Genomic DNA, 56,366 nt, shown 5'->3' with positions numbered 1-56,366 from the left:
GCTGTCCGCCGTCGAACCCGGCCGCGATGACGGTGACCCGCACCTCGTCGCCGAGCGCGTCGTCGATGACGGCGCCGAAGATGATGTTCGCCTCGGGGTGCGCGGCCTCGCTGACCAGCTGCGCGGCCTCGTTGATCTCGAAGAGACCGAGGTCCGAGCCGCCGGAGATGGAGAGCAGCACGCCGCGGGCGCCGTCGATGGACGCCTCCAGCAGCGGCGAGGAGATCGCCATCTCGGCCGCGGCCACCGCGCGGTCGTCGCCGCGGGCCGAGCCGATGCCCATCAGTGCCGAGCCCGCCTCGGACATCACGGACTTGACGTCGGCGAAGTCGAGGTTGATCAGACCCGGGGTGGTGATGAGGTCGGTGATGCCCTGGACGCCCGAGAGCAGGACCTGGTCGGCCGACTTGAAGGCGTCGAGCACGCTGACCTGGCGGTCCGAGATGGACAGCAGCCGGTCGTTGGGGATGACGATGAGGGTGTCGACCTCTTCGCGGAGCTCGGCGATGCCGTCCTCCGCCTGGTTCGCGCGGCGCCGGCCCTCGAAGGTGAACGGCCGGGTGACCACACCGATCGTCAGGGCGCCCAGCGAGCGCGCGATGTTGGCGACGACAGGTGCGCCGCCGGTGCCGGTGCCGCCGCCCTCACCGGCGGTGACGAAGACCATGTCGGCCCCCTTGAGGACCTCCTCGATCTCCTCGCGGTGGTCCTCTGCCGCCTTGCGACCGACGGCCGGATTGGCGCCGGCGCCGAGGCCACGGGTGAGTTCCCGGCCGACGTCGAGCTTGACGTCGGCGTCGCTCATCAACAGCGCCTGGGCGTCCGTGTTGATGGCGATGAACTCGACGCCCTTGAGACCGACCTCGATCATTCGGTTGATGGCATTGACACCACCGCCGCCGACACCGATGACCTTGATGACTGCGAGGTAGTTCTGCGGTGCTGCCACGTCGAAGGCCTCTCGCCTCGAGTTACGTGTCGCCGCCTCGCGGGCCTGCGTTGCGACGACTGATGCCGAAATAGGGACGGTCCGAACGCGCCGACCCGAACCCTCACCCTGAAGTTTAGGGTTAGGGGTGTGTCTGTTCCTCGGACTCTTCCGAACAGGACACTAAGTCGACAAGTAGCGCGTGTTCAACGAACACGCCGAACCTCCCGTTTTTCTTTTCACCCTATGTGATCACCCGTATCGCTGGCCAACCAGGGTGCGCCGCTGTTGGACCGGACGTCAACTCCCGGACACAGCAGGGGCGGTGGGGACGCTCACGTCGAAGTGAGCGCCCTTGGGCGCGGCTTTCAACAAAGCGTTCAATGCGCGCCCCTTCGCGTCGCTCTGTTCGCCGCTCCCCCACGTCACGGACCGCCCGCCGGTCAGCTCCAGGACGACCGAATCGTAGGAACCCACCTTGACCTGCACGGTTTGCTTGGCGATCGACTCCGGGAGGGCTCCCGCGACGAGCACGGCCTCGTGCAGCAGCCGTTCCTCGTCGAAGCGACGGGCACTCGGCGATCGACCGGCGTTCAATTCGAGGACCGGAACACCCGCGGGTGCTTTCGGAACCGTGTCGAATCGCACACCCGATGCGTCCACTTCCACGAAGTTGGAGTCCTTTTTGATGAGCAGGACGGGTTTGCGTTCCGTCACTTTCAGACCGATCCCGTGCGGCCAGGCCCGCACCACATCGACCGAATCGATGCGGGGCAGCCGACCGCGGACGCGGGCCTCGATCTCGTCGGTGTCGACGCTCACCAGGGGCGCGCCGACCGGAACGGCGGCCGCCCCGAGGACCTGCTCGGAGGTGAGCACGTCCATGCCGGCGGCGGAGACCTTCTCCACGCGGAGCCAGGAGGAGCCGTAGAGGACCCAGGTGCCGCCCGCGACGAGGAGCACCGCGGCGGCCAGGGAGGCCAGCACGGGGCCCCGGCGCAGGCGTGCGCCGGGGCCCCCGGGGCCGGGCCTGCGGGCCGACTTGGTGCCCTCCGGGCCCTTCGGGACCTTGGGGGCCCTGGGGCGCTTCGGTGGCTTGGGCGGCTTGGGAGCGCCGGCGCCCTTGCGGGCGGACGGGCCGGACCGATCAGAAAACGGTGCTCCGCGCTGTGCGGTCGTCCCTCCGGCCACTCCTGTGCCTCCTGCGTCTGCGCTACCCGCCTCAGCGGGACCTGTGGGCCGCGATCGCCTCGTACACCATGCCGACCAGGAGCTCGTCGGCGTCCCGGCGGCCGAACTCACCGGCGGCGCGGGACATCTCGTAGAGGCGGTGCGGGTCGGACAGCACCGGGAGGACCTGGCTGAGCACCCATTCGGGCGTCAGCTCCGCGTCGTCCACGAGCAGGCCGCCGCCGGCCTTCACCACCGGCTGGGCGTTGAGCCGCTGTTCACCGTTGCCGATCGGCAACGGGACGTAGGCGGCGGGGAGCCCCACGGCGGAGAGTTCGGCGACGGTCATCGCACCCGCGCGGCACAGCATCATGTCGGCGGCGGCGTACGCGAGATCCATCCGGTCCACGTACGGTACCGGCACATACGGCGGCATCCCGGGCATGTTGTCGACACGCGGCAGTTCGTTCTTCGGACCGACGGCGTGCAGGATCTGGATTCCGGAGCGCTGGAGGGTCGGTGCGACCTGCTGGATCGTCTCGTTGAGGCGGCGGGCGCCCTGCGAGCCGCCGGAGACCAGCAGCGTGGGCAGGTTGGGGTCGAGGCCGAAGGCGGCGCGCGCCTCCGGGCGGACCGCGGCCCGGTCGAGGGTCGAGATCGAGCGGCGCAGCGGGATGCCCACGTAGCGGGCTCCGCGCAGCTTGCTGTCGGGCGTGGAGACCGCGACGGCGTGCGCGTACCGGGAGCCGATCTTGTTGGCCAGTCCGGGCCGGGCGTTGGCCTCGTGGACGATGATCGGCACCCCGAGCCGCTTGGCCGCCAGGTAGCCGGGCAGGGCCACGTAGCCGCCGAAGCCGACGACGCAGTCCGCCTTGGTGCGGATGAGGATCTCCTCCGCGGCCTTGATGGTGCCGCGCAGTCGCCCGGGGACGGTGATCAGTTCCGGGGTCGGCTTGCGGGGCAGCGGCACGGCGGGGATCAGTCCCAGCTCGTACCCGCGTTCCGGCACCAGGCGGGTCTCAAGTCCGCGCTCCGTGCCGAGGGCGGTGATGCCCACTGAAGGGTCCTGCCTGCGCAGGGCGTCCGCGAGGGCGAGCGCCGGCTCGATGTGGCCGGCGGTCCCCCCACCGGCGAGTACGACATGCACCGAAATTCACCGCTCTCCGGACGGACGCTTCTTGACGCGCCGTCTCATCGACTTCCATCTCACCCCGGTCCGCCACCAGCCGGTCTTCGGCTGTCGCATCGCGAGGGCCGCGCGCGCCGCCGGCTCCTCCCGCGCGAAGGCGATGAGCAGTCCGACCGCGAACATGGTCGGCAGCAGGGCTGACCCTCCGTAGGAGAACAGCGGGAGCGGGACTCCGGCGATCGGCAGCAGGCCGAGCACCGCACCGATGTTGATCACGGCCTGGGCCGTGATCCAGGTGGTCACGCCTCCCGCGGCAAACCGTACGAAGGAATCCTCCGTGCGTCCGGCCACGCGGATACCCGCATAGCCTAGGGCCGCGAACAGGGCGAGCACCGACAGTGTCCCCGCCAGACCCAGTTCCTCCCCGGTGATGGCGAAGATGAAGTCGGTGTGGGCTTCGGGTAGTTGCCCCCATTTTTCCACACTTGCACCCAGGCCGGAACCGAACCAGCCGCCCGATGCGAGGGCGTAGATCCCGTGAACTGCCTGCCAGCAAAGGTCGTTCTTGCCCGGTTCTGTCGCGCCGAGGCATTCCAGCCGGTCCATCCGGTGCGGGCTCGTCTTGATGAGCAGTGCGACGATCGCACCCGCGAAGGCGAGCACCCCGACGAACATCCGGGTCGGAGCCCCGGCCAGCCAGAGCAGACCGAAGAGGATGGCACCGAGGATCATCGCGGTGCCCATGTCCCCGCCCAGCATGATCAGCCCGAGCAGCAGGAAGGCCACCGGGACCAGCGGCACCAGCAGGTGCTTCCACTGGCTCAGCAGCCCCTTGTCGCCCTTGCGTGCCAGCAGGTCGGCGCCCCAAAGGATCAGTGCCAGTTTGCCGAACTCACTGGGCTGGAGCATGAACGGACCGCCAAGGGAGATCCAATTCTGGTTGCCGTTGATCGAGACGCCTATCCCCGGAACCTGGACCAGGACCATCAGGAAGAGCGTGCCGGCGAGCACCGGGTACGAGAGCGCGCGGTGCAGTTTGACCGGCATCCGGGAGGCGGCCAGCAGGAGTACGCCGCCGATGAGGGCGGCCAGGAACTGCTTCTTGAAGAAGTACGCGTCACCGAGGCCGAGCTGGAGGGCCTTGATCATCGACGCGGAGTACACCATCACCAGACCCAGCACGGTGATGAGCAGCGAACTGCCGAAAATCAGGTAATAGGCCGTGAGCGGGCGGTCCCAGGCCTTCTGCAACTGCCGCTGCGTACGCCGCAACCCGGCCAGTGGCCCGCGCCCGGCGGGCCGTTTCGAACCCACCGCAGGGCGTTTGCGGCCCTGCGCCTTCACGGCGGACGGCCGCCGCCCCGGCAGCATCTGCTTGGCCGGCATCTGTGATCTTCCCCTCCACTCGTACGAGGCGAGCAGCCGGCCGGAGGGAACCTGTCCCGGAGTTCCCGGCCTAGGCCGTGTCCGCAGCGTTCTCGGCGGCCAGTTCGCGCACCGCGTCGGCGAATGCGTCCCCACGCTTGTTGTAGTTCGCGAACATGTCCATCGAGGCACAGGCAGGTGCCAGCAGGACCGTGTCGCCGGGCTCGGCGAGCGCGGCGGCTTCCCGGACCGCTGCGAGCATCGCCCCAGTGTCGGTCCGGTCGAGGTCGACGACCGGGACCTCGGGGGCGTGTCGCGCCAGCGCCTCGGCGATGAGCGCCCGGTCGGCGCCGATCAGCACCGCGCCGCGCAGCCGCTTCGCGGACTTCTGCACGAGCTCGTCGAAGGTCGCGCCCTTGGCAAGGCCCCCGGCGATCCAGACGACCGGCTCGAAGGCCGCGAGGGAGGCCTCGGCCGCGTGGGTGTTGGTGGCCTTGGAGTCGTCGATGTAGGTCACCGACGCGACCTCGTCCACGTGCGCGACGCGGTGGGCGTCCGGACGGAAGTCGCGCAGCCCGTCGCGGACCGCGCGCGGCTGCACGCCGAAGGCGCGGGCCAGGGCCGCCGCGGCGAGCGCGTTGGCGATGTTGTGCGGGGCGGGCGGGTTGACGTCCTTGACCTCGGCGAGCTCCTGGGCGTTCTTCTGCCGGTTCTCGACGAAGGCCCGGTCGACGAGGATGCCGTCGACGATGCCGAGCATGGAGGGGCCGGGGGCGCCGAGGGTGAAGCCGATCGCCCGGCAGCCCTCCTCGACATCGGCCTCGACGACCAGGTCCTCGGTGGCCCTGTCGGCCACGTTGTAGACGCAGGCGACCGTGTTGCCCTCGTAGATACGGCCCTTGTCGGCCGCGTACGCCTCCATCGAGCCGTGCCAGTCGAGGTGGTCCGGGGCCAGGTTGAGCACGGCCGCCGAATGGACGCGCAGCGAGGGCGCCCAGTGCAGCTGGTAGCTGGAGAGTTCGACGGCGAGCACGTCGTACTCCTGCTCGCCGAGCACCACGTCGATGATCGGGGTGCCGATGTTGCCGACGGCGGCAGTGCGCAGGCCCGCGGCCTTCAGGATCGACGCCAGCATCTGCGTGGTGGTGGTCTTGCCGTTGGTGCCGGTGATCGCGAGCCAGGGCGCCGGGTCCTTGCGGGGCGCCGCGGAGTCCGCATCGCCGGAGCGCGCGGCGCGCAGTTCCTGGCCCACCTCGCGCAGCAGCCAGGCGATCTCGACGTCCCCGACCACGTCCACACCGGCCGCGGCGGCGGCCTCGAACAGCGGGCTGTCGGGCTTCCAGCCGGGTGAGGTGACGACCAGTTCGGTGCCTTCGGGCAGGACCTCGCCCGCGTGGCCGCCGTCCTCCAGGCGGCCGAGGCGGACGGTGATGCCCTCCGCCGCGAGTTCGGCGGCCTTGGCACGGTGCGCGTCACCGTCGCCGTTGTCGACGACGGTCACCACTGCGCCGAGGCCGGCCAGGGCGCGGGCGGCACTGATGCCGCTCACGCCGAGACCGGCGACGGTGATGTTCTTGTCCTGCCAGGACGTCACTTGTCGGCTGCCCATCCCGCGTAGAAGAGACCGAGACCCACGATCACGCACATGCCCTGGATGATCCAGAAGCGGACCACGACGAGGACCTCGGACCAGCCCTTGAGCTCGAAGTGGTGCTGGAGCGGAGCCATCCGGAAGACGCGCTTGCCGGTCATCTTGAAGGAACCGACCTGGATGACGACCGACATCGTGATGAGTACGAAGAGGCCGCCGAGGAGCGCCATCAGGAACTCCGTGCGGGAGCAGATGGCCAGGCCCGCGAGTGCGCCGCCGAGGGCGAGCGAGCCGGTGTCACCCATGAAGATCTTGGCGGGCGAGGTGTTCCACCACAGGAAGCCGAAGCAGGCGCCCATGAGCGCGGAGGCGACGACGGCGAGGTCGAGCGGATCGCGTACCTCGAAGCAGGCGTTCGGGTTCGTGAGGTCGGCCGCCATGGCGCAGGACTCCTGGAACTGCCACACGCCGATGAAGGTGTAGGCGCCGAAGACCATCACCGCGGCGCCGGTCGCGAGACCGTCCAGACCGTCGGTGAGGTTCACGCCGTTGGACATCGCCAGGATCATGAACAGCGCCCAGACCACGAACAGCACCGGGCCGATCGACCAGCCGAAGTCCGTGACGAACGACAGCCTGGTGGAGGCCGGGGTCAGCCCGCGCGAGTCCTTGAACTGGAGGGCCAGCACCGCGAAGGCGATGCCGACGATCAGCTGGCCGGACATCTTCGCCTTGGCCCGCAGACCCAGCGAACGCCGCTTGACGATCTTGATGTAGTCGTCCAGGTACCCGACGAGGCCCATGCCCGCCATCAGGAACAGGACGAGCAGGCCCGAGAAGCTCGGCTCACTGCCGGTGAGGACCTTCGTCAGGGCGTACGCGATGAGCGTCGCCAGGATGAAGGAGATACCGCCCATGGTGGGCGTGCCCTTCTTCCCGGCGTGGCCGCGGGGGCCGTCGTCGCGGATGAACTGGCCGTAGCCCTTGCGGGCCAGAAGCTTGATCAGCAACGGGGTGCCGACAACGGTGAGGAACATGCCGATGACACCGGCGAACAGGATCTGCCTCATCGGTCGGCGACCTCGCCCTCGACAGTGCTGTCGAGCAGCGCCTGGGCCACCCGCTCCAGACCGGCCGACCTGGAAGCCTTCACCAGCACGACGTCACCCGGGCGCAGTTCACTGCGCAACAGGTCGACCGCCGCCTGCGCGTCGGACACGAGCACCGACTCCTCACCCCACGAACCCTCGTTATATGCGCCCAGTTGCAGCCAGGAGGCTTCCCTGCCCCCGACTGCGACGAGCTTGCTCACGTTGAGCCGGACGACAAGTCGTCCGACCGCGTCGTGCTCGGCGAGCGCGTCGTCTCCGAGCTCGGCCATCGGGCCGAGCACCGCCCACGTGCGTCCCCCGTTCGCCCTGCCGGCACCACCCATCGCGGCGAGCGCGCGCAGTGCGGCCCGCATGGACTCGGGGTTCGCGTTGTAGGCGTCGTTGACGATCGTCACACCGTCCGCCCGCTCGGTGACCTCCATCCGCCACCGGGACAGCGTGCCCGCTCCGGAGAGCGCCGTGGCGATCTCCTGTGCGGACATGCCAAGAACATGGGCGACGGCGGCCGCGGCGAGCGCGTTCGACACGTGGTGCTCACCGTACAGCCGCAAGGTCACGTCACTGCACCCGGTCGGTGTGTGCAGTGTGAAGGAAGGCTGTCCGCTGTCCGTCATCCGGACTTCGGTGGCACGGATCTCGGCATCGTCGGCCTCGCCGAACAGGACCGTACGGGCCTTCGTGCGCGCGGCCATGCCGCGAACCAGCAGGTCATCGGCGTTGAGGACGGCGACGCCGCCCTCCGCCTCGGCCGGCAGCGCCTCGACCAGCTCCCCCTTGGCCTGCGCGATCTGCTCACGGCCGCCGAACTCGCCGATGTGGGCGGTGCCGACGTTGAGGACCAGACCGATCCGCGGGGGCGTCAGTCCGGTGAGGTAGCGGATGTGGCCGATGCCGCGGGCGCCCATCTCCAGGACCAGGTGCTGGGTTTCCTCGGTGACGCGCAGCGTCGTGATCGGCAGGCCGATCTCGTTGTTGAGGTTCCCGGGGGTCCACACGGTCGGCGCGTGGTGCTGGAGCACCTGCGCGATGAGGTCCTTGGTGGAGGTCTTGCCGGCGGACCCGGTGAGGGCCACGACGTCGGTGCCCAGGCGGGTGACCACGGCCCGGGCGAGTGCTCCGAGGGCGGCCACCACGTCGGGGACGACGACGGCCGGTACTCCGACGGGCCGGGTGGCGAGGACGGCCACGGCGCCCGCGGACACAGCGCGTTCGGCGTAGTCGTGGCCGTCGACCCGCTCGCCGACGAAGGCGGCGAACAGGCTGCCCGGCGCGACCTCACGGGAGTCGTAGACCACGGGGCCGGTGACCTGGACGGACGGATCCGGTATGTCGTGGGGCCGCCCGCCGGTGATGTCGGCGATCTCGGCGAGGGAAAGGGCGATCACTGGTTCACCTCGGCCTGTCGGACCTGAATCTTCCGATCGAGCACGGCCTGGTGCTCGATCGCGGCACGGAGCACCGTGCGGTCGTCGAAGGGGCGTACGACACCGGCGGTGTCCTGGCCCTGCTCGTGGCCCTTGCCGGCCACGAGCACGGTGTCACCGGGCCGGGCGCGGGCGACGGCGGCCGCGATGGCCGCGGCCCGGTCGGCGTCGACCAGGACGGTGCCCCGCTCGGCGGGCGGTACGGACACGGCGCCCTCGAACATCGCGGCGAGGATCGCGAGCGGGTCCTCGGAGCGCGGGTTGTCGGAGGTCAGTACGGCCACGTCGGCGAACCGGGCGGCCGCCGCGCCCATCGGGCCGCGCTTGGTGGTGTCGCGGTCGCCGCCGCAGCCGAGCACGATGTGCAGCTTGCCCTCGGTGACCTCGCGCAGCGCGCGCAGCACCGATTCCACGGCGTCCGTCTTGTGCGCGTAGTCGACGACGGCGAGGTACGGCTGTCCCGCGTCCACCCGCTCCAGCCGGCCGGGGACCCCGGGGACCGCGGCGACGCCGTCGGCGGCGGTCTGCGGGTCGAGGCCGGCGGCGGCGAGCGTGACGATCGCGGCAACGGTGTTGGCGACGTTGAACGGGCCGGGCAGCGGCGCGGTGGCCCGTACGCGCTGTCCTTCGGGGCCCAGCAGGGTCAGGGTGGAGCTCGCCGGTCCGAACACCACGTCCTCGGCACGCCAGTCGGCGGCCGGGTCGCCCGCGGCGGAGAAGGTGACCACCGGGACGGTCGCCTCCTTGGCCAGGCGGCGGCCGTACTCGTCGTCGAGGTTGACCACGCCCAGGCGGGCCCGGCGGGCCGTGAAGAGCCCCGCCTTGGCCTGGAAGTAGTCCTCCATGTCGGAGTGGAACTCCATGTGCTCCGGGCTGAGGTTGTTGAAGACGGCGACGTCGAAGACGCAGCCGTCGACCCGGCCGAGCACCAGTGCGTGGCTGGAGACCTCCATGGCCACGGCCTCGACCCCGCGTTCGCGCATGACCGCGAAGAGGGCCTGGAGGTCGGTGGCCTCGGGGGTGGTCCGCTCGGACTTGATGCGCTCGTCCCCGATGCGCATCTCGACGGTCCCGACCAGTCCGGTGCTGCGGCCCGCCGCGCGCAGGCCGCCCTCGACGAGGTACGCCGTGGTGGTCTTGCCGGAGGTGCCGGTGATGCCGATCTGGAGCAGGTCCTCGCCGGGGCGGCCGTAGATCGCGGCGGCGAGCTCTCCCATCCGGCCGCGCGGGTCGTCGACCGTGAGGACCGGCAGGCCGGTCGCCGCGGCGCGTTCCGATCCCGCGGGGTCGGTCAGTACGGCGGCGGCGCCGAGGCCGGCCGCCTGGGCGGCGAAGTCGGCGCCGTGGGTCCTGGCTCCCGGCAGGGCCGCGTACAGGTCACCGGGGCGGACCGCACGGGAGTCGTGCGTGATGCCGGTGATCTGCGCCGCACCGGGCGCGGGGATGCCCAGCAGCGTGGCCAGCTCGCCCAGCGGGCTCGGGCTGGCGGACGCGGGCCGGGGCGCTCCCGGCGGCGTTGCCGGGGCTTTCTGGGCGGTTCTGGGCTGATCAGCGTGGGGCACGGCGGTGAGCGTACCGGGCGCGGCGGGCCGCCCGCGAAGTGAGGGCCCGACCTCGGCTTCGCCGGTCGTCCGGTTCCCGGGTTTCGGGGTGATCGTTGTCACTGATGGTGCCTCACGCTTTTCTGGCGGGCCGGTCGGGGCTGTGGGTCACTGACCGGGCTGCGGACTGGGCTGCGGGGCGGGCTGCGGGGCGGTGTCGTAGGTGACGGGAAGCCCGGCGGGTGCGGTTCCCGTGGGAGCCACCTGGAGGGTCTTGAGCGCGAACTCCATGACCTTCTTGTAGATGGGGCCGCAGATCTGGCCGCCGAAGTAGCTGCCCTTCGTGGGGTTCTGGATGGCGCAGTAGACGGTGACGCGCGGCTTGTCGGCGGGGGCGAAACCGGCGAAGGAGGCGGTGTAGCCCTTGTAGCGGCCGGTGGCCGGATCCACCCGGTTGGAGGTGCCGGTCTTGCCGCCGACGCGGTAGCCGGGGATCTTCGCCTTGGTGCCGGTGCCCTCCTGGTCGTCGACGACGGATTCGAGCATCTCGGCGAGGGTCTTGGCGGTCTCCGGGCTGATCACGCGGTTCGTCTCGGGCGCCGGGGCCGGGGTGAAGCGGCCGTCGGGGCCCTTGGTGCCGCGGACCAGGGTCGGCTCGATGCGGACCCCGCCGTTGGCGATGGTCGAGTACACGGAGGCCGCCTGCATGGCGTTCAGGGACAGGCCCTGGCCGAAAGGGATCGTGTACTGCTGGGAGGTGGACCAGTCCTGGGGCTCGGCGAGGATGCCGCGGGACTCGCCGGGGTAACCCAGGCCGGTGGGACGGCCGATGCCGAACTTGGTCAGGTAGGAGTGCAGGACCTTGTTGGCCTCGGGCTGGGTCGGGCCGAGCTGGCCGGTGGCCAGGATGGTGCCGATGTTGGAGGACTTGGCGAGGACGCCGTTGAGGGTCAGGTACCAGGTCGGGTGGTCGATGTCGTCCTTGAACAGCCGGTCGCCGCGGTGGAGCCGGTTGGGGACCTCGACGCGGGTCTCCGGGGTGGCCTTCTTCTCCTCCAGCACGGCGGCCATCGACATCACCTTGGCGGTGGAGCCGGGCTCGTACACGTCCTGGAGCGCGGCGTTGCCCATGGCGGCGGAGCGGGCCCGGGTCAGGTCGTTGGGGTCGAAGCCGGGGGCGTTGGCCATGGCCAGTACCTCGCCGGTGCGGGTGTCCTGGACGATGACGTAGCCGCGGTCGGCGCCGGACTTCTCGACCTGCTCGGCGATGGCGCTCTGAGCGGCCCACTGGATGTCGCGGTCGATGGTCAGCTCGATGTCCTCGCCGGGCACGGCGGGATGCTCGTCGGAGCCGGCGGTGGGGACGCGGCGGCCGCCGGACTGGGCGTAGGTGACCTCGCCGTCCTTGCCGGACAGCTTCTTGTCGAGGGAGGACTCCAGTCCGCCGCCGCCCTTGCCCTCGGCGTTGACGTAACCCAGTATCCCGGCGGCGAGGTCGCCGTTCGGGTACACGCGCTTGCTGCTGTCCTCCTTGAACACGCCGGCGAGGACGTTCGCGCCGGGGCCGTTGTTCCGCTTGTCGGCCGCCGCCTTCTCAGCGAAGACCCGCTTGAGGTCCTTGATCTGGTTCCAGACCTGGGGGGTCTGGCGCTGGGCGAGGACGACGTACCGGGAGTTCTTGGTGCTCAGCCGGTCGGTGAGCTCCTTGGCGTCCTTGCCGAGGATGGGCGCGAGGAGGGCGGCGGCCTGCTGCGGGGCGTCCGGCGCCTTGCTGTCCTGCGGGGTGAACATCTTCGGGTCGGCGGTGATGTCGTACGCGTCGACGCTGGTGGCGAGGGCCACGCCCCTGCGGTCGGTGATCTCACCGCGCTCGGCGGCCAGTTTGACGCTGGTGTAGCGGTTCTTGGAGGCCTCGGCGGAGAACGCCGAGGCGTCGACGGCCTGCACCTGGAGCAGCCGGACCACGAAGGCCAGCATGACGAGGGTCAGGCCGACGCTGACCAGGCGCAGCCGGGGGCGTGGGCTGCCGAGCCGGATCGTGTGCGGGGTACGGGGGCCCGCCGGCCGCCGGGTCGCCGGGCGCGAGGCCGGGCGGGCGTTCGCCCGGGCCCGGTCGCCGGGCCGGGGCGGTCTGGCCGGCCCGGGCACCCGCCGCCGGGGCGGCTCCTGCGGGCTCACGCGGCCACCGCCGCGATGCCGGGGCTCCGCACCGGGCCCCGCACCTCGAACGCCGCCGAGGCCGAAAGCCCGGGGCTCCGCCCCGAACCCCGCTCCTCAAACGCCGGAGGGGCTGGATGGGAACGGTGGATCACGGCGTCACCTTCCGGGGGTCTGGTTGGGCTGCGGGGAACCACTGGCCGCGGGGGGCGCGGCGGAGGGCACCGGCTGGCCCGGAGCCGACGCGGGGGGCGACGCCGGCGCCGGGGCCGACGCCGCGGGTGCGGCCGGCGAGCCGGCCGGGGGTCCGGCCGGGGCGCTCGGGGTCGGCGAGGGCGGTGCCTCGGCCGGGGCCGCGCTGCCGGCGATCCTGCCGTCCGGGCCGATGAAGACCGGGCTGCCGCCGGGGACCAGGCCCAGCTCGTGGGCCCGGCGCTGGAGCGCGTCGGGGGCCGAGTGGGCGTCCACGTCGCGCTGCAGCGCCTGTTCCTCGTCGGTGAGGGCGGTGGTCTCCTTCTTCAGCTTGGTCAGCTGGAAGGAGCCTTCGTTCAGCGCCGAGTTCAGCAGCAGCAGGCTGATCAGGCCGCCGCCGAGCAGGGCCACGACCAGCAGGACGAACGGCATCCGGGCCGCCTGCCCCCCGGGACGCGGGCGGGCCGGGCGGCCGCCGAGCGCCCGGCCGAGGCGGGCCGCCTGCCCGCGGGTCAGCGTGGCGACCTTCCCGGCCTTGGTCACAGTCGCGCCTCCCGGATGCGTTCGACGCCGCGGAACCTCGCCGGGGCGGCCCGCCGGTTCTCGGCGATCTCCTCCTCGGTGGGCAGTTCGGCGCCGCGCGTGAGCAGTTTCAGCTTCGGCTGGTACTTCTCCGGCACCACCGGCAGGCCGGGCGGGGCCGTGGAGGTCGCGCCGGCCGCGAAGACCTGCTTGACCAGGCGGTCCTCCAGCGAGTGGTACGAGAGCACCGCGATCCGGCCGCCGACCGCGATCCGGTCCACCGCCGCCGGGATGGCCCGCTCCAGGCCCGAGAGCTCCCCGTTGACCTCGATCCGCAGCGCCTGGAAGGTCCGCTTCGCCGGGTTGCCGCCGGTCCGCTTGGCAGCCTGCGGCAGGGAGTCGCGGATCAGCTCGACCAGCCGGGCGCTGTTGGTGAAGGGCTCCTTCTCCCGCTCCCGGACGATCGCGGACACGATCCGCTTGGCCTGCTTCTCCTCGCCGTACTGGCGCAGGATCCGGACGAGCTCGCCCGGCGCGTAGCTGTTGAGGACCTCGGCGGCGCTGATGCCCGTCGTCTGGTCCATGCGCATGTCCAGCGGCGCGTCCTGGGCGTACGCGAACCCGCGGTCGGCCTCGTCCAGCTGCATGGAGGAGACGCCCAGGTCGAAGAGGATGCCCTGGACGGCCGGGATGCCGAGCCCGTCGAGGACCTCGGCGAGGTCGGCGTAGATCGCATGGACCAGGGTGGCCCGGTCGCCGAAGGGCGCGAGCCGCTCGCCGGAGAGCCGCAGGGCCTCCTTGTCGCGGTCGAGGCCGATCAGGTGGGCCTCGGGGAACCGGGTCAGCAGGGCCTCGCTGTGGCCGCCGAGGCCGAGGGTGCAGTCGACGACGACGGCCCCCGGCCTCTCCAGCGCCGGGGCCAACAGGTCCAGGCACCGCTGGAGCATCACCGGGACATGTCGGGACTCGCTAGTCAAAGCGCCCTCTCAGATAACGGCGCGGCAGGCTTACGCACCCCCGCCTCCCCGCATCCGCGACCGGCGCCGGGGAAGGTGGCGCCGGCCGGCCGGTGAGCGGGAGAGGGCCGGGCCGTACGTACGCGCCGCGCACGCGGAGTGTTCATCGGGGGCCGGGCGGCCGGTCAGGGCCGGGCTCCGGCCGGTTCGCGTCACTTTAGTGCAACGGTCGCCGCGGTCAACGAACCGCCCCGCGCGGCGTGCGCGGCTCTCGGAGCGAACCGGCAAATGCCGCGAATCACCCGGACGGCCGCCTCACCCCCACCCCTGTGGGTTAGCTCACAACAAGCCTCGTTGACGTTCTTTGTCCGCTCTCACGCGAGGCCGGGGGCCGCGGTGACCACTAACGTCGTACCCATGACGACTTCCGCATCCCTGCCTGCCGAGTCCGCGCCCGAGGCATCCGTCGGCGGATCCGTCACCGACCGACTGGTCGAGGCGAATCAGCGCTACGCGGCACAGTTCTCCGATCCCGGCATGGACGCCCGGCCCGTCCTCAAGGTCGCGGTCGTGGCCTGTATGGACGCCCGTCTCGACCTGCACAAGGCTCTCGGGCTGGAGCTCGGCGACTGTCACACGATCCGCAACGCGGGCGGTGTGGTCACCGACGACACGATCCGCTCCCTCACCATCAGCCAGCGGGCGCTGGGCACCCGCGCGGTGATACTCATCCACCACACCGGCTGCGGTCTCGAAAACCTGACCGAGGACTTCCGGCACGAGCTGGAGGACGAGGTCGGTCAGCGTCCGGCCTGGGCCGTCGAGGCCTTCCGGGACGTGGACCAGGACGTTCGCCAGTCCATGCAGCGGGTCCGCACCAACCCGTTCCTGCCCCACAAGGACGATGTGCGAGGCTTCGTCTTCGATGTGCACACCGGGCTCCTGCGGGAGATCGATCCCAGCTCTTGAGTGACACAAGGCCTTAACGCCGTCAAGAATGCGGGGTGGCACCACCCGGGATCCTCCCGGGACGGTGTCCGTGTTTCGGGGTGGGCCGGTTCATGCGCCAAGGGCGTCGGCCCTGGGAATGGGCCGAGGAGAACCAGGTGACGACGTACGACGACCGAGCGAGCCTCGCGGATCTGACCAGCACGGCGGAGCGGGTGCGCCAGTCGGTCGAGAGCGTGATCGAGGGCAAGCCCGAGGTCGTTCGCCTCGCGCTGACCGTGCTGCTCGCCGAGGGACACCTGCTGATCGAGGACGTACCCGGCGTCGGCAAGACGATGCTCGCCAAGACGCTCGCCAAGTCCATCGACTGCTCGGTGCAGCGCATCCAGTTCACCCCGGACCTGCTGCCCTCCGACATCACCGGCGTCAGCATCTACGACCAGCAGCGCCGCGAGTTCGAGTTCAAGCCGGGCGCGATCTTCGCGCAGATCGTCATCGGTGACGAGATCAACCGCGCCTCGCCCAAGACCCAGTCCGCGCTGCTGGAGTCGATGGAGGAGCGCCAGGTCACCATCGACGGCACCACCTACCCGCTGCCCAGCCCCTTCATGGTCGTCGCCACCCAGAACCCGGTGGAGATGGAGGGCACGTACCCGCTGCCCGAGGCGCAGCGCGACCGCTTCATGGCCCGCGTCTCCGTCGGCTACCCCAGCCCCGAGGCCGAGCTCCAGATGCTCGACGTGCACGGCGGGGTCTCCCCGCTCGACGACCTGACGTCCGTCGCGCACTCCCACGAGATCGTCAAGCTCATCGAGGCGGTCCGCGAGGTGTACGTGGCCGAGCCCGTCCGGCGCTACGTCGTCGACCTCGTCTCCGCCACCCGCAGCCACCCCGACCTGCGGCTCGGCGCCTCGCCCCGGGCCACCCTGCACCTGCTGCGCGCCGTGAAGGCCTCCGCCGCGCTCGCCGGCCGGGACTACGTCCTGCCCGACGACGTCCAGGCCCTGGCCGGCCCGGTCCTCGCGCACCGGCTGCTGCCCACCGCCCAGGCCCAGCTGAACCGCCGCACCGCCGAACAGGTCGTCGCCGACATCCTGCAGCGCACCCCCGTCCCGGCCGCGCACGCCCGCGGCGAGATGCCGCCCGGCGCGGGCATCCGGGGCTTCTGATGAGCGCCGGTGCCCCGCGCGGCGCCGGTGGCCCGGGGGACGGTGGCGGACTGCGCGCGTCACTGTCCGGTCTGACCACCCGCGGCCGCTCGTTCCTGGCCGCCGGAATAGCCGCCGCTGCCTGCGCGTACGTCCTGGGCCAGGGCGAGCTGCTGCGGGTCGGCCTGCTGCTCGCCCTCCTGCCGCTGATCTGCGTATACGCCCTGCACCGCACCCGCTACCGGGTCTCCGGCAGCCGCCGGCTCAGCCCGGGCCGGGTCCCCGCGGGCACCGAGGCCCGGGTACAGCTGCGCATGGACAACGTCTCCCGGCTGCCCACCGGCCTGCTGATGCTCCAGGACCGGGTGCCCTACGTACTGGGCCCGCGCCCCCGCTTCGTACTGGACCGGGTCGAGCCCGGCGGGCGCCGCGAGGTGTCCTACCGGGTCCGCTCCGACCTGCGCGGCCGCTATCCGCTCGGCCCGCTCCAGCTGCGCCTCTCCGACCCCTTCGGGCTGGTCGAACTGACCCGCTCCTTCAGCACCTACGACACCCTCACGGTCATACCGCGCACCGAGCCCCTGCCGCCGGTCCGCCTCGCCGGCGAGTCCAACGGCTACGGCGACGGCAGCCGCCGCTCCCTGGCCCTGGCCGGCGACGACGACGTGATCCCCCGCGGCTACCGGCGCGGCGACGACCTGCGCCGCGTGCACTGGCGCTCCACCGCCCGCTACGGCGAGCTGATGGTCCGCCGCGAGGAGCAGCCGCAGCGCAGCCGGGCCACCGTCCTGCTGGACACCCGGCGCCTGGCCTTCGACGGCGCCGGCCCCGACTCCGCCTTCGAGTGGGCCGTCTCGGCGGCCGCCTCCAGCCTGGTGCACGTCCTGGAACAGGGCTTCTCCGTCCGGCTGCTCACCGACACCGGCGACTCGGTGCCCGGCGAGGGAGGCGGCGGTTTCTCCTCAGGCGGGCAGGAGTCGGCGGAGGCCGCCGGGCTGATGATGGACACCCTCGCGGTCGTCGGTCACTCCGACGGCGCCGGGCTCTCCCGCGCCTACGACGCGGTGCGCGCCGCAGGCAGCGGAGGCTTCGGCGGAGGCGGCGGTGACGGGCTCCTCATCGCCTTCTTCGGCGACCTGGACGAGGTACAGACAGAACTGGCGGCCAGGATGCGCCAGCGGACCTCGGGCGCGGTGGCCTTCGTACTGGACTCCGCGAGCTGGGGCGGACAGCCGGCCCCGGGGCATGCCGTGCCCCCGCTGGAGGAACGGCTGCGCAGGCTGCGCGACGCGGGCTGGACGGCCCTGGCCGCCCCGCCCGGAGTGGCCTTCGGCGAGCTGTGGCGCCAGGCCGGGACCGCGCGCGTCGCTACGGGAACCACCGGAGGTCGGGAATGAGCGGGCGGGCGAAACTGACGCTGTTCGCGGCACTGGCGACGCTGCTCACCTCGTGGTCGCTGAGCCCGCTGGTGGACTCGCAGGCCTGGCTGCTCCAGGCCGGGCTGCTGCTGATCGTGCAGAGCGCGGTGGGCGCCGGGGCCCGGCGGGTGCCGCTGGCCCGGACCCTGACCGTGGCCGCTCAGCTGCTGGTGTCGCTGCTGCTGCTCGCGTTCCTGTACGCCGGCAGGGGCGAGTCCACCGGGGACGGGCCGCTGGCCTACCTGGTGACGGACTTCGGCGCGCTGTTCGGTCAGGGCGTCCGGGACGTGGGCGAGTTCGCGATCCCGGCTCCGCTGACGGACGGCATCAAGCTGCTGCTGGTGTCCGGCGTGCTGCTGATCGGGCTGGCGGTGGACACGCTGGCGGTGACCCTGCGCACGGCCGCCGCGGCCGGACTGCCCCTGCTCGCGCTGTACTCGGTGGCCGCGGGCCTGTCCGGCGGCGGGGACGCCTCCTGGATCTCCTTCCTGCTGGCGGGCTGCGGCTACCTGTTGCTGCTGCTGTCCGAGGGCCGGGACCGGCTCGCCCAGTGGGGCCGGGTCTTCGGCGCGGCTCCGCGCCGCGGCGCCGCCGACTCGGGCCTCGCGGGCGGGGCCGGCGGTCAGGCGACGGCCCCCGTGAAGTTCGGGCGGCGGATCGGCGCGGTGGCCCTGGGCCTGGCGCTGGTGGTGCCGGCCGTACTGCCCTCGCTCGGCGGCGGGCTGCTGGGCGGCACGCAGGAGGGCGACGAGAGCGGCAGCGGTCCGGGCGGGACGATCACTGCGGTCAACCCGCTGGTCTCGCTGCAGAGCAACCTGAACGCGCAGGACAACCGCGTGATCCTGAAGTACCGGACGAACAACCCGCAGCAGAGCGAGCAGTACCTGCGGATCCTGGCCCTGGACGAGTTCAACGGCGTCAAGTGGGAGGCCTCGGGGCGGCCCCTGATCGACGTGCCGGAGCGGCTGCCGGACCCGCCGGGGCTCGGCTCCCAGGTCCGCGGCACCGCGACGGAGGTCACCACCTTGGTCAACGCGGCGGACAACTACACCCAGCGCTACCTCCCCATGCCCTATCCGGCGACGTCTGTGGCGATCCGCGGCAAGTGGCGGTTCGAGCCGGCGGGCCGGTCCCTGGTCGGCGACCAGCTGGGCAGGGACCGCTTCCAGAACGTCCAGGGCGCGCAGTACGAGGTGCGCAGCCTCCAGCTGAACCCGACGCCTCAGCAGCTCCAGCGGGCCGGGGAGCCCGAGCCGGCGGTCCGGGACGAGTACACGAAGCTCCCGGACAACCTGCCGCCGGTGGTCGCCGAGACGGCCCGCCAGGTGACGCAGGGGGCCAAGGACGACTACACGCGGGCCGTGAAGCTCCAGGACTACTTCGCCGTGAACGGCGGGTTCCGCTACAACACGAGGACGGCCTCGGGCACGGGCCCGCAGGCGGTCGCGCGGTTCCTCGCCGACAAGGAGGGCTTCTGCGTCCACTTCGCCTTCTCGATGGCGGCGATGTCCCGCTCGCTGGGCATCCCGTCCCGGGTCGCGGTCGGCTTCACCCCCGGCGAGAAGCAGTCGGACGGCAGTGTGAACGTGTCGATGCGCGACGCGCACGCCTGGCCCGAGCTGTACTTCCAGGGTGTGGGCTGGACCCGCTTCGAGCCGACGCCCCGCTCCGGCATCAACATTCCGGACTACTCGCGGGCGCAGACCCCGGCCGCCCAGCCGTCCGCCCCGGCGCCGGTGCCCTCGCAGAGCGCGGTGCAGCCGTCGACGGCTCCCACGGGGACCCCCGAGTGCCCGCCGGCCCTGAAGAAGCTCGGCGAGTGCGGTGCGGCGGCGCCCGCGCAGAGTGCGGGCCCCGACGACGGGCTGTCGGTGACGACGGTCCTGGGCTGGGCGGCGCTGGTGGTCGCGGTGCTGGGGCTGCCGCTGCTGCCGCTGCTGTGGCGGACCCGGCTGCGGGCCCGGCGCCTGGCGACCGGTGAGGTCCTGACGGCCTGGCGGGAACTGGGCGACGCCGCCTGGGACGTGGGTGTGGCCCCGGACGAGGCGCTGTCCCCGCGCCGGGCGGCGAGCCGGATCGTGGACCTGGGCCGCCTGGAGCCGGAACCCGCCGCGTCCGTGCACCGGGTCGCCGGTGCGGTGGAGCGGGCCCTGTACGCGCCCCCGGGCGCGGAGGTCTCGTACCCGGAGCTGGCGCAGGACGTACTGCTGGCCCGTACGGGGCTGCTGGAGTCCGCGGACCGGCTGCCCCGGCTGCGCGCCCTGCTGCTGCCGCGCTCGGCGGCCCGCATCTCCTGGGCACTCGCCGCCGGCTGGGCAACGCTGGCCGGGGCGGTCTCGGCCCGCCTCACGTCCCTCCGCTCCCGCCTGCCCCTCCGCAGCCGCGGCTGAGGCCGGCGTCCGGCCCCACCGGCGATGCTGCGCTCTCTCAGCCCCGCCGGTGTTCGAGGCGCGGGGTCCGGGGCGGAGCCCCGGCAACGGCGGCGCGGACGACCGCGCAGAACCGCCGAACCCACGGACGTGAAACGGCGAGGCTCGATCCCCCCGAGCCCCGCCGCGTCACGTACCGCATCACCGGTTCGCCGATCCCCCGTCGTTCCCCCGTCCCGGTCACGGGAGGAGGTACCCGGTCCGCTCCGCAGCCCCGTGTCCGCGGTGCGGACCGGGTCTCCTGTCCGTTGCTCCCAGTCTGGCGTCCGCGCAGGTGGGAGCCCATCCGCGCACGTACTCATTTCCGTGCCTAGGTACGGATACTCAGCCGTCGCGGCCGGCCCCACCAGTTCTACGGGGCGGCGCGCCCCCGCGGCACCGCCGACTGGGGGGGTCGTGGTGCGCCGGGGCGCGGCGGACACCGGGGTTCAGCGGTTTCCGCTGACCCGGCCCCGCAGCAGCAGCGACAGCGCCGAGTGCACGTCGTCCAGGGACCGCTCGCTCTGGAAGGACTGCCAGTCCAGGGCGGCCACCAGCACCATCCCGACCATCGCGGCCGCCGTCAGCGGCACGTCGATCTCGGCGCTCAGCTCACCCCGCTCGACACCCTCGCGCAGCACCTTCTCGACGACGGCCACGGCCTCCTGCCGGACCACCATCAGCGTGGACTGCCACGCGCGGTTGGTGCGCCACAGCTCGGCGACGTACAGCTGGGTGAAGGCCGGGTAGCGGTCGATGAAGACGAGTCCCGCGCGGATCATCGCGTCCAGCGCCTCGACCCGGCTGCCGCCGCGGGCCTCCGTCTCCTCGGCCGCGGTCCGCAGCGAGACGGTCAGCAGGCCGACGCCGTGCCGCAGCAGCTCCTCGAAGAGCTCGTTCTTGCTCGCGAAGTTGTAGTAGACCGTGCCCTTCGCGACTCCCGCCCGCTCGGCGATCTCATCGACCGTGGTCGCGGAGAAGCCCTGCTCGGCGATGAGGGTCACGGCCGCTTCGTAGAGCTTCTGCCGGGTGGCCGCACGACGGCCCCCGCCGGTACCCGTACCGGTGCTGCTGCTTTCCATGGCGCTGATTGTCACAGGTCAACACGTCCCTACAGGCTCAGTTCGGGGTGCAGTCGGTCCATGGTCCACACCTGCTTGCCGCGGGCGGCGAGCGCGGTGAGGGCGAGAGCACCCACGGTGAAGGCCAGCAGGACGGCGCTGCCCTGCCAGACCGGGGCGAGATCGCCACCGGTGATGAGGCGGCGCAGGCTCTCGACGATGTACGACATCGGCAGGTACGGGTGGATCCAGTTGAAGAAGTCCGGGCTGGTCTGGACGGGGTACGTACCGCCCGCCGAGGTCAGCTGGAGCATAAGGACGGCCAGCACCAGGATGCGGCCGGCCGCGCCGAACTTGGCGTTGAGCCACTGGACGATCGCCGCGAAGCAGCCGGTGACCAGCATCAGGAAGGCGATGGTCAGGGCCGGGTGGGCCATCTTCAGGCCGAGGCCGGGCGCCCAGTGCAGTACGGACATCAGCAGGCCCATCTGGGCCGCGCCGAGGCCCGCCACCGGCAGCCAGCCGGCGAGGGCGACCCGCCAGGGCGAGGCGCCGGCGGCCAGGGCCCGCCGGTTGAGCGGGGCGATCAGCATGTAGGCGACCATCGCGCCGACCCAGAGGGAGAGCGGGATGAAGTACGGGGCGAAGCCGGTGCCGTAGTTGGGCGCCTTGTGCAGGGACTGGTTGGCGAGCTGGATCGGGTCGGCCATGACCTGCGTGCGCCGGTCGCGCTGCTGCTGGTCGTAGTCGGGGATCTTGCCGGCCCCCTCGTGCAGGCCGCCGGCGAGTTCGCCGGTGCCGTCGACGAGCTTGTACATGCCGCCGTCGAGGCGGTGGGCGCCGTCGCCGAGCCTGCCGACGCCGTCACTGAGGGCGCCGGAGCCGGTGGTGGCGGAGCCGAGGCCGGTGTGCAGCTGGGCCATGCCGGTGGAGACCTTGTGGGCGCCGGTGTTGAGGGCGTTGACCTTGGCGACGGCCGCGTCGAGGTCACCCGCGAGCTGGGGGGCCTTGTCGACGAGCTCGCGGGCCTTCTTCTCCAGATCGGCGAGCTGGGTGCGGAGCTTGCCGACGTCACCGTTGGCGTTCTTGACCAGCGCGCTGACGTCCCCGCTGAGCTCGGCGGCCTCGGCCGCGTCGTCCCTGACCTTCTTCAGGTCGGGGCAGGAGGCGAGGTGCGGTTCGCCGCCGGGGGTGACGCAGTGCTTGGTGTAGTAGGCGTCCGCGCCGGTGGAGGCCTTCTTGGCGAGGGCCGCGGCGGCCGGGGCCTTCTCGGTGAAGGTGGCGAGGTGGTTGTTCACGACCTTCGCACTGTCGGCGACCAGCTCGGCGGTGTCCGCCAGGTTCTTGGGATCCTTGACGAAGGGGCGGGCCTTGTCCGCGGCCCCGTTGACCTTGTCGGCCAGGGCCTGGGTGCCGTCCGCGACGTCCTTGGAGCCGGTCTCCAGCTTGCCGGCCGCCGAGTTGAGCTTCTTCAGACCGGTGTTGAGCTCGCCGCTCTTCTCCCCCGCCGTGTCGAGGCCGTCGGCGAGCTCCTTCGCGCCGTCCTTGGCCTTGCCGGCGCCGTCCTTGAGCTTGTCGGCGCCGTCGGCCGCCTCGGCGGTCTTGTCGTGCAGGTCGGAGAAGTTGACGAAGATCTTGTCGAGGAAGCCGCGGGAGGCGTTGGCGGACGCCGCGGAGCGGACCTCGGCGAAGACGGAGCGCGAGATCGAGCCGACGATGTAGTTGTTGGCGTCGTTCGTGCGGACCTGGAGGGCCCCGGTGGTGGGGTCGTCGCCGGAGCTGGAGGCGATCTTCGCGCTGAAGTCGGCGGGCAGGGTCAGGGTCAGGTAGTACGTACCGTCCTCCAGGCCCTTGGCCGCTTCCTCGGCGCTCGCGTCGTGCCACTCGAAGGACTTCTTGCTGGCGTGCAGCTTCTTGGCGATCTCGGCGCCGGCTTCGAGGCGCTTGCCGTCGACGGTCGTGCCCTTGTCGGCGTTGACGATGGCGACGGGCACCTGGTCGAGCCGCTTGTACGGGTCCCAGAAGGACCACAGGTACAGGGCTCCGTAGAGCAGCGGCAGCAGGAGCAGCGCGACGAGAGCGGCCCGGGGCAGCTTCCCCCGCCCGAACCGCTTCAGCTCAAGCGCGGCCAGCTTCGGCGAGCGCATCGTCCGCCCCCTTCGTGTCGTCGTTCTCGGCGTCGTTCGTCGTGTCGTTCTCGGTGCCGTTCTTCGTGTCGCCCTCGGCCTCGGCGCCCTCGACGGGCTCGGCGGCGGCCTCGGCGGGCGCGTCCGGTGCGGCCTCCGGTGCGCCCGGTGCGCCCGGCGCGTCCGGCGCGTCCGGCGCGTCCGGGTCCTTGGGGCAGGTCCGCAGGACGACCGCGTCGGCCGGCGCCTCGCTGCACACCGCGAGGACGGTGATCCCGCGGGCGGCGACCGAGCGGAGCAGGGCCCAGGCCTCGGCGCGTTCGGTGTCCGACAGCTTGAGGTCGAGGTCGTCGAGGGCCAGCAGGCCCGGGGAACCGAGCAGCGCGATGGCGACGGACAGCCGTACGGACTCGAGGCGTTCCAGGTCCCGTACGGAGGTCCGCTCGCCCTTGGGCAGCGTGGCGAGGTCCAGTCCGGCGGCCTCCAGGGCGGCGGCGATCCGCGCCTCGGCGGCGGCTCGGCGCTCGGCCCGGGGCCGCAGCATGGCGCGGACCGGAGCGCCGTAGTGGCGCTGGAGCAGGGCTCCCTCGCGCAGCTGTTCCGCGACGGTGAGGGCCTGGTCGAGGTCGGTGATCCCGGAGACCGGTCCGAGGGCGGCGATGCGGCGGACCGCCGACATCTTCTTGGGCAGCCGGTGGCCGCCGACCTCGGCGTGTCCGGCGGTGGGCTTCATCCGCCCCGTGAGGGCGAGGAGCAGGCAGGTCCGACCACTGCCGGAGGGGCCCTCGACCGCGATGAGCGAGCCGGGCGCCGCGTCGATGCCGACTCCTCGGAAGGCCCAGCCGCGCGGGCCCTTGAGTCCGAAGTCCTCGGCCTTGACGGCCGCGCCGTGCGGGCTGTCCACGCCGTCCCCCTTCTTTTTGAACTGACCGGTCAGTTCAAAAACTAGCATCCTTCTCGGTATCCGGTGCGCAGGAGGGGGGAGTTACTGGCCATCTGCCCGCAAAAGCGCAGGTCAACCGGATTGTCAGTGGGGCCCGTCACGATGGGGGCAACGCATCGACAGGAGGTTCGTCATGGCCACACCGTCCCCGTCCCCTGTCCACCCCGTCCTGCGGAAGTCGACGGCCCCTCCGGCCGCCCTCGACCTGCTCGCCAAGGCCCACAGCGGCCTGGCCGAGGCCGCCCGGCTGACCCGCCCCAACGAGCGCTACGCCACCGCCCACCTCGCCGCACTGCGCACCGCCGCCGCCGTACTCGCCGCGCGCGGCCGGCCCGAGCCGGTGCACCCGCGGCGGCGGCCCCGGATCCGCAGTGCGTGGGAGGTGCTGCCGGAGATAGCGCCGGAGCTGACCGAGTGGAGCGCGCTCTTCGCCTCCGGCGCCGCCCGACGGGCCAGGGCCGAGGCGGGGATAGCGGACGCGGCGAGCAGCCGGGACGCGGACGATCTGGTGCGCGCGGCCTCGATGTTCCTGCGCCTGGTGGAGCGGATGCTCGCCGTCCGGGCGGCGCCCCGGCCCCTGTCGCAGACCTTGCCGCAGACCGTGCCGCAACCACGCCCGGAGCATCCGGACGCGGGATGAGCTGCCCGGTCGCGGTAGGCAATAGGGTGGGCAGCGACCGCTCACCCTTACCGCGCCGAGGAGCCATCAGCCGTGTCGGACACTTCCCGCCCCCGTGCCTCCCTCCGCACCGCCGTGGTGTGGGAGGTCCTCAAGGAGGCCCTCGACCGCCGGGTGAAGGCGACCGGGCGGGACGTGCTCGACGTGCTCGACACCGGTGGCGGCACCGGTAAGTTCGCCGTGCCGGTGGCCCGTCTGGGCCACCGGGTCACCGTGGTCGACCCCAGCCCGAACGCGCTGTTCGGGCTGGAGCGCCGGGTGGCCGAGGCCGGTGTCGCCGATCTGGTGCGCGGCGTCCAGGGCGATGCCCAGGGCCTCTTGGACGTCGTCGAGCGGGACGCGTACGACGTGGTGCTCTGCCACGGAGTGCTGGAGTACGTCGACGACCCGGCCGAGGGCGTGGCCAACGCGGTGGCCGCGCTGCGCGCCGGCGGCACGCTCAGCCTGCTGGCCGCCGGGCTCGGCGGGGCCGTGCTCGCCCGCGCGCTGGCCGGGCACTTCACGGAGGCCCGTACGGCCCTCACCGACCCGGCCGGCCGCTGGGGCTCCGGCGACCCGGTACCGCGCCGGTTCACCGCCGAGCAGCTCTCCGCGCTGGTCGGCGACTCCGGCCTCGCGGTCGGCGCGGTGCACGGCGTGCGGATCTTCGCCGACCTCGTTCCCGGGGTCCTGGTGGACACCGAGCCCGGCGCGGTGGAGGCTCTGCTGCGTCTGGAGGAGGCCGCGGCCGAGCTGCCCGCCTTCCACGCGGTCGCCACCCAGCTGCACGTCCTGGGCGAGAAGCAGGCCTGAACTGCGATCTTCCGCGGGCGGAGTCGGCCGCACACCCGCCGTTCCGCCGGTCGGCCCCGTATGATCAGGTGCAGTGACCGGCATGGCGGACGGACCATTGGGGAATAACGGCCTCAGTGACCGCCCCCGCGGCGGTACGGTTTTCACGCAGCGCATTCACCGGCTGCGTCATTTCTGGGCCGTGTCTTTTTGGAACGTGGCGTAGAGGGCGGGTGTCACGGGGGCGATTCCCCGCCTATCCTGAAGGGGACCCCTGGTCGCTACCCCCGCGACCGACGGATGAGGAGGACTCCCGTGCCGCTCTCGGAGCACGAGCAGCGAATGCTCGAGCAGATGGAGCGAGCGCTGTACGCCGAAGATCCCAAGTTCGCGACAGCGCTTGAGGGAAGCGGACTGCGTACGTACACCCGGCGACGGGTCTACCAGGCAGTCGCAGGCATTGTGGTGGGTATCGCGCTCCTCATGACCGGTGTGATCATTCCGAACGTGCTCTGGATCAGCGTGGTGGGGTTCCTCGTCATGCTGGGCTGTACGGTCCTGGTGGTCACCGGTTGGCGCAAGGCACCCAAGCCTGGCGAGCAGCCCGTCTCCGGTAGTACCGGTGGTTCGGCCCATGGCCGGAACCGGCAGCGTCGGTCGATGATGACCCGCATCGAGGAACGGTGGCAGCGCCGCCGTGACGAGCAGGGGCACTAGCCCCGGACAACGTGGGTGAGGGGATGGCCGCGGCGCGGCCATCCCCTCACTTTTCCGCGCTCCCGTGCGGCATGATGATCCGATGAGTGTGCTCCCCCTGGTCTTCACCAGCGGCTGGGCCAGTGGGATCAACGCTTACGCCGTGGTCCTCCTGCTCGGCATCTTCGGCCGCACCGGCCTGACCGACGACGTCCCCGCGTCGCTGCAGCGGACGGACGTGCTGGCCGTCGCCGCCGTGCTGTTCCTGTGCGAGGCGATCGCGGACAAGGTCCCGTACATGGACTCCATATGGGACACCGTCCACACGGTGATCCGCCCGGTGTCCGGCGCCGTGATCGGCGCGCTGCTGGCCGGGCAGAGCGGTTCGCTGTCCGACATCACCGCCGCCGCGGTCGGCGGCTCCACGGCTCTGGCCAGCCATTTCGTCAAGGCCGGCACCCGGATGGCGATCAATACGTCCCCCGAGCCGTTCACCAACGTGGGGATGAGCATCGCCGAGGACCTCGGCGTGGCGGGCCTGGTCACCTTCGCGATGTTCAACCCCGAGGCCGCCGCGATCATCGCGGCCGTCCTGCTGGCCGCCGGACTGGCCATACTGGTCTTCCTGTGGAGCAGGATCCGCCGCTTCCTGCGCCGCCGTGCCCAGCGCCGCGAGGAGAAGCGCCTGGCCGCCGGGGCCCGCGAGGCCACCGGGGCCCCACCCCACTGACCACAGGGCCGCCACCTGGGTCGATAGGCTCGGCCGCATGGCACGAATTGCGGTGATCGGCGCCGGCATGGGCGCGATGGCGACGGCGGCCCGGCTGGCCGTGGCGGGGCACCTGGTGACGGTGTACGAGCGCGGGACGACCTACGGCGGAGCCGTCGGCCGCTACGAGCGCGAGGGCTTCGCCTTCGACACCGGACCGGGGCTGCTGCACCTGCCCGCCGTCTACCGCGATCTCTTCGTGAAGACCGGCAAGCGGTCGCTGGAGACATGCGTCGACATGGTCCAGGTGGACCCGGCGGTCCGGCACGTCCTGCCCCACCACGGCATCGACGTCACCCTTCCCGGCGCCTCCCACGGCGGTGTCGCCGCCGCCCTGGACTCCGCCTTCGGCGCGGGCGCGGGCGAGCGCTGGAACGCCGTCCTGGGCCGCGCCCGCGACGCCTGGGACGCAACCCGGCGCCCGCTGCTGGAGGAGCCGCTGCGGCCCGGCGCCCGGCAGAGCCTGGGCGGCGACCCGTATCCGGCCCTGCGCAGGAGCGGGCTGCTGCGCCGCCGCCCGCCGACACTGGCCGAGACGGCCGACCGGGAGCTGGGCGGCGCCCTCGCGGAGGTGCTGACCGGCCTGGTGCGCGGGTACGGGCTCGACCCCGCCACCGCACCCGCCTCGGCGGCCGTGCTCCCGTACATGGAGCAGACCTTCGGCAGCTGGTACGTGCGCGGCGGGATGCGGGCCCTGGCCACCGCCGTGTACGAGCGCTGCCTGGAGCGCAAGGTCGCCTTCGTCTTCGGGGCGGAGGTCCGGGAGGTCCTGGTCCGGGACGGCCGGGCGGCCGGACTGCTGCTGGCCGACGGCAGCGAGGCCGCCGCCGACACGGTCGTGTGCGGGATCGACCCCCGGCAGCTGCCGGCCGGTTCGCTGCCGTGGCCGCCGGAGGCGGTCCCGGCCCGCGGGGACGGCGTACCCGGGCGGCTCACGCTGCTGCTCGCGCTGCGCGGCGCCCGCCCCGCCGCGGCCGTGCACCGGACGGTCGTCCACGCCTCCGGGGCCCAGGTGACGGTGATGCGCCCGGACGATCCGGCCACCCGGCCCGACGCGGAGCACGAGGCGGTCACCGTGAGCGCCGTGCACGGGCCCGAGACCTCGGAGCCCGAGGAGCTGCTGAAACTCGCGGAGAAGGCCGTACAGGGCCTGCGGGAGCGGCTGTTGTGGCACGAGGTGCGGACCCCGGCCGACATCGAGGCGGCGACGGGTGCGGTGGGCGGCGCGGTGCCCCCGCCCGCCCTCGCGGGGGCCGGGGGCCGGCTGCTCCAGCCGGCCAACACCACGGCCGTGCCCGGGCTCTACCTGGCGGGTGGCTGGGCCCACCCCGGCGGCGGGCTGCCGCACGCCGGGATGACCGGGTCCCTGGTGGCCGGCCTGATCGTGGAGGGCGCGGAGTTCCGCGGCTCCCGGTGACCGTGACCGGCGGCGGTGCTCAGTAGCGGTACTGCTCGTACCCGCCCTGCTGGGGGTACGGGTACTGCTGCGGCTGCTCGCCCTGGTCCTCCATCGGGTAGGACTGGCCGGCCCCGTCGGTGGACCGCTGCTGCGGGACCCAGACCCCGCCGGGCGGGGTGTCCGTGGAGTACTGCTGCTGCCCGTAGTCGGCGTACGGGGTGTAGTCGTACGGCTGGGGCGGGACGACGCCGCCGCCGGTGCCGATGTACGGGTCCGAGTAGGCGGCGTACACCTGCTGCTGATCACCCGTCGGGTAACCGCCCGAGTAGTCGTAGCCGCCCTGGTTCTGCTGGTCGTAGTACGCGGCGTACTGGTGGGCGTCCTGCTCGGCCGTGGTGAACGGCGAGGCGAAGGCAGCCGTCCGGTCGACCTCGGGGGCCGGCGCGAAACTCTGTATCCCGTACGACCCGGTGTCCTCGGGGACCGGCTCCGGGCTGTAGACCGCTTCGGGTGCGTCCCGGAGCGGCCGCTCGGCCGCAGCCCCGTTCGCGTCCTCGTACTCCAGCGCGGTCACCCGGAGCGCGGGCTCCTGCTTGGTGCCGGCCGACCGGCGGCGGCGCGTCTGCTGCGGGGCGGGCTCACCGCCGCGGCGCAGCGCCCAGCCGGCCACGAAGCCCTTGCGGAAGGACAGGGTCACCAGGGTCTGGCCCACGGCGAACGCCGCCGCGCCGGCCCCGATGACCAGCACCGACGGCAGGACCACTCCGGCGACCACGCCGAGGAAGCCGGCGAAGGCGAGCAGGCGCCAGCGGAGCCGGGCCTTGTACTGCATCAGGACCTCGGCAAGCAGCCACAGCGCGACGAAACCGAACGCGGTGTAGAGGACCGTCATTCCCATGCATGGCCCCTCTCGGTACGGCCGCCGGCGCGGGAACGGGGACGGCCGATCAGGCCCGCTGGTGCAGGCCCAGGTTCTCGTAGATCTCGAGAGTCGCCGTGGAATTGTTGAGCGTGATGAAGTGCAGGCCCGGGACACCCTCGGACAGCAGTCGCGCGCAGAACTCCGTGGCGAACTCGATGCCAATGGAGCGTACAGCGGCCGGGTCGTCCTTGACGGCGAGCATGCGCTCTTTCACGTCTGCGGGGAAGACCGCGTTGCTGAGTTGGGGCAGTCGGTCGAGCTGCTTGATACCCACAACAGGCATGACCTCGGGGATGATCGGGGTCTCGCAGCCCGCCTTCTCGACGCCGTCGCGCAGCCGCAGATAATTCTCCGGATCGAAGAACATCTGGGTGATCGCGTAGTCGGCTCCGGCGTGGCACTTGTCCACGAAGTGCCGGATGTCCGTGTCCCAGTCCGTCGAACGCGGGTGCATCTCGGGGAAGGCGGCGACGCCGACGCAGAAGTCGCCGGACTCCTTGACCAGCCGGACCAGGTCGGCGGCGTAGTGCACGCCCTCGGGGTGCGCCACCCACTCGCCCATCGGGTCGCCCGGCGGGTCACCGCGCACGACGAGCATGTTCCGGATCCCGGCGTCCGCGAACTGCCCGATGACGTTGCGCAGCTCCGCGACCGAGTGGTCCACGGCGGTGAGGTGCGCGACGGGGGTCAGGGTGGTGTCCGCGGCGATCTCCTGGGTGGCCTTGACCGTGCCGCCGCGCGTGGAGCCGCCGGCTCCGTAGGTGACGGAGACGAAGCTGGGGGATACCGCCTCGACCCGGCGCAGGGCGTTCCAGAGGTTGCGTTCGCCCTTCTCCGTCTTCGGGGCCCAGAACTCGAAGGAGTACGAGCGCCCGGACGCGAGGAGGTCGCGGACCGTGTGCGCACGGTCCGACCAGGTGGAAGCGGTACCAGAGGCCATGTGGGCAGGTTAGACGCGGCCCGGCGGACACCGAAGCCTTGTCCACGTTTTGGACACGTTTTTGGACACCTGGAGGCCCGGCTCTGGCCGAAAACCGCTGCCGCCGGTACGCGGGTGGAGGCGATGGCGGTGGCCGTGCGCTGTCCGGGCGGACAGGACTCAGCCGAGGCGGGCCCGTACCCGCTTGGCGAGCTCGGCGGCGGCCGCACCGGGGTCGGTGGCCTCGGTGAGCGCGCGGACGACCACGACGCGGGTGGCGCCGGCGTCCAGCACCTCGTCCAGGTTCGAGCCGTCGATGCCGCCGATGGCGAACCAGGGCCGGTCCTGCTCCAGCGAGGCCGCGTACCGGACCAGATCGAGGCCGGGCGCGTGGCGGCCGGGCTTGGTGGGGGTGGGCCAGCAGGGTCCGGTGCAGAAGTAGTCCACGCCGGCTTCGGCCACGGCCGCGTCGACCTCGGCCTCGGCGTGGCAGGACCGGCCGATCAGCACCTGCTCGCCGAGGATGGCGCGGGCCGCGGGGACGGGGATGTCGCCCTGGCCGAGGTGCAGGACGTCGGAGCCGATGGCGTGGGCGACGTCGGCGCGGTCGTTCACGGCGAGGAGCTTGCCGTGGCGGCGGGCGGCCTCGGCGAAGACGTGGAGGTGTTCGAGCTCCTCCCCCGCCTCCATGCCCTTGTCGCGGAGCTGGACGATGTCCACACCCGACGAGAGCACGGCGTCGAGGAACTCGGGGAGGTCACCCTGGCGCTTGCGGGCGTCCGTGCAGAGGTAGAGCCGGGCGTCGGACAGCTGCATGGGTGTACCCCCCGTGGTGGATGCGGCGTACGGGCCGGGCCGCGGCCCGGTCCGTACACCGCTGTGGAGCGAAGGCGATCAGGTCAGAGGGCGAGCGCCTGCGCGCGGCGCTTCACCTCCGTGCCGCGATTCTCGCTCAGCGCCTGCACGGGGGTGCCGGGCAGGGTCGGATCCTCGGTGAAGAGCCATTCCAGGATCTCCTCCTCGGTGAAACGGTCGTCGCGCAGCACGGTCAGCAGACCGACGAGGCCCTTGACGACCTTGTCGCCGTCGATGAAGGGAGCCGGAACCTGCAGGGAGCGGTTCTCGCCCCGGCGGACGGCGATGAGCTGCCCTTCCTTGACCATCTGGCGGACCCGGGTCACCTCGATGTTCAGCATCTCCGCGATGTCGGGAAGGTACAGCCACGAGGGGACAAGGGCATCGATCTTTGCGTCAATCTCGGTCACAGGGACAAGCCTGCCATCTCGGCCACGCCGCCGGTACCTGAGCAGCCCCGTCCGGGTCGCGGCCGTACCCGGGCTCCGCCCCGGACCCCGCGCCTCGAACGCAGGCGAGGCCGTGTTTCAGCCCGTCCAGGGGGCACCTCCCAGCGGTAGCCGGGGGAGATTGAGCACCGGGCCCGGGCGGAGCCCGGGAAACGGAGAAAGGGCGGGGCCGGAACAGGCTCGGCGCAGCGGCACCCGCACCCGCACCCCGCCCGGGCCGTCAGGCCGTGGCTGATTTCAGCGGGGTGCCGGGGTCGGAGACCTTGGCGGGATCCACGGGAACCCCCGTCTCGATCAGGCGGCGTCCCTGCGCCAGGTCGCGCGGGCGGCCCACGGCCAGGACGGCGACGAGTGCGCCGGCCTTCAGCCAGCACACCGACCAGGAGGGCCCGGCCGCGTCCCCGCGCAGGAGCAGGGTGTCGGCCCCGCCGTGGTGTCCGGCGTACTGCACGAAGCGCCCGAACTGCTCCGACCAGAAGTACGGCACCGGGTCGTAGACCCGGTCCGGCTCCCCGGCGAGGATGTTCGCCGCGACCGTCCGCGGGCCCTGGAGCGCGTTGTCCCAGTGGTGCACGAGCAGCCGCGTCCCGTACCTCCCGGACGGGAAGGAGGCGCAGTCGCCGACCGCGTACACATCGGGCAGCGAGGTCCGCAGGTACGCGTCCGCGGTGACCGAGCCGTCGGGGCCGCACTCCACGCCGGTCCCGGCCAGCCATCCGGTCGCGGGGCGCGCGCCGATGCCCACCACCACCGCGCCGGCGGGCAGGACGCGCCCGTCGGCCAGCAGGACCCGCCCGTCCTCGATCCCGGCGACCTTCGCCCCGGTGATCAGCCCGGCGCCGGCCTCCTCGTACCAGCGCGCCATCGGCTCGGTGGCCTCGGCGGGGAGCGCCCCCGCCAGCACCCGGTCCGCCGCCTCGACCACGGTGACCTCGCAGCCCGCCTCGCGGGCGGCGGTGGCGAACTCGGCGCCGATCCAGCCCGCCCCGACGACCACGGTCCGGGGCGACGCGGCCAGCACCGGGCGCAGCCGGGCCGCGTCGTCCAGGGTGCGCAGCAGGTGGACGCCGGGGACGCCCTCGGTCCCGGGCAGGGTCAGCGGCTGCGCGCCGGTGGCCAGGACGAGGATCCCGTAGGGGACGGGTCCCGCCTCGGTGTCCAGCTCGTGGTCGGCGGCGCGCAGTCCGGTGACCTCGGTGCCGAGCCGCAGGCGGATGTCGAGCCCTTCGAAGTCCACGTCGAAGGCGGAGTCCTCGGCCTTGCCGAGGAGGACCGCCTTGGACAGCGGGGGCCGGTCGTAGGGCTGGTGGGGTTCGGCTCCCAGCAGGGTCACGGGGCCGGTGAACCCCTGTTCTCGCAGGGCGACCGCGGTCTGCACCCCGGCCATTCCGGCGCCGACGATCACGACGCCGCGCTGATTCTGTTCCGTCTGCTCGCTCACGCGGCCAGCCTAATCATCTGACGCTCCGTCAGGAATAGGTGCCGCCTTACCGGCCGTCCACCGCCGGGTTAGTCTGGCCACCGTACCTATCGCGGGAGTCCGGCGCACCGGGCTGAGAGGGAGGCTGGCCGGCCTCCGACCGTACGAACCTGATCCGGGTCATGCCGGCGAAGGGAGGGGCTGGACGCCCATGCACTCATCCCGAACATCCCGAACATCCCGCAAGGGATCCGACGTCCTCGTCATCGGGGGCGGAATCATCGGCCTGGTCACCGCCTGGCGGGCCGCCGCGCGCGGGCTGCGCACCGTACTCGCCGACCCCGCACCCGGCGGCGGCGCCGCCCAGGTCGCGGCCGGCATGCTCGCCCCCGTCACCGAGCTGCACTACGGCGAGGAAGCCCTGCTCGGCCTCGGCCTCGCCTCCGCCGCACGCTATCCGCAGTTCGCCGCCGAGCTCGCCGAAGCGAGCGGCGGCCTGGACATCGGCTACCGCGCCTGCGGCACCCTCGCCGTCGCCCTCGACGCCGACGACCGCCTCCACCTGCGCGAGCTGCACGCCCTGCAGCGCCGCTGCGGCCTGGAGTCCGAGTGGCTCACCGGCCGCGAGTGCCGCCGTCTGGAGCCCATGCTCGCCCCGGGCGTACGCGGCGGCCTGCGCGTCGACGGCGACCACCAGGTCGACCCCCGCCGGCTCGCGGCGGCCCTGCTGGCCGCCTGCGAACGGGCCGGCGTCACCATCCACCGGTCGGGCGCGGAACGACTGCTCACCACCACCGACCGCGCGACGGGCGCCCTCCTCGCCGACGGTACGGAACTGCTCGCCGACCAGGTGGTCCTCGCCGCGGGCTCCCTCACCGGCCGGCTGGCGGGCGTACCGCCGGAGGTCGCGGCCCCCGTACGGCCCGTCAAGGGCCAGGTGCTGCGGCTCACGGTGCCGGCCGCGTACGCGCCGTTCCTGTCGCGGACCGTACGCGCCGTCGTGCGCGGCAGCCACGTCTACCTCGTGCCGCGCGAGAACGGCGAACTCGTCGTCGGCGCCACCAGCGAGGAACTGGGCTGGGACACCACCGTCACCGCGGGCGGGGTCTACGAACTCCTGCGCGACGCCCACGAACTGGTCCCCGGCATCACCGAACTCCCCCTCACCGAGACCCGGGCGGGCCTGCGCCCCGGCTCCCCCGACAACGCCCCGCTGCTCGGCCCGACCGACCTGCCGGGCCTGCACCTGGCCACCGGCCACTACCGCAACGGAGTGCTGCTGACCCCGCTCACCGGCGAGGTCCTCGCCGAGCTGCTGGCCACCGGCGAACTACCGGAGATCGCGCGTCCCTTCACCCCCCGCCGGTTCTCCGCCGCACGTCAGGAGTCGTACGCATGACCATCTCCGTCAACGGCGAACCGCGCGAGGTCGCGGTCGGCGCCACCCTCGACACGGTGGTCGCCACCCTGACCACGGCGCCCTCCGGGGTCGCCGCCGCGCTCAACGAAACCGTGGTGCCGCGCGGGCAGTGGCCGGCCACGGTCGTCGGCGACGGCGACCGGGTGGAAATCCTGACCGCGGTACAGGGGGGCTGAGCGGCATGGCGGACGACCTCTTCACCCTCGGCGGCCGGACCTTCTCCTCCCGCCTGATCATGGGCACGGGCGGGGCCCCTAGCCTGGACGTCCTGGAACGCGCCCTCGTCGCGTCCGGCACCGAACTGACCACGGTCGCGATGCGGCGGCTGGACCCCACGGTCCAGGGCTCCGTCCTGTCCGTACTGACCAAGCTCGGCATCTCGGTCCTCCCCAACACGGCGGGCTGCTTCACGGCGGGCGAGGCCGTGCTCACGGCCCGGCTGGCCCGGGAGGCGCTGGGCACGGACTGGATCAAGCTGGAGGTGGTCGCGGACGAACGGACCCTCCTGCCGGACGGCGTCGAACTGCTCGACGCCGCCGAGACCCTGGTGGACGAGGGCTTCACGGTCCTGCCGTACACCAACGACGACCCGGTGCTCGCGCGGAAGCTGGAGGACGTGGGCTGCGCGGCGATCATGCCGCTCGGCTCCCCCATCGGGTCCGGCATGGGCATCCGCAACCCGCACAACTTCGAGCTGATCACGGAGCGGGCGTCGGTACCGGTCATCCTCGACGCGGGCGCGGGCACGGCGTCCGACGCGGCCCTGGCGATGGAGCTGGGCTGCGCGGCGGTGATGCTGGCCTCGGCGGTGACCCGCGCACAGGAGCCGGTCCTGATGGCGTCGGCCATGCGGGACGCCGTCTCGGCGGGCCGCCTGGCCTTCCGCGCGGGCCGCATCCCCCAACGCCGCTTCGCCGAGGCCTCCTCACCCGCGGAGGGCCGCGCGACGCTGGACCCGGAGCGCCCGGCGTTCTGACCCCGCCGGGCCCGGAGCCGATCAGGGACCGGGCGGCGCCGGAGCCCCCCACCCCGTCCGGCCCCGTCCCCTCCCGGCCCGTCCCCACGTCACAGCTGCGCTGCAAGGCGACCCGCCCGGGGTGGGGTCTTCGGGGCGGCTCGTAGAATCGCCGGGTGGATACGACCCTGGATGACCCCCTCGTCGGGCGCGTGCTCGACGGCCGCTACCGCATCGACGCCCGCATCGCGGCCGGCGGCATGGCCACGGTCTACCGGGCCGTCGACACGCGCCTCGACCGAGTGCTCGCGCTGAAGGTGATGCACCCGGCGCTCGCCGCCGACACCGCCTTCGTCGACCGGTTCATCCGCGAGGCGAAGTCCGTCGCCCGGCTCGCGCACACCAACGTGGTCGCCGTCTTCGACCAGGGCACGGACGGTCCGTACGTCTACCTCGCCATGGAGTACGTCTCCGGCTGCACGCTGCGTGACGTGCTCCGCGAGCGCGGCGCGCTCCAGCCCCGGGCCGCCCTCGACATCCTCGAACCGGTCCTCGCCGCCCTCGGCGCCGCCCACCGGGCCGGCTTCGTCCACCGCGACATGAAGCCCGAGAACGTCCTGATCGGGGACGACGGCCGGGTGAAGGTCGCGGACTTCGGGCTGGTCCGGTCGGTCGACTCGGTCACCAACACCACCGGCTCCATCCTCGGGACGGTCTCCTACCTGGCCCCCGAGCAGATCGAGAACGGCGTCGCCGACACCCGCGTGGACGTCTACGCCTGCGGTGTCGTCCTCTACGAGATGCTCACCGGCTCCAAGCCGCACCTCGGCGGCACCCCCGCGCAGGTGCTCTACCAGCACCTGCACGAGGACGTCCCGCCGCCGTCCGCCGCCGTCCCCGGGCTGCCCGCCGGGCTCGACGAGCTCGTCGCGCACGCCACCGCCCGCAACCCCGAGCTGCGCCCCTACGACGCGGCCTCGCTGTTCGGCCTCGCCCGTGAGGCCCGCGCGCTGCTCAGCGATGCCGAGCTGGACGCCGTACCGCCGCAGGCGCGTGCCGAGGAGCGGTCGTCGGCCGAGGACCGTACGGGCGTCATCCCGCGTCCGGTGGCCGTGCAGCACCCGGTGCAGCACACCTCCCGCCTGGAGATGCCCCCGGCCCCGCCCGCTCCGCCCACGCACCGGCCGGCCGGCGCCGCGCGACGGCCACGCCGTGGGGTGCTGCTCGTCGTCGCGGGCGTGCTGCTGGCGCTCGGGCTCGGTGTCGGCGTCTGGTACATCAACTCCGGACAGTTCACCAAGGTCCCGAACCTGCTCGGCAAGACCGAGGCGCAGGCCCGCTCCCAGCTGTCCGCGGCCGGGCTCGGGGTGAAGGGCGTGGACCGGAAGTTCAGCGACGCATTCGACCGCGGGACGGTGATGAACACCGACCCGCCGGGCGGCCGGCGGATCCGCGGCAACGGCGCGGTGACGATCACCATCTCCCGCGGCCCCGAGGTCGTGGCCGTGCCCAACCTGAAGGGCCGGCCGCTGGAGGAGGCCAAGGCGGAGCTGACCCGGTCCGGCCTGGCCCCCGGCATCGTCACCCAGGCCTTCAGCCAGGACATCGCCCAGGGCTCGGTGATCAGCACCAATCCGCCGGGCGGCGAGAAGCGCGCGCCGGACACGGCCGTCTCGCTGGTCGTCAGCAAGGGCCGCCCGGTGCCGGTCCCGAGCGTGACCGGGATCCCGGTCGACCAGGCGAAGGCGTCCCTGGAGGCCCTGGGACTCAAGGTCGCGACCGCCCCCGAGCAGGTCAACGCCCCGTCCGCGGCCGGTACGGTCGCCAATCAGTCGATCGGGGCGGGCACCCAGGCCGCGGCCGGGGACACGGTCACGCTGACCGTGTCGAAGGGCCCCCGGCAGCTGCCGGTCCCGAGCGTGACCGGCCAGGAGGTGGACGCGGCCCGCAAGGCGCTGGAGGCCGCCGGCTTCAAGGTGAAGGTGGACCGGCCGCTGATCTCCTTCAGCAACACGGTGGACACCCAGTCGGTGCCGGCCGGGCAGAGCGCCCCGGAGGGCACCACCATCACCATCAGGACCAAGGGGCTGTAAGCCGTGGTGATGCGCAATCCAGTGGGTGGGCACGTCCCCGTCGCCGGCGGGCTCGCCTCCGTCGGCCTGACCTACGCCCGGGAGATGGGAGCGGAGGCCGTCCAGGTCTTCGTCGCCAATCCGCGCGGCTGGGCCACCCCCGTCGGCAGTCCGGCGCAGGACGAGCGGTTCCGGGCGGAGTGCGCGGCCGGGGCGATCCCGGCGTACGTGCACGCCCCGTACCTGATCAACTTCGGCTCGCACACCGAGGCGACGGTGGAGAAGTCGGTGGAGTCCCTGCGCCACTCGCTGCGCCGCGGCCGGGAGATCGGCGCGCTCGGGGTGGTCGTGCACACCGGGTCGGCGACCGGGGGCCGCCCGCGGGAGGTGGCGTACGCGCAGATCAGGGAGCACATGCTGCCGCTGCTGGACGAGCTGACGCACGACGACGACCCGTTCCTGCTGCTGGAGTCGACGGCCGGGCAGGGCTCCTCGCTGTGCTCGCTCGCCGAGGACTTCGGCCCGTACTTCGACGCGCTGGACCATCATCCGAAGCTGGGCGTCTGCCTGGACACGTGCCACATCTTCGCGGCCGGTCACGACCTGGCGGAGCCGGGCGGAACGAAGCTGATGCTGGACCTGCTGGTGGACACGGTCGGCGAGGGGCGACTGAAGCTGGTCCACGCGAACGACTCCAAGGAGGGCGTCGGCGCGCACAAGGACCGGCACGCGAACATCGGCCAGGGGCACATCGGCCGGGACGCCTTCGCCGAGCTGATCACGCACCCCGCGATGGACGGCGTCCCGCTGATCATCGAGACGCCCGGGGGCAAGGAAGGCCATGCGGCGGACGTGGCGCTACTGAAGGAGCTGCGCGGCTCGCAGTGATCCGCCGATCCTTGAGGAATACCCCAGGGGGGTATACGGTTCGGTCATATCGACGGACCGCTACCCGGCGTTCCCACGAGGGGGTTGTCATGGAGCAGCACCACGAGGAGCACGGACACCAGCAGCACGAGCAGAACGACCACCGGCAGCACGGGCACGCATACGGCGCCGCCGGCGAACCGGTCAGCTGGGGCACGGCCGCCCGGGCCACCCTGCACTGCCTCACCGGATGCGCCATCGGCGAGGTGCTCGGCATGATCATCGGCACCGCGCTGGGCTGGGGGAACGTCCAGACGATGATCCTGGCGATCGTCCTGGCGTTCTTCTTCGGCTACGCGCTCACCCTGCGCGGAATCCTCGCCGCGGGCGTCGACCTGCGTACGGCCATCCGGGTGGCGCTGGCCGCGGACACTCTTTCGATCGCCGTCATGGAGCTGATCGACAACGGGGTGATCGCCCTGTGGCCCGGCGCCATGGACGCGCACCTGTCGGATCCCCTGTTCTGGATCGTCCTGGCCATCGCGCTGGCCGCCGCCTTCGTGATCACGACTCCGGTCAACAAGTGGATGATCGGCCGCGGCAAGGGTCACGCGGTCGTGCACCAGTACCACCACTGACCACGGGGCACACGGGGCACCCCTTACAGTTCGGGGCCCTCCCCGGGCTCCTCCTGGTACGAGTAGCGCTGCTCCCGCCACGGGTCGCCGATGTTGTGGTAGCCGCGCTCCTCCCAGAAGCCACGGCGGTCGGCGGTCATGTACTCGATGCCGCGGACCCACTTGGGGCCCTTCCAGGCGTACAGGTGCGGCACCACCAGCCGGACCGGGAAACCGTGCTCGGCGGTGAGCAGTTCACCGCCCTCGTGGGTGGCGAAAACGGTCCGGTCGGAAGCGAAGTCGACCAGCCGCAGGTTGGAGCTGAAGCCGTACTCGGCCCACACCATGACGTGCGTGACCTGCGGCGCGGGCGGGGCCAGCGCGAGCACCTCGCGGGCGAGCACACCGCCCCATTCGGCGCCCTGCATGCTGAACTTCGTGACGCAGTGCAGATCGGCCACGACGGAGTCGAACGGCAGGGCCGTGAACTCCTCGTGATTCCAGCAGTGCTTGTCCCCGTCGGCCGTCGCGCCGAAGACGCGGAACTCCCAGCGGTCCGGCTTGAACTTGGGTACGGGCCCGTAGTGGGTGACCGGCCAGCCCCGCTGCAACCGCTGCCCCGGTGGAAGCTCCAGCTGCTCTGCTCCCGGAGATTCCCGGCTTTCCGGCTGACCCATGACTCCATGGTGACAGACTGGGCAGGGTGGTCATGACCAGGTCTGGGCCGATTCGGGCAAGTCACGGTAACTCCCACTAAGGAGGCACTTACTGGACGGCCCCCAGCGGCGGTGCAAGGATGCGCGCAACTGCCCCGTCACATAGCTGACATTGCCTGGAAGGAGCCTCTGCGATGCAGGGCGACCCCGAGGTCCTTGAGTTTCTGAACGAGCAGCTGACCGGCGAGCTGACGGCCATCAACCAGTACTGGCTGCACTACCGCATCCAGGACAACAAGGGCTGGACCAAGCTCGCCAAGTACACGCGTGAAGAGTCCATCGACGAGATGAAGCACGCGGACAAGATCACCGAGCGCATTCTGATGCTCGATGGCCTGCCGAACTACCAGCGCCTCTTCCACGTGCGCGTCGGGCAGACGCTCACGGAGATGTTCCAGGCGGACCGCCAGGTCGAGGTCGAGGCCATCGACCGCCTCAAGCGGGGCATCGAGGTCATGCGCGGCAAGGGTGACATCACCTCGGCACGGCTCTTCGAGGAGATCCTGGAGGACGAGGAGCACCACATCGACTACCTCGACACCCAGCTGGAGCTCATCGAGTCCCTCGGCGAGCCGCTGTACATCGCCCAGCTGATCGAGCAGCCGAGCTAACCGGCTCTAGGCCGCTTCCGCCAGCTCCGCCGACCGGACCGAACCCGGCTCCGCGGCGAGCACGGCCGCAGCCTCGCCCTTCTCCATCAGCTCCCTGCGCGGGCACGCCCCGCGGCCGAGGATGCCCTGGATGGTGCGCACGCAGGAACCGCAGTCGGTGCCGGCCTTGGTGGCCGAGGCGATCTGGCGCGGGGTGCAGGCCCCGGCAGCCGCGTGCTCCTTGACCTGCTTGTCGGTGATTCCGAAGCAAGAGCAGACGTACACGCGGTTCACCTCCCAGGGCGGAATGGTTCAGCTTCAGCGGTTCGGCGAGCCATCCCCTATTCGGTGAGGCTTACCTAACCGTACCCAAAGTTAGGGTGGCCTAAAAGCCCCCCGCACGACAGTGGGGCACGGATCACATCGATCCGTGCCCCACTGTCGTACGAAGGTACTGACTGATCCCTACTGGTCCCGGTACATCTCGGCGACCAGGAATGCCAGGTCCAGGGACTGGCTGCGGTTGAGCCGCGGGTCGCAGGCCGTCTCGTAGCGCTGGTGCAGGTCGTCGACGAAGATCTCGTCGCCGCCGCCCACGCACTCGGTGACGTCGTCACCGGTGAGCTCGACGTGGATACCGCCCGGGTGGGTGCCCAGCGCCTTGTGGACCTCGAAGAAGCCCTTGACCTCGTCGAGCACGTCGTCGAAACGGCGCGTCTTGTGGCCCGAGGCCGCCTCGAAGGTGTTGCCGTGCATCGGGTCGGTGACCCAGCCCACGGTCGCACCGGAGGCGGTGACCTTCTCGACCAGCTCGGGGAGCTTGTCGCGGACCTTGTCGGCGCCCATGCGGACGACGAAGGTCAGCCGGCCCGGCTCGCGCTCGGGGTCCAGACGGTCGATGTACGTCAGCGCCTCGTCCACCGTGGTGGTGGGGCCGAGCTTGATGCCGATCGGGTTGGCGATCTGCGAGCAGAACTCGATGTGCGCGTGGTCCAGCTGGCGGGTGCGCTCACCGATCCAGACCATGTGGCCGGAGGTGTCGTACAGCTTGCCGGTGCGCGAGTCGGTGCGGGTCAGCGCACCCTCGTAGTCGAGCAGCAGCGCCTCGTGGGAGGCGTAGAACTCGACGGCCTTGAACTCGGCCGGGTCGGTGCCGCACGCCTTCATGAAGTTCAGCGCGTTGTCGATCTCGCGCGCCAGCTGCTCGTACCGCTGACCGGACGGGCTGGACTTCACGAAGTCCTGGTTCCAGGCGTGCACCTGGCGCAGGTCGGCGTAGCCACCGGTGGTGAAGGCGCGCACCAGGTTGAGCGTCGAGGCGGACGCGTTGTACATGCGCTTCAGCCGCTCGGGGTCCGGGATCCGGGCCTCTTCGGTGAAGGCGAAGCCGTTGACGGAGTCGCCGCGGTAGGTCGGCAGGGTGACGCCGTCGCGGGTCTCGGTGTCCTTGGAGCGCGGCTTGGAGTACTGGCCCGCGATGCGGCCGACCTTGACGACCGGCACGGACGCGGCGTAGGTCAGGACGGCGCTCATCTGGAGCAGCGTCTTCAGCTTGGCTCGGATGTGGTCGGCGGAGACACCGTCGAAGGCCTCGGCACAGTCGCCGCCCTGGAGCAGGAACGCCTCGCCCTTGGCGACGGCTCCCAGACGGGCACGCAGCTGGTCGCATTCACCCGCGAAAACGAGGGGAGGATACGACTCGAGGTCCGCGACGACAGCGCGCAGAGCCTCGGCATCGGGGTACGAAGGCTGCTGCGCCGCGGGAAGGTCTCGCCAGGTCGCCTTGACGGCGGGGGCTTGGGTTTCAGCGTTCACGGTCACCTCGTACACATTACGGCGTCACAGGCCGCGTTCGGCCCCCCGCCCACAACGTGAGACGAACCCGCTCAAAGGCTCCGGGCGCCCAGCGGAACGGAATCCATGGTTCAGCCCACGCCGTGAGACAGATCCTGCGTCACGTGGGCGGTCTGGGCTAAGGTGCCCACCATGTACGCGCAATCGCACCAGACCTGGTGGTGGCCCGCTCCCGGCGGTCCACTTCTCGCGCGTACCTGAAGACACGCACGACACGAAGGCCGCCCCGAGGGGCGGCCTTCGTCGTTTGCGACCGCACGGTCGCATCCCGGGGGCGGCTCCTCCCAACGGAAGGACGCCCCCGCCCCATGGAACCCCGCCGCCCCAACCTTTCGAGCCGACTGCTCGATCCCTCCTGCCCGCCGTTCGCCCTGCTGCGCCGGCGGACCCCCGGCCACGACCACGACACCGTCGAGGTGCTGATCGGGCAGGTCGGGGAGGTCGAACGGCTCGCCGACCTGCCCGTGGGCGAGCTGCCCGCCCTGGCCCTCGTCCCCTTCCGGCAGATCCGCGAGCGCGGCTTCGACGTACGGGACGACGGCACGCCGCTGAGCGTGCTCGTCGCCGATGAGGCGTACGAGGTCCCGCTCGCCGAGGCGCTGGCCGCGCTGCCGAGCCACCCGGTGCGGGTCGACGGCGGGGGCTTCGACGTCCCCGACGAGGAGTACGCGGCCACCGTCCGGCGGGTCGTCGAGGACGAGATCGGCCGCGGCGAGGGCGCGAACTTCGTCATCCGGCGCACCTACGAGGGCCGCATCGACGGATTCGGCCGGGCGGACGCGCTCGCGCTGTTCCGGCGTCTGCTGGAGGGCGAGCGGGGAGCGTACTGGACGTACGTCGTCCACACCGGGGAGCGGACCCTCGTCGGGGCCAGCCCGGAGGTGCACGTGCGGATGTCCGGCCGGACGGTCGTGATGAACCCGATCAGCGGCACGTACCGGTATCCGGCCGGAGGGCCGACCGCCGAGTCCCTCCTCGCCTTCCTCGGCGACCGCAAGGAGACCGAGGAGCTGTCGATGGTGGTCGACGAGGAACTGAAGATGATGTGCACGGTCGGGGACCGGGGCGGGGTCGTCGTCGGACCGCGGCTGAAGGAGATGTCCCACCTCGCGCACACCGAGTACGAGCTGCGCGGCCGGTCGTCGATGGACGTGCGGGAGGTGCTGCGCGAGACCATGTTCGCGGCGACGGTGACCGGATCGCCGGTGCAGAACGCCTGCCGTGTCATCGAGCGGTACGAGACGGGCGGGCGCGGCTACTACGCGGGGGCGCTGGCCCTGCTCGGCGTCGACTCCGCCGGTGCGCAGACGCTGGACTCGCCCATCCTGATCCGCACCGCCGACATCGCGGCGGACGGCGGGCTGCGGGTGCCGGTGGGCGCGACGCTGGTGCGGCACTCGGACCCGGACGGCGAGGTGGCGGAGACGCACGCGAAGGCGGCGGGCGTGCTGGCAGCCCTTGGGGTGCGGCCGGCGGCGGCGCGGCCGGCGTTCGAGGGGGCCCGGCTGGCGGACGACCCGCGGGTGCAGGCGGCGCTGGCGGCCCGGCGGTCGGACCTCGCGCCGTTCTGGCTCCGGATGCAGGAGCGGCGGGCTCCGGTGACCGGGCACGCGCTGGTGGTGGACGGCGAGGACACCTTCACGGCGATGCTGGCGCACGTCCTGCGGGTGGCCGGACTGGCGGTGACCGTACGCCGCTACGACGATCCGGGGCTGCGGGCGGCGGCCCTGGCCTGGGAGGGACCGATCGTGCTGGGCCCCGGCCCGGGCAACCCGGCCGAGTCTGCGGACCCCAAGATGCGGATGCTGCGCGCGCTCGCGGCCGACCTGCTGGCCGGGCACCGCCACGGCCTGGTCGGGGTCTGCCTGGGCCACGAGCTGCTGGCGGCGGAGCTCGGGCTCCCGCTGATCCGCAAGGCGGAGCCGGCGCAGGGGGCGCAGGTCCGGATCGACCTGTTCGGGGCCGAGGAGGTGGTCGGCTTCTACAACACGTACACCGCGCACTGCGACGACGCGCACGCCGGGCGGCTTGCGGAGTCGGGCGTCGAGGTGTCGCGCGACCCGGCGGCCGGGGAGGTCCATGCCCTGCGGTCCCCGGCCGGGGGCTTCGCGGGGGTCCAGTTCCACCCGGAGTCGGTGCTCACCCTGCGGGGCGCGGACCTGTTGCGCGAGCTGCTCACCGAAGTGATGGCCCCGACCCCGGCGTAGGCGGGGCAACCGCTGCGCGGGGCTGTCCCCTACCCGCCCCTCCACCGTTCCCCGGGCTCTGCCCGGACCCGGTCCCCCGGCGACGGCGCGTCAGGCGGGTACCAGGGTGTTCTCGGAGCGGTGGCCCGCCAGGTAGTCGGCCACGTTCCGGACCGTGGTGTCGATGATCTGGCCCACCGCGTCCGTCGTGTAGTACGCCTGGTGGGAGGTCACGACGACGTTCGGGAAGGTGACGAGGCGGGCCAGGGTGTCGTCCTCGACGGCCTCCAGGGACTTGTCGAGGAAGAAGAGGCCGGCCTCCGCCTCGTACACGTCCAGGCCGACGCCCGTGAAGCGGCCCGCGCGGAGCTGGTCGACCAGTGCCTCGGTGTCGATCAGCCCGCCGCGGCTGGAGTTCACCAGGATCGCGTCGTCGCGCATCCGCCGCAGTGCGGCCGCGTCGATGATGCGGCGGGTGGACTGCAGCAGCGGCACGTGCAGGCTGATCAGGTCCGAGGAGTCCAGCAGCTCGTCCTTGTCCACGTACGTCATGCCGAGCTCCACGCACGCCGGGTTCTGCACCACGTCCCAGCCGAGCAGCCGCATGCCGAAGCCGTGCGCGATGCGGGTGAACGCCTCACCGATCCTGCCGGTGCCGAGGACGCCGACCGTGCGGCCGTGGAAGTCCCGGCCCATCAGCCCGTTCAGGCGGAAGTCGAAGTCCCGGGTCCGGTTCGAGGCCCGGACGATCCGCCGGTTCACGGCCATCGCGAGGGCCCAGGCGAACTCGGCGACCGAGTGCGGCGAGTAGTACGAGACCCGGCTGATCGTCAGACCCAGGCGCCCGGCCTCGTCCAGGTCGATGTTGTTGAAGCCGGTGGAGCGCTGGGCGATCATCTTCGTCCCGCCCGCCGCCAGGGTCCGCAGCACCCGGCCGTTCAGGTCGGCGTTCACGCTGGAGGAGATGACCTCGTACCCGGCGGCGATCGGTGCGGTGTCCTCGCCGAGGAAGACGTCGAGGCAGCGGACCTCGTGCGCTCCCGCGAAGGCCTGCTCCAGGAGCGGCTTCTCGTCGGCGGTCACACCGAATGCCAGGATCTCCACGCGTGCTCCCGCTTGCTCCCGCAGCTCGAACCATGGGCCGTCTGTCACCCTACGGCCCATGGTGTCGGGTCGCCGCTCAGCCGAAGAAGACTCCGGCCTCCTGGTAGAGCGCGGGATCCACCGTCTTCAGCTTCGACGTGGCCTCCGCGATCGGCACCCGGACGATGTCCGTCCCCTTGAGTGCGACCATCTTCCCGAAGTCCCCGTCGCGCACCGCGTCGATCGCGTGCAGCCCGAACCGGGTCGCCAGCCACCGGTCGAAGGCGCTCGGCGTGCCGCCCCGCTGGATGTGCCCGAGCACCGTCGTACGGGCCTCCTTGCCGGTCCGCTCCTCGATCTCCTTCGCCAGCCACTCGCCCACGCCGGACAGCCGGACGTGCCCGAAGGAGTCCTTCGTGCCGTCCTTCAGCACCATCTCGCCGTCCTTGGGCATCGCCCCCTCGGCGACCACCACGATCGGCGCGTAGCTGGCCCGGAACCGGGAGGTCACCCACGCGCAGACCTGGTCCACGTCGAAGCGCTGCTCCGGGATGAGGATGACGTTGGCGCCGCCCGCGAGGCCCGAGTGCAGGGCGATCCAGCCGGCGTGCCGGCCCATGACCTCGACGACCAGGACGCGCATGTGGGACTCGGCCGTGGTGTGCAGCCGGTCGATCGCCTCGGTCGCGATGCCGACGGCGGTGTCGAAGCCGAAGGTGTAGTCGGTGGCGGACAGGTCGTTGTCGATGGTCTTCGGCACGCCGACGCAGGGAATGCCGTATTCCTCGTACAGCCGGGCCGCGACCCCGAGGGTGTCCTCGCCGCCGATCGCGATCAGCGCGTCCACCTCGTACTTCGCGAGGTTTTCCTTGATGTCCCGCACGCCGTTCTCCGTCTTGAACGGATTGGTGCGCGAGGAGCCGAGGATGGTGCCGCCGCGGGGCAGGATGCCGCGGACGGCGGGGATGTCGAGCGGGACGGTGCGCCCCTCGACCGCGCCCCGCCAGCCGTCCTTGAACCCGACGAACCCGCAGCCGTACTCCTGCTCGCCCTTGCGGACGACCGCCCTGATCACCGCGTTGAGCCCGGGGCAGTCGCCGCCGCCGGTCAGCACTCCGACCTTCATGGAATCTCCAATCGCCATGACGGTCACGCTAGTGGTGACCCAGGTCACAGCAAGGGGAGCGGCGAGGGCAATTCCGGTGGAATCATGAGGCGTTGCGTACGCCCGTTCACTCGTACGAGGACGTAAGTACGATCGACGGGCGGTTCGGACGTCTCCGGGCCCGTTCTACTCGTCGTCGAGGCCGCGCTCTATGGCGTACCGGACGAGCTCCACCCGGTTGTGCAACTGGAGCTTGCCCAGGGTGTTCTGGACGTGGTTCTGGACGGTGCGGTGGGAAATGACCAGCCGCTCGGCGATCTGCTTGTACGACAGCCCCTTGGCCACCAGCCGCAGTACCTCGGTCTCCCGGTCGGTCAGTTGGGGTGCCTTCGGCTCGTCGGAGGTGGCCGGCAGCGGGTCGGTGGCCAGGCGCCGGTACTCGCCGAGCACCAGCCCGGCCAGGCCCGGGGTGAAGACCGGGTCGCCCGCCGCGGTGCGGCGGACGGCGTCGATCAGCTCCTGGGCGCCGGCGGACTTCAGCAGGTATCCGGTCGCGCCGGACTTCACCGCCTCCAGGACGTCCGCGTGCTCACCGCTGGCCGACAGGACCAGGACCCGCAGGGCCGGATTGGCGCCGACCAGCTCCTTGCAGACCTGGACCCCCGGCATCCCGGGCAGGTTGAGGTCGAGGACCAGCACGTCGGGAGTGACGGCGCGGGCCCGGCGTACCGCCTCGGCGCCGTCGCCGGCGGTGGCGACGACGTCGAAGCCGGCCGCGGCCAGGTCGCGGGCGACCGCGTCCCGCCACATCGGGTGGTCGTCGACGACCATCACCCGGATCTCGTGCAGCTCGTTCGGCCTGTTCGGGTCGTTCACGTCGGTGCGCTCGCTCATCTCTTGTCCGTCCTGCCCCTGGGTACCTTCAGTTCCACTTCGGTGCCCTGCCCGGGGACGGACACCAGATCGGCGCTGCCGCCGAGGTCGCGCAGCCTGCCGCGGATGGACAGGGCCACCCCCATCCGGCCCTCGCCCTCCGCCTGGTCGAGACGGCCCGCCGGGATGCCGGGGCCGTCGTCGCGAACGGTCACGATCACCTCGTCGCCCCAGTCCTCGACCAGGATCCAGGCCCGCGCCCCTTCCCCGGCGTGCTTGCGCACGTTGTCCAGGGCGGCGCCGACCGCCGCGGCCAGCTCCTTCGCGGCGGGTACCGGCAGCGGCACCGGGGTGCCCGGCTCGGCGAAACTCACCCGGGACCCGGCGTGGGGGGCGAGGAGCGAGCGCAGGTCCAGCTCGCCGTCGTCGGCGCCCGGCTCCTCCACCTCGTACGTGTCCACCAGCGCGCCGCGCGACCCGTCGCGGCAGACCCGGGAGGGCTGCACCAGCCCGCTGGAGACCAGCGTGCGCAGCGCCACCTCCTGCTCCCCCGCCATCCGGCCGAGCTCCTCGGCCTCGCCGCCCAGCTCGCTGCCGCGCCGCTGGACCATGGCGAGGACCTGGAGGACCCCGTCGTGGATGTCGCGGGCGAGCCGCTCGCGCTCGCGCGTGGCGGCCTCGATCTCCAGTGCGCGGGCGAGGGTGTTCTCACTGGCCCGGGCGACTTCGACGACGTAGCCGATGGCTACCGAGGAGACCCAGACGAGCAGGACGTTGTGCAGGGCGTCCCGGGTGGGCTGGCCGCCGTGGATGAGGATGGTGGCCGCGGCCACGAAGGTGGAGGCGAAGCAGGCCCAGCGCCAGCCGCCCTTGATGGCGAAGCCGAGGACCGCGCCCCCGGTCCAGATCGTGGGGAGGGTGGGACCGCCCCCGGCGATCCGCTCGTGGGTGTCGGCGATCGGGGTGAGCGCGATCCCGACGATCGCGACGGTGAGGTCGGCGACCAGGAAGCCCTTGGTGCAGCTGGCGGCGTTCGCGACCTTGCCGAAGGTCGCGAACGTCCACAGGGCGAGGAAGGAGAGGTAGCCGGCCGCGACCCCGGGGTGCGGGAACTCCTTGTACGAGGCGGCGAACAGCAGCACCGCGTAGATCATGGTCAGCAGCCGGTACGCCGTCAGGGCGCGCCAGAGCGGCTGCTCGACCGACATGCGTACGACGCGTTCCCGCTTCGCCATCTCCCCCACCCCCCGCGGGCGGTACCGCCCGCGCCCGGCTACTGCGACGTGCCGCCGGCCTGTTCGCCCTTTTCCGGCTTCTCCGACTTCTCGGCCTTGGCGGCCTTCTCGGCGTCGGCGATCTGGCGCTTGGCCGCCGTCGCGTAGATGTCGACGTACTCCTGGCCGGAGAGCTTCATGATCTCGTACATGACCTCGTCGGTCACCGAGCGGAGGATGAAGCGGTCGTTGTCCATGCCGTGGTAGCGGCTGAAGTCCAGCGGCTTGCCGATCCGGATGCCCGGACGCATCAGCTTGGGGATCACCTTGCCGGGCGGCTGGATCTTCTCCGTGTCGATCATCGCGACGGGGATCACGGGCGCACCGGTGGCCAGGGCCACCCGGGCCAGACCGCCGGGCTTGCCGCGGTACAGGCGTCCGTCGGGTGAACGCGTGCCCTCGGGGTAAATACCGAACAGCTCCCCGCGTTCGATGACCTCGATGCCGCTCCTGATGGCGGCCTCGCCGGCCCCGCGGGCGCCGGAGCGGTCCACCGGAAGCTGACCGACGCCCTTGAAGAAGGCGGCCGTCAGCCTGCCCTTGACCCCCGGGGAGGTGAAGTACTCCGCCTTGGCGATGAAGGTGACCTTGCGGTCCAGCACGGCCGGGAGGAACAGCGAGTCGGAGAAGGACAGGTGGTTGCTCGCGAGGATCGCCGGCCCCTCGGCGGGAACGTTCTCGAGGCCCTCCACCCACGGCCTGAAAGCAAGTTTCAGTGAACCGCCGATCGAGAACTTCATTGCGCCGTAGATCAACTCGAAAGCCTTCCTGTGTCTGTCGAACAGACCATATCCCGTGCCCACACCGGCAGGGACCCGACGACCCTGGCCGGTACCACCCCGGTCGCGTACGGTGAAGTCACACAGAGCAACGCACCCACCCGACGTACATCATGATCAAGGAGACCCTGGTGCCCGTCCTCCCTGGAGCCGAGCCGTTCCGCCACGAGGGCGGAGAGGTCGGCGTCCTCCTCTGCCACGGCTTCACCGGTTCCCCGCAGTCGCTGCGCCCCTGGGCCGACTATCTCGCCGGGCGGGGCCTCACGGTGTCGCTGCCGCTGCTGCCCGGACACGGGACGCGCTGGCAGGACATGCAGCTCACGGGCTGGCAGGACTGGTACGCCGAGGTGGACCGCGCCCTGCGGGAACTGCTGGACCGGTGCGAGCAGGTGTTCGTCTTCGGGCTGTCGATGGGCGGGGCGCTGACCCTGCGGCTGGCGGCCAAGCACGGGGACGCCATCAGCGGCATCGTGCTCGTCAACCCGGCCAACAAGGTGCACGACCCGCTGGCCGTGACCCTTCCGGTGACCAAGCACTTCATCCGGTCCACCCCGGGCATCGCGAGCGACATCGCGAAGCCGGGCTCGGAGGAGGTCGGCTACGACCGGGTCCCGACCCGGGCCGCGCACTCGCTGAAGAAGTTCCTGCAGCTGGTCGACGCCGAGCTGCCGCAGGTCACGCAGCCGATGCTGCTGCTGCACAGCCCGCAGGACCATGTCGTACCGCCCGTCGACTCCGCACGGGTACTGGCCCGGGTCTCCTCCACGGATGTCACCGAGACCCTGCTGGAACAGAGCTACCACGTCGCGACGTTGGACCATGACGCGGAGCGGATCTTCGCGGACAGCTATGCGTTCATCGGCCGACTGGCGGAGAGCGTGGGCAGGGAGGGGGCGCAGGCCGGTGGCTGAGCACGAGGAGCAGTCCGGCGGGGTGCCCCCGCTGGACGAGGAAGCGGCGTGGGCGGCGATCGTCGCCGGGTACGGGCAGGAGCCGCCGGACCCGCCGGGGGCCCGGCCGTTCAAGCCGATCGAGAACCTCCTCCTGCCGGAGGAGGACGTGAAACCGCTGCCCGAGCCGGAGCCCGGGCCGGAACCGGAGTCGGCCAAGGAGCCGGCCAAACCGGCCAAGGAGGCGGAACCGGAGCCGCCGGTGGCACTGGGCAGCTCCGTCGTCTTCGCCCCGGGCGTGGGCATGACGGGCCCCCGGGACCATTCACTGGTGGAGCCGAAGGACGACGACCTGTCCCCGGCCGAGGAGGGCCACTTCGTTCCGCCGGAGCCGGAGCTCCCGCCCGCGGACACGACGTCGAAGTTCGCGTGGCTGGCGGTGGTCGGCGGCCCGGTGCTGCTCCTGCTGGCGGTGCTCCTGCAGTGGGAGATGACCTGGTGGCTGACGACGCTGGGCATCGGCGGCTTCCTGGGCGGCTTCGCGACGCTGGTGGCGCGCATGGCGCACGACGACGAGGACGACGACGACCCGGGCCGCGGCGCGGTCGTCTGACCGCCGGCGGGGCTGAACTCGGCCCCGCCGGCATATTCAGCCCCGCCGGCGTTCGAGGCGCGGGGGTCCGGGGGCAGCGCCCCCGGCAACGGCGCCGCACCCGGGGTACGGGACCGCCGGGCTACGGCGCAGCCGCGAGGCGCAGGGCCGCCAGCACCGGCAGGTGGTCCGTCGCCGACCGCAGGTCCTCGGCGAGGACCCCCGGCAGCCCCGCAGGGACCCCGCAGGCCAGTACCTCCACCCCCTTCGAGGCGAACACGGCGTCGATGCGCCGCTCCGGCGCCGCCGCCGGGAAGGTCGGTCCGCCGCCCCACGGGGCCACCGCCCGGCAGTCCTGGAGCTCGGCGGCCAGCCTCCCGTACGCCGGCCCGTCCGGGCCCTCGTTCAGGTCGCCCGCGGCGATCGCGTACGGCACGTCCAGCCCGGCCAGCCGGTCCAGCAGCAGCTCCGCGTGGGCCCGCCGCTCCGCGGCCTGCAGCGACAGGTGCAGGGAGGCCAGGCCCACCCGGACGCCTCCGACCCGGACCACCGCCGTCGCGAAGCCCCGGCGGTGCAGGCCGGGCGTGCGCGGCAGCAGCACGTCCTGCGTGCGCTCCACGAAGACCCGCAGCGAGCACAGCAGCAGCGGGCCGGCCGCCGTCGCGCCCCCGCCCAGCACCACCAGGTCGCATTTGGCCGCCAGGCGCGCCGCGTGTTTGCGCCACCGGAAGAACCGAGGGGCCTCCTGTGCGAGAACGAGGTCGGGCTCGCACGCCCGGATGACCCGGGCCAGCGCCTCCTCGTCGTCGCGCAGCGAGCGGATGTTGTAGCTGAGTACCCGGATCACGGCAGAACCGTCGGGCTCCGTACGGGACTTCGGCAGCTGGTCCATGCCCGCAAGATACGCAGCCGCCCGCCGCTCCCCCAAGGGGCGCGGCGGGCGGCCGGCGTGGAATGCAGCGGGAGGTGCTCAGCCCTGGCGGGCCAGGTCGGCAGCGCCTACGAGTCCGGCCTTGCCGCCGAGCTGTGCGGCGAGGACCTGGGCGTGCGGCCGCCAGGCGCCGCCCACCAGCCAGCGCTTGAAGGACTTGCGGATCGGGTCGAGAACGAGGTCGCCCTCGTCGGAGACCCCGCCGCCGACGATGAACGCGGACGGGTCGAACAGCGAGGCCAGGTCGGCCAGGCCGGCGCCGGCCCAGCGGGCCAGCTCGCGGAAGGCGTCGATGGCCACCAGGTCGCCCTGCCGGGCGGCCTCGCTGATGTGCTTGCCCTCGATGCCCTCGGGGGTGCCGTCGCCGAGCGAGAGGAGGATCGTCGCGTTCTCGGGGGTGGCGTTGGCGCGCTGCTTCGCGTACCGGACGAGCGCGCGCCCGGAGGCGTACTGCTCCCAGCAGCCCTGGCTGCCGCAGCCGCACAGCAGCCCGTCCGGTACGACCCGGATGTGGCCGAACTCGGCGGCGACGCCGAAGCGTCCGCGCCGCAGCTTGTTGCCGATGATGATGCCGCCGCCGAGGCCGGTGCCGAGCGTGATGCAGATGACGTCCTCGTGGCCCTGGCCCGCGCCGAAGCGGTACTCGCCCCAGGCGGCGCAGTTCGCGTCGTTCTCGACGACGACGGGCAGGCCGATGCGCTGCTCGACCTTGTCCTTGAGCGGCTCGTGCCGCCAGTTGATGTTGGGCGCGAAGAGCACGGTCGCGCGCTTGTCGTCCACGTATCCGGCGGCGCCGATGCCGACGGCCTCGATGGTGTGGTTGCTGCTGACCTCGGAAACGGCGGCGCAGATGGCCTCCGTCACTCCGTCCGCGGTCGGCGGGGTGGGCACCTTGTACGTCTCAAGGATCGTGCCCTCTTCGTCGACCACGCCGGCCGCGATCTTCGTGCCGCCGATGTCGACGCCGATGGTGAGTCCCATTAGTCCCTCGGTTTCCGGTCAAACCCCGCCACGGCCAACGGTACCCGAGGCTTCCGGAGCTTCAGTCGAGATCGATCCGCTCGGAGGGGCCGTCGTCGGGGCCGTCGTCGCGGGGGTCGTGGTCGTGGGAGGCCTTCCGGGGGGCCGGGGGCTCGTCCCGGGTCCAGCGGCGCTCGTGGCCCTCGACGGCAGAGCGGTAGGCGGCGAGCAGTTCGGAGCCGGCGGCCGCGAGGTGGTCGAAGACCTCCGGGTTGCGCTCGATGACGGGCTTGGCGGCGGTCTTGGCCTGGTCGACGATCTGGCGCACCGCACCCTGTGCGGCCACGCCGAACAGCGGGTTGTTCAGCCCGGAGACCTTGTCGGCGACGGCTTCGAAGAGCTTGAACAGCTCCTCGGCGGCGGTACCGGTGCCACCGGCTCCGGCCTGGCCCTGTCCGCGCAGGCGCTCCTTCTCCGCGGCGAGGTCCTCGGCGCAGGCCCTGGCCCAGGCGTCGTCGTCGGTGGGGCGGTCGGTGGCCTCGCTCATGGCGGACTCTCTCCTGCGGCGGCTGCTGGACGTGCGGTACTGGCTACCTTCGACGGTACCCGAACGGGGGTACGCGGTTCATTGCGTACGGGGCCACAGTCCCGGGTCCGGGGTGAAGCGGATGCGCAGTTCCCCCTCGGCGAGGGCGGCGCCGGAGACGGTGCAGCGGCGCAGCGCCCCGGGGAGCGGAACGATCCTGCGGTGGGGGCCGGCCGTGAGCAGCAGCTCGTCGCCGCGGCGGACGAGGTCGAGGTCCCGCTTGTGCGCGCCGGGCAGTGGTACCACCCAGACGAGCACCCCGTCCTCCGCGAGCCGGTCCTCGACGGCCCAGGCCCGGCGGGGTGCGGGCGCCGCGGGCACGAGGGCGTCGGTGTCGGCGAGCCGCTCCAGGTCCTGCGGGCCGCGCGGGTCGCGGCCGAGGTGGTCGAGGGCCACCACCGGGAGCTCCTCGGCCCACTCGGCGGCGTACTTCTGCTGCTGGGCGGCGAGCCCGGCCAGCCAGGGGTCGGCGGATTCCGTCGGCACGGTGCGGTTGGCCACGAGGGCGGAGACGGGCAGCTGCTGGAGGGCGAGCCCGAGCCGGCCGAGGCGCAGCGCGTCGGCGGCGGCCGGGCCCGGTTCGGCGACCAGCCGCAGCTCGGTGGTGTCGGCCTCGACGACGGCCTGGACGGCGGCCAGCTCCTCGTCCCAGCGGGCGGCGGTCTCGTAGAGCCACTGCGCGGGCATGGGTACGCCGGCCAGCTGGGCCAGTACGGGCCGCAGGGCGCGGGCGGCCTGCCTCTCGGCCGGGAGCAGCCGGGCGAGGTAGCGGCGCAGCTGGGCGGGGAGGGCGAGGGTGGCCACGGTCTGGTGGAGCGGCGGCATGTCGACGACGACGAGGTCGGTGCCGGGCGCGGCGGCGGCCCGCCGCAGGGCGCGGAGCAGGGCGAACTGCTCGGCGCCGGGCAGTTCGGTGATCTCCTCGGCGCCCAGTGGCCGGGCCCCGACCATGCCGAGCAGGGCGGATCCGCGCTGCTGGAGGGCGACGAGTTCTTCGCGGAACTCCTCGCCGGAGTCCACCCGGGCCACCCGCAGCCCGGCCGCGGCCGGGTCACCGACCAGGGCGGCGAGCGGGTCGCCGATGTCGCCGGAGAGCAGCAGCACCCGCCGCCCGCGGCGGGCCGCGGCGAGGGCGGTGGCCGCCGCCACGGTGGTCCGCCCGGCCCCGCCGGGGCCGGTGATCAGCAAGGTGTGCATGGTGCGGGTGCTCCGGTGTGCGGAAAGCGGGGGAAGCGGGGAAGCGGGGTCAGACGGTCTCGACGCGCTTCTTCAGGCCCGCGAGCGCCCGGTCGATGATGACCTTCTCGGCCTTGCGCTTGATCATGCCGAGCATGGGGATCTTGACGTCCACGGTCAGCTGGTAGGTCACCTCGGTGCGCTTGCCGCCGTCGATGGCGGTCAGCCGGTACGAGCCGTCCAGCTGGCGCAGCATCTGGGACTTGTCCAGGGTCCAGCTGACCTCGTCCGTGCCCTTCCAGGCGTAGGCGAGGGTGTGGTCGTCCTTGATCGCGCCCGCGTCGAGCAGCAGGCGCACCTTCTCGGCCCGCCCCTCGGCGTCGGTGGCCAGCACCTCGGCCTCCTTCACCTCGCCGGTCCACTCGGGGTAACGGGCGAAGTCGGCGATCACGGCCATCACGTCGGTGGGCGCAGCCTCGATCGTGATGCTTGAGCTGGTGTGTTCCGCCATCGCGGTCGCTCCTCCGGGCTGGGGGTGGTACCTCCCAGCGGCAGCTGGGGGAGTTCGAGGATGTGTGCGGCCTGGGGCCGCCGCGTGAAGGCTACCGCGCGTGTGGACGTCGCCACTCCAGTGCCTCCCGCACCCTGCCGGAGCCCGCCGTGAAGCGGCTTGATCCCTACCATTCGAGGACCCAGGGCCGGCCGGTCGCCGCGAAGTGGCCCACGTTCACGCACTCGGTGTTCCCGATGCGCATGCGGCGGGCGAGCGGCTGGTGGACGTGTCCGAAGAGGGCGTAGCGGGGGCGGGTGCGGCGGATGGCGGCGAGCAGGGCCTCGCTGCCGCGTTCGAAGCGCCGGGCGACGGTGTCGTAGCAGAGCTCGGGCACCTCGGGCGGGATGTGCGAGCAGAGCACGTCCACCTCTCCGAGGGCCTCGACCTTGGCGGCGTACTCCTCCACGTCCACCTCGTACGGGGTCCGCATCGGGGAGGGCAGTCCGCCGCCGACGAAGCCGAAGACGCGGCCGCCGATCTCGACGCGCTGCCCGTCGAGCACGGTGATGCCGTCGCGGGCGGCGTACTCGGGCCACAGACCCGGGATGTCGACGTTGCCGTAGGTGGCGTACGTGGGGGTGGGGAAGGCGGCGAACATCTGCGCGTACTGGCGGCGCACGGCCCCCTCGATCAGGGACTCCCGGTCCAGGCCGGTCCACAGCTGCCGGCCGAAGGCGTGGGCCTCCGCGAAGCGGCGCGCGGTGCGCAGCTCGACGATCCGGTCGGCGTTCTCGACGCCGAACAGGTCGGGGAAGATCCCGCGCGAGTGGTCGGCGTAGTCGAGGAAGAGCACGAGGTCGCCGAGGCAGATCAGGGCGTCCGCGCCGTCGCCGGCGCGGGCGAGGGCCTCGGTGTTGCCGTGCACGTCGCTGACGACGTGGACGCGGGTGCGGCCTGATCCGCTCGTACCGAACTGCGCTCCCCGCATGCTGCCACCCATGCCGACCACCCTAGGGCTGCCTGGTGACGGCGGGTAGAGGGGGTGGGAGAGGTGGTCGGACCTGCGGTTACTTCCGAGTCGCAAGGGGGGTCGACTAATGTCGGCGCGTAAGGGTGAGACGGGGTAGGTACAGAATGTGACGCACGGAACATCTGGCCGGTTCCCCCTATCCGGAACCCACTACCGGTGGGTAACGTCCGGTCGGTCCACATGGTGGCGATGGCGCCCAGAGGAGCAGCAGTCTTGCGCGAGTTCAGCCTTCCGGCCCTGTACGAGGTCCCGTCGGACGGGAACCTGACGGATCTCATCCGCCGCAACGCCGCTCAGCA

General features: G+C 72.1%; 53 protein-coding genes and 1 riboswitch (2 of these 54 cut by a window edge). Of the genes, 20 read left to right on the top strand and 33 right to left on the bottom strand.

The annotated features are described in order from the left end of the window. The 11 genes from ftsZ to rsmH all read right to left on the bottom strand — a co-directional run. A protein-coding gene (gene ftsZ / locus OG373_RS28155; RefSeq protein ID WP_052872570.1) for a cell division protein FtsZ crosses the window boundary here: on the bottom strand, positions 1-949 show its 5' portion. Its footprint begins 257 nt before the window's first position; only the first 949 of its 1,206 coding nucleotides appear in the window; the start codon lies at positions 947-949; the stop codon falls past the left edge of the window. A 279-nt stretch (positions 950-1,228) separates the two neighbouring features. Continuing rightward, positions 1,229-2,119 (bottom strand): cell division protein FtsQ/DivIB, encoded by an 891-nt coding sequence (locus tag OG373_RS28150; RefSeq protein ID WP_405441100.1) that lies wholly within the window; start codon positions 2,117-2,119, stop codon positions 1,229-1,231. Between the two features lie 31 nt (positions 2,120-2,150). Beyond that, positions 2,151-3,245, bottom strand: coding sequence for an undecaprenyldiphospho-muramoylpentapeptide beta-N-acetylglucosaminyltransferase (gene murG, locus OG373_RS28145; RefSeq protein WP_397737486.1), 1,095 nt, complete (start codon positions 3,243-3,245; stop codon positions 2,151-2,153). Positions 3,246-3,251: 6 nt separating this feature from the next. Beyond that, a complete protein-coding gene (ftsW, locus tag OG373_RS28140; RefSeq protein WP_405441098.1) occupies positions 3,252-4,613 on the bottom strand; it encodes a putative lipid II flippase FtsW in 1,362 nt (453 codons plus the stop codon). A gap of 70 nt (positions 4,614-4,683) precedes the next feature. Further along, on the bottom strand, positions 4,684-6,201 hold the full coding sequence (gene murD / locus OG373_RS28135; protein ID WP_405441097.1) for a UDP-N-acetylmuramoyl-L-alanine--D-glutamate ligase: 1,518 nt from the start codon (positions 6,199-6,201) through the stop codon (positions 4,684-4,686). Next, entirely contained in the window at positions 6,183-7,253 is a 1,071-nt protein-coding gene (mraY, locus tag OG373_RS28130) for a phospho-N-acetylmuramoyl-pentapeptide-transferase (protein WP_030385579.1), read from the bottom strand. The genes murD and mraY overlap by 19 nt, the downstream gene beginning before the upstream one ends. After that, on the bottom strand, positions 7,250-8,680 hold the full coding sequence (gene murF / locus OG373_RS28125; RefSeq protein ID WP_189963517.1) for a UDP-N-acetylmuramoyl-tripeptide--D-alanyl-D-alanine ligase: 1,431 nt from the start codon (positions 8,678-8,680) through the stop codon (positions 7,250-7,252). The genes mraY and murF overlap by 4 nt, the downstream gene beginning before the upstream one ends. Next, a complete protein-coding gene (locus OG373_RS28120; protein WP_405441094.1) occupies positions 8,677-10,383 on the bottom strand; it encodes a UDP-N-acetylmuramoyl-L-alanyl-D-glutamate--2,6-diaminopimelate ligase in 1,707 nt (568 codons plus the stop codon). Before OG373_RS28120 ends, murF begins: the two co-directional genes overlap by 4 nt. 45 nt (positions 10,384-10,428) lie before the next feature. Then, positions 10,429-12,438 (bottom strand): peptidoglycan D,D-transpeptidase FtsI family protein, encoded by a 2,010-nt coding sequence (locus OG373_RS28115; protein ID WP_405441093.1) that lies wholly within the window; start codon positions 12,436-12,438, stop codon positions 10,429-10,431. Between the two features lie 138 nt (positions 12,439-12,576). After that, the gene (locus tag OG373_RS28110; RefSeq protein WP_405441092.1) at positions 12,577-13,152 is read right to left on the bottom strand and encodes a hypothetical protein; all 576 of its coding nucleotides are present in this window, start codon (positions 13,150-13,152) and stop codon (positions 12,577-12,579) included. Continuing rightward, positions 13,149-14,078 carry a 16S rRNA (cytosine(1402)-N(4))-methyltransferase RsmH gene (rsmH, locus tag OG373_RS28105; RefSeq protein WP_053702208.1) on the bottom strand — a complete coding sequence of 310 codons (930 nt, stop codon included), beginning with the start codon at positions 14,076-14,078 and terminating at the stop codon, positions 13,149-13,151. Before rsmH ends, OG373_RS28110 begins: the two co-directional genes overlap by 4 nt. Positions 14,079-14,441: 363 nt before the next feature. On the opposite strand from rsmH, the gene OG373_RS28100 reads away from it, so the two are divergent. The 4 genes from OG373_RS28100 (at position 14,442) to OG373_RS28085 (ending at position 19,991) form a co-directional block, all read left to right on the top strand. Beyond that, the gene (locus OG373_RS28100; protein WP_397737472.1) at positions 14,442-15,056 is read left to right on the top strand and encodes a beta-class carbonic anhydrase; all 615 of its coding nucleotides are present in this window, start codon (positions 14,442-14,444) and stop codon (positions 15,054-15,056) included. 137 nt (positions 15,057-15,193) lie between these two features. Further along, on the top strand, positions 15,194-16,204 hold the full coding sequence (locus tag OG373_RS28095; RefSeq protein ID WP_405441091.1) for an AAA family ATPase: 1,011 nt from the start codon (positions 15,194-15,196) through the stop codon (positions 16,202-16,204). Next, on the top strand, positions 16,204-17,580 hold the full coding sequence (locus tag OG373_RS28090; RefSeq protein ID WP_405441090.1) for a DUF58 domain-containing protein: 1,377 nt from the start codon (positions 16,204-16,206) through the stop codon (positions 17,578-17,580). The genes OG373_RS28095 and OG373_RS28090 overlap by 1 nt, the downstream gene beginning before the upstream one ends. Beyond that, positions 17,577-19,991, top strand: coding sequence for a transglutaminaseTgpA domain-containing protein (locus tag OG373_RS28085; protein ID WP_405441089.1), 2,415 nt, complete (start codon positions 17,577-17,579; stop codon positions 19,989-19,991). Before OG373_RS28090 ends, OG373_RS28085 begins: the two co-directional genes overlap by 4 nt. Before the next feature lie 467 nt (positions 19,992-20,458). Here OG373_RS28085 and OG373_RS28080 read toward each other — a convergent pair whose 3' ends face one another. Genes OG373_RS28080 through OG373_RS28070 form a run of 3 tightly spaced genes read right to left on the bottom strand, consistent with a single transcriptional unit; the run spans position 20,459 to position 24,100 of the window. Continuing rightward, positions 20,459-21,091 carry a TetR/AcrR family transcriptional regulator gene (locus tag OG373_RS28080; protein ID WP_052872560.1) on the bottom strand — a complete coding sequence of 211 codons (633 nt, stop codon included), beginning with the start codon at positions 21,089-21,091 and terminating at the stop codon, positions 20,459-20,461. Positions 21,092-21,120: 29 nt separating this feature from the next. Further along, positions 21,121-23,217 carry a YhgE/Pip family protein gene (locus tag OG373_RS28075; protein ID WP_405441088.1) on the bottom strand — a complete coding sequence of 699 codons (2,097 nt, stop codon included), beginning with the start codon at positions 23,215-23,217 and terminating at the stop codon, positions 21,121-21,123. Further along, complete coding sequence (locus OG373_RS28070) at positions 23,189-24,100, bottom strand: ATP-binding cassette domain-containing protein (RefSeq protein ID WP_405441087.1); 912 nt, start codon at positions 24,098-24,100, stop codon at positions 23,189-23,191. Before OG373_RS28070 ends, OG373_RS28075 begins: the two co-directional genes overlap by 29 nt. 172 nt (positions 24,101-24,272) lie before the next feature. Between OG373_RS28070 and OG373_RS28065 the strand changes: the two genes are divergently transcribed. The 5 genes from OG373_RS28065 to OG373_RS28045 all read left to right on the top strand — a co-directional run bounded on the left by OG373_RS28065 (position 24,273) and on the right by OG373_RS28045 (position 28,471). Next, on the top strand, positions 24,273-24,779 hold the full coding sequence (locus OG373_RS28065; RefSeq protein ID WP_405441086.1) for an SAV_6107 family HEPN domain-containing protein: 507 nt from the start codon (positions 24,273-24,275) through the stop codon (positions 24,777-24,779). A 72-nt stretch (positions 24,780-24,851) separates the two neighbouring features. Then, positions 24,852-25,610: a methyltransferase gene (locus tag OG373_RS28060; RefSeq protein ID WP_397737458.1), complete on the top strand. Its 759-nt coding sequence runs from the start codon at positions 24,852-24,854 to the stop codon at positions 25,608-25,610. Positions 25,611-25,904: 294 nt separating this feature from the next. Further along, positions 25,905-26,306, top strand: a complete 402-nt coding sequence (locus OG373_RS28055; protein WP_327735052.1) for a DUF3040 domain-containing protein — start codon at positions 25,905-25,907, stop codon at positions 26,304-26,306. A gap of 82 nt (positions 26,307-26,388) precedes the next feature. Continuing rightward, positions 26,389-27,015 (top strand): DUF4126 domain-containing protein, encoded by a 627-nt coding sequence (locus tag OG373_RS28050; RefSeq protein WP_405441085.1) that lies wholly within the window; start codon positions 26,389-26,391, stop codon positions 27,013-27,015. Positions 27,016-27,052: 37 nt separating this feature from the next. Next, positions 27,053-28,471, top strand: a complete 1,419-nt coding sequence (locus OG373_RS28045; RefSeq protein ID WP_405441083.1) for a phytoene desaturase family protein — start codon at positions 27,053-27,055, stop codon at positions 28,469-28,471. Positions 28,472-28,490: 19 nt separating this feature from the next. Here the strand turns inward: OG373_RS28045 and OG373_RS28040 are convergent, their stop codons facing one another. The 5 genes from OG373_RS28040 to OG373_RS28020 all read right to left on the bottom strand — a co-directional run bounded on the left by OG373_RS28040 (position 28,491) and on the right by OG373_RS28020 (position 33,039). Continuing rightward, entirely contained in the window at positions 28,491-29,351 is an 861-nt protein-coding gene (locus OG373_RS28040) for a hypothetical protein (protein ID WP_405441082.1), read from the bottom strand. Between the two features lie 49 nt (positions 29,352-29,400). Further along, on the bottom strand, positions 29,401-30,315 hold the full coding sequence (metF, locus tag OG373_RS28035) for a methylenetetrahydrofolate reductase [NAD(P)H] (RefSeq protein ID WP_052872552.1): 915 nt from the start codon (positions 30,313-30,315) through the stop codon (positions 29,401-29,403). Positions 30,316-30,474: 159 nt separating this feature from the next. After that, positions 30,475-31,110, bottom strand: coding sequence for a thiamine phosphate synthase (gene thiE, locus OG373_RS28030; protein WP_405441080.1), 636 nt, complete (start codon positions 31,108-31,110; stop codon positions 30,475-30,477). A gap of 83 nt (positions 31,111-31,193) precedes the next feature. Then, on the bottom strand, positions 31,194-31,559 hold the full coding sequence (locus OG373_RS28025) for an Rv2175c family DNA-binding protein (RefSeq protein WP_030724382.1): 366 nt from the start codon (positions 31,557-31,559) through the stop codon (positions 31,194-31,196). A gap of 259 nt (positions 31,560-31,818) precedes the next feature. After that, positions 31,819-33,039, bottom strand: a complete 1,221-nt coding sequence (locus OG373_RS28020) for an NAD(P)/FAD-dependent oxidoreductase (RefSeq protein ID WP_405441079.1) — start codon at positions 33,037-33,039, stop codon at positions 31,819-31,821. A gap of 81 nt (positions 33,040-33,120) precedes the next feature. After that, a riboswitch (TPP riboswitch) is annotated at positions 33,121-33,232 on the top strand. Here OG373_RS28020 and thiO point away from each other — a divergent pair. From thiO to OG373_RS27990, 6 genes are all read left to right on the top strand, one after another. After that, positions 33,230-34,417 (top strand): glycine oxidase ThiO, encoded by a 1,188-nt coding sequence (gene thiO / locus OG373_RS28015; RefSeq protein ID WP_405441078.1) that lies wholly within the window; start codon positions 33,230-33,232, stop codon positions 34,415-34,417. It overlaps the preceding riboswitch by 3 nt. After that, positions 34,414-34,614, top strand: coding sequence for a sulfur carrier protein ThiS (gene thiS, locus OG373_RS28010; RefSeq protein WP_405441076.1), 201 nt, complete (start codon positions 34,414-34,416; stop codon positions 34,612-34,614). The genes thiO and thiS overlap by 4 nt, the downstream gene beginning before the upstream one ends. Positions 34,615-34,619: 5 nt before the next feature. After that, positions 34,620-35,414, top strand: coding sequence for a thiazole synthase (locus tag OG373_RS28005; protein WP_405441074.1), 795 nt, complete (start codon positions 34,620-34,622; stop codon positions 35,412-35,414). Positions 35,415-35,569: 155 nt separating this feature from the next. Continuing rightward, the gene (pknB, locus tag OG373_RS28000; protein ID WP_405441072.1) at positions 35,570-37,486 is read left to right on the top strand and encodes a Stk1 family PASTA domain-containing Ser/Thr kinase; all 1,917 of its coding nucleotides are present in this window, start codon (positions 35,570-35,572) and stop codon (positions 37,484-37,486) included. Between the two features lie 9 nt (positions 37,487-37,495). After that, positions 37,496-38,353, top strand: a complete 858-nt coding sequence (locus tag OG373_RS27995; RefSeq protein WP_405441071.1) for a deoxyribonuclease IV — start codon at positions 37,496-37,498, stop codon at positions 38,351-38,353. An 89-nt stretch (positions 38,354-38,442) separates the two neighbouring features. Then, on the top strand, positions 38,443-38,970 hold the full coding sequence (locus OG373_RS27990; RefSeq protein WP_405441069.1) for a DUF4396 domain-containing protein: 528 nt from the start codon (positions 38,443-38,445) through the stop codon (positions 38,968-38,970). Positions 38,971-38,993: 23 nt separating this feature from the next. On the opposite strand, the gene OG373_RS27985 is transcribed toward OG373_RS27990, so the two are convergent. Continuing rightward, positions 38,994-39,626 carry a sulfite oxidase-like oxidoreductase gene (locus tag OG373_RS27985; RefSeq protein ID WP_405441067.1) on the bottom strand — a complete coding sequence of 211 codons (633 nt, stop codon included), beginning with the start codon at positions 39,624-39,626 and terminating at the stop codon, positions 38,994-38,996. Positions 39,627-39,799: 173 nt separating this feature from the next. Here OG373_RS27985 and bfr point away from each other — a divergent pair, with 173 nt between their 5' ends. Next, a complete protein-coding gene (gene bfr, locus OG373_RS27980; protein ID WP_030010525.1) occupies positions 39,800-40,276 on the top strand; it encodes a bacterioferritin in 477 nt (158 codons plus the stop codon). Positions 40,277-40,282: 6 nt separating this feature from the next. Here bfr and OG373_RS27975 read toward each other — a convergent pair whose 3' ends face one another. Together OG373_RS27975 and OG373_RS27970 are read right to left on the bottom strand one after the other, a co-directional pair. Next, positions 40,283-40,549, bottom strand: a complete 267-nt coding sequence (locus OG373_RS27975) for a bacterioferritin-associated ferredoxin (protein ID WP_405441065.1) — start codon at positions 40,547-40,549, stop codon at positions 40,283-40,285. 171 nt (positions 40,550-40,720) lie between these two features. After that, the gene (locus tag OG373_RS27970; RefSeq protein ID WP_397737433.1) at positions 40,721-42,076 is read right to left on the bottom strand and encodes a class II 3-deoxy-7-phosphoheptulonate synthase; all 1,356 of its coding nucleotides are present in this window, start codon (positions 42,074-42,076) and stop codon (positions 40,721-40,723) included. 341 nt (positions 42,077-42,417) lie between these two features. On the opposite strand from OG373_RS27970, the gene OG373_RS27965 reads away from it, so the two are divergent. Then, positions 42,418-44,316 carry an anthranilate synthase family protein gene (locus OG373_RS27965; protein ID WP_405441064.1) on the top strand — a complete coding sequence of 633 codons (1,899 nt, stop codon included), beginning with the start codon at positions 42,418-42,420 and terminating at the stop codon, positions 44,314-44,316. Between the two features lie 90 nt (positions 44,317-44,406). Here the strand turns inward: OG373_RS27965 and OG373_RS27960 are convergent, their stop codons facing one another. The 5 genes from OG373_RS27960 to OG373_RS27940 form a co-directional block, all read right to left on the bottom strand. Further along, on the bottom strand, positions 44,407-45,399 hold the full coding sequence (locus OG373_RS27960; protein ID WP_405441063.1) for a 2-hydroxyacid dehydrogenase: 993 nt from the start codon (positions 45,397-45,399) through the stop codon (positions 44,407-44,409). Between the two features lie 76 nt (positions 45,400-45,475). Beyond that, positions 45,476-46,504, bottom strand: a complete 1,029-nt coding sequence (locus tag OG373_RS27955; RefSeq protein WP_397737554.1) for a 6-phosphofructokinase — start codon at positions 46,502-46,504, stop codon at positions 45,476-45,478. A 165-nt stretch (positions 46,505-46,669) separates the two neighbouring features. Further along, positions 46,670-47,377 (bottom strand): response regulator, encoded by a 708-nt coding sequence (locus OG373_RS27950; protein WP_397737429.1) that lies wholly within the window; start codon positions 47,375-47,377, stop codon positions 46,670-46,672. Next, entirely contained in the window at positions 47,374-48,591 is a 1,218-nt protein-coding gene (gene macS / locus OG373_RS27945) for a MacS family sensor histidine kinase (RefSeq protein ID WP_397737427.1), read from the bottom strand. Before macS ends, OG373_RS27950 begins: the two co-directional genes overlap by 4 nt. A gap of 38 nt (positions 48,592-48,629) precedes the next feature. Next, positions 48,630-49,370, bottom strand: coding sequence for a lysophospholipid acyltransferase family protein (locus tag OG373_RS27940; RefSeq protein ID WP_397737552.1), 741 nt, complete (start codon positions 49,368-49,370; stop codon positions 48,630-48,632). Between the two features lie 170 nt (positions 49,371-49,540). Between OG373_RS27940 and OG373_RS27935 the strand changes: the two genes are divergently transcribed. Both OG373_RS27935 and OG373_RS27930 read left to right on the top strand, forming a co-directional pair. Continuing rightward, entirely contained in the window at positions 49,541-50,320 is a 780-nt protein-coding gene (locus tag OG373_RS27935) for an alpha/beta hydrolase (protein ID WP_397737425.1), read from the top strand. After that, positions 50,313-50,912, top strand: coding sequence for a hypothetical protein (locus tag OG373_RS27930; RefSeq protein ID WP_405441060.1), 600 nt, complete (start codon positions 50,313-50,315; stop codon positions 50,910-50,912). Before OG373_RS27935 ends, OG373_RS27930 begins: the two co-directional genes overlap by 8 nt. A gap of 121 nt (positions 50,913-51,033) precedes the next feature. Here OG373_RS27930 and OG373_RS27925 read toward each other — a convergent pair whose 3' ends face one another. The 6 genes from OG373_RS27925 to OG373_RS27900 all read right to left on the bottom strand — a co-directional run bounded on the left by OG373_RS27925 (position 51,034) and on the right by OG373_RS27900 (position 56,037). After that, positions 51,034-51,783, bottom strand: a complete 750-nt coding sequence (locus OG373_RS27925) for an endonuclease/exonuclease/phosphatase family protein (RefSeq protein ID WP_405441059.1) — start codon at positions 51,781-51,783, stop codon at positions 51,034-51,036. Between the two features lie 78 nt (positions 51,784-51,861). Next, positions 51,862-52,803 carry an ROK family glucokinase gene (locus OG373_RS27920; RefSeq protein ID WP_385184466.1) on the bottom strand — a complete coding sequence of 314 codons (942 nt, stop codon included), beginning with the start codon at positions 52,801-52,803 and terminating at the stop codon, positions 51,862-51,864. 61 nt (positions 52,804-52,864) lie between these two features. Continuing rightward, positions 52,865-53,329 (bottom strand): DUF5304 domain-containing protein, encoded by a 465-nt coding sequence (locus OG373_RS27915; protein WP_397737419.1) that lies wholly within the window; start codon positions 53,327-53,329, stop codon positions 52,865-52,867. 78 nt (positions 53,330-53,407) lie between these two features. Beyond that, positions 53,408-54,565, bottom strand: a complete 1,158-nt coding sequence (locus tag OG373_RS27910) for an ArsA-related P-loop ATPase (protein WP_405441057.1) — start codon at positions 54,563-54,565, stop codon at positions 53,408-53,410. Positions 54,566-54,614: 49 nt separating this feature from the next. Next, positions 54,615-55,055, bottom strand: a complete 441-nt coding sequence (locus OG373_RS27905) for an SRPBCC family protein (protein WP_405441055.1) — start codon at positions 55,053-55,055, stop codon at positions 54,615-54,617. A gap of 166 nt (positions 55,056-55,221) precedes the next feature. Beyond that, positions 55,222-56,037, bottom strand: coding sequence for a metallophosphoesterase (locus OG373_RS27900; RefSeq protein ID WP_397737413.1), 816 nt, complete (start codon positions 56,035-56,037; stop codon positions 55,222-55,224). 243 nt (positions 56,038-56,280) lie between these two features. On the opposite strand from OG373_RS27900, the gene OG373_RS27895 reads away from it, so the two are divergent. Continuing rightward, on the top strand, positions 56,281-56,366 hold the 5' portion of the coding sequence (locus tag OG373_RS27895; protein WP_405441053.1) for an AMP-dependent synthetase/ligase. Its footprint extends 1,711 nt past the window's final position; only the first 86 of its 1,797 coding nucleotides appear in the window; its start codon is at positions 56,281-56,283; the stop codon falls past the right edge of the window.

Source organism: Streptomyces avidinii (genome assembly GCF_045161815.1).
Classification (GTDB): Bacteria; Actinomycetota; Actinomycetes; order Streptomycetales; family Streptomycetaceae; genus Streptomyces; species Streptomyces avidinii.
Note: the sequence above shows the minus strand (reverse complement) of the source record. Positions and strands in the feature narration are given on the sequence as shown.

What these genes read in the sequence shown, in the direction of transcription:
- ftsW (WP_405441098.1), bottom strand. Translation starts at nt 4,613, where the DNA reads ATGCCGGCCAAGCAGATGCTGCCGGGGCGGCGGCCGTCCGCCGTGAAG.
- murD (WP_405441097.1), bottom strand. Translation starts at nt 6,201, where the DNA reads ATGGGCAGCCGACAAGTGACGTCCTGGCAGGACAAGAACATCACCGTC.
- mraY (WP_030385579.1), bottom strand. Translation starts at nt 7,253, where the DNA reads ATGAGGCAGATCCTGTTCGCCGGTGTCATCGGCATGTTCCTCACCGTT.
- rsmH (WP_053702208.1), bottom strand. Translation starts at nt 14,078, where the DNA reads ATGCTCCAGCGGTGCCTGGACCTGTTGGCCCCGGCGCTGGAGAGGCCG.
- OG373_RS28090 (WP_405441090.1), top strand. Translation starts at nt 16,204, where the DNA reads ATGAGCGCCGGTGCCCCGCGCGGCGCCGGTGGCCCGGGGGACGGTGGC.
- OG373_RS28085 (WP_405441089.1), top strand. Translation starts at nt 17,577, where the DNA reads ATGAGCGGGCGGGCGAAACTGACGCTGTTCGCGGCACTGGCGACGCTG.
- OG373_RS28080 (WP_052872560.1), bottom strand. Translation starts at nt 21,091, where the DNA reads ATGGAAAGCAGCAGCACCGGTACGGGTACCGGCGGGGGCCGTCGTGCG.
- OG373_RS28075 (WP_405441088.1), bottom strand. Translation starts at nt 23,217, where the DNA reads ATGCGCTCGCCGAAGCTGGCCGCGCTTGAGCTGAAGCGGTTCGGGCGG.
- OG373_RS28065 (WP_405441086.1), top strand. Translation starts at nt 24,273, where the DNA reads ATGGCCACACCGTCCCCGTCCCCTGTCCACCCCGTCCTGCGGAAGTCG.
- OG373_RS28050 (WP_405441085.1), top strand. Translation starts at nt 26,389, where the DNA reads ATGAGTGTGCTCCCCCTGGTCTTCACCAGCGGCTGGGCCAGTGGGATC.
- OG373_RS28045 (WP_405441083.1), top strand. Translation starts at nt 27,053, where the DNA reads ATGGCACGAATTGCGGTGATCGGCGCCGGCATGGGCGCGATGGCGACG.
- OG373_RS28040 (WP_405441082.1), bottom strand. Translation starts at nt 29,351, where the DNA reads ATGGGAATGACGGTCCTCTACACCGCGTTCGGTTTCGTCGCGCTGTGG.
- metF (WP_052872552.1), bottom strand. Translation starts at nt 30,315, where the DNA reads ATGGCCTCTGGTACCGCTTCCACCTGGTCGGACCGTGCGCACACGGTC.
- thiE (WP_405441080.1), bottom strand. Translation starts at nt 31,110, where the DNA reads ATGCAGCTGTCCGACGCCCGGCTCTACCTCTGCACGGACGCCCGCAAG.
- thiO (WP_405441078.1), top strand. Translation starts at nt 33,230, where the DNA reads ATGCACTCATCCCGAACATCCCGAACATCCCGCAAGGGATCCGACGTC.
- thiS (WP_405441076.1), top strand. Translation starts at nt 34,414, where the DNA reads ATGACCATCTCCGTCAACGGCGAACCGCGCGAGGTCGCGGTCGGCGCC.
- OG373_RS28005 (WP_405441074.1), top strand. Translation starts at nt 34,620, where the DNA reads ATGGCGGACGACCTCTTCACCCTCGGCGGCCGGACCTTCTCCTCCCGC.
- OG373_RS27995 (WP_405441071.1), top strand. Translation starts at nt 37,496, where the DNA reads ATGCGCAATCCAGTGGGTGGGCACGTCCCCGTCGCCGGCGGGCTCGCC.
- OG373_RS27990 (WP_405441069.1), top strand. Translation starts at nt 38,443, where the DNA reads ATGGAGCAGCACCACGAGGAGCACGGACACCAGCAGCACGAGCAGAAC.
- OG373_RS27985 (WP_405441067.1), bottom strand. Translation starts at nt 39,626, where the DNA reads ATGGGTCAGCCGGAAAGCCGGGAATCTCCGGGAGCAGAGCAGCTGGAG.
- bfr (WP_030010525.1), top strand. Translation starts at nt 39,800, where the DNA reads ATGCAGGGCGACCCCGAGGTCCTTGAGTTTCTGAACGAGCAGCTGACC.
- OG373_RS27965 (WP_405441064.1), top strand. Translation starts at nt 42,418, where the DNA reads ATGGAACCCCGCCGCCCCAACCTTTCGAGCCGACTGCTCGATCCCTCC.
- OG373_RS27955 (WP_397737554.1), bottom strand. Translation starts at nt 46,504, where the DNA reads ATGAAGGTCGGAGTGCTGACCGGCGGCGGCGACTGCCCCGGGCTCAAC.
- OG373_RS27950 (WP_397737429.1), bottom strand. Translation starts at nt 47,377, where the DNA reads ATGAGCGAGCGCACCGACGTGAACGACCCGAACAGGCCGAACGAGCTG.
- macS (WP_397737427.1), bottom strand. Translation starts at nt 48,591, where the DNA reads ATGGCGAAGCGGGAACGCGTCGTACGCATGTCGGTCGAGCAGCCGCTC.
- OG373_RS27940 (WP_397737552.1), bottom strand. Translation starts at nt 49,370, where the DNA reads ATGAAGTTCTCGATCGGCGGTTCACTGAAACTTGCTTTCAGGCCGTGG.
- OG373_RS27925 (WP_405441059.1), bottom strand. Translation starts at nt 51,783, where the DNA reads ATGGACCAGCTGCCGAAGTCCCGTACGGAGCCCGACGGTTCTGCCGTG.
- OG373_RS27920 (WP_385184466.1), bottom strand. Translation starts at nt 52,803, where the DNA reads ATGGGACTCACCATCGGCGTCGACATCGGCGGCACGAAGATCGCGGCC.
- OG373_RS27915 (WP_397737419.1), bottom strand. Translation starts at nt 53,329, where the DNA reads ATGAGCGAGGCCACCGACCGCCCCACCGACGACGACGCCTGGGCCAGG.
- OG373_RS27910 (WP_405441057.1), bottom strand. Translation starts at nt 54,565, where the DNA reads ATGCACACCTTGCTGATCACCGGCCCCGGCGGGGCCGGGCGGACCACC.
- OG373_RS27905 (WP_405441055.1), bottom strand. Translation starts at nt 55,055, where the DNA reads ATGGCGGAACACACCAGCTCAAGCATCACGATCGAGGCTGCGCCCACC.
- OG373_RS27900 (WP_397737413.1), bottom strand. Translation starts at nt 56,037, where the DNA reads ATGGGTGGCAGCATGCGGGGAGCGCAGTTCGGTACGAGCGGATCAGGC.